Origin of the sequence: Halomonas sp. 25-S5, assembly GCF_029889845.1 — a bacterium.
Lineage (GTDB): Bacteria > Pseudomonadota > Gammaproteobacteria > Pseudomonadales > Halomonadaceae > Halomonas.
Genome location: NZ_JARANV010000024.1, coordinates 1 through 56137, shown reverse-complemented (window position 1 = coordinate 56137; position 56137 = coordinate 1). Strand labels below are relative to the sequence as shown.

Sequence of the window (56137 nt, the reverse complement as noted above, 5' to 3'; positions counted from 1 at the left end):
AGGTCTCGCCGAAGGCCTTGAGGGCCGGGTCGGCGATGTCGCCGCGCGAGCTGTGCACCAGCAGGGTCAGGGCATGGCGCACGTCGGTCATGTTGTGGTCCGCCTCGAACTGCTTGCGGGCGAGCTCCAGCCCCGCCTCATCCTCGATGGCCATCAGGTAGGAGAGCGCCACGTTCTTCAGGCTGCGCGCGGCGATCTGCTGCGGTTCCGGCGCATAGGGGGCGTCGACGCGGTGCGCCTCGTAGATGCGCAGGAAGTCGTCACGCAGCGCCAGGGCCAGGCTCTGTTTGACGAAGGTGCGGGCGGCATGGATGGCATCCACGTCGACCACCGGCTGCTGCTCGGCGATGTAGGCCTCGGAGGGCAGCGTCAGCATCTGGGCCAGCACTGCCTCGTCGTCGGTCTCCGCCGCCAGCAGCGCGCGGAACGCCTCGACCACCCGCGGGTCCATCACCTTCTCGACGCCATTGCGATGGGCCGCGATCAGGTCGTCCAGCGCCAGCAGGGCCAGGCGCTGCCCGGCGTCCCAGCGGTTGAAGCCATCGGAGTCGTTGGCCTGCAGGAAGGCCAGGTCCTCGCGACCATAGGGGAAGTGCAGCTTGACCGGCGCCGAGAAGCCGCGCAGCAGCGAAGGCACCGGGGCCTCGCTGAGATCGGTGAAGAGGAACTCCTGCTCTTCCTCGCGCAGGTGGATCACCGCATCGCTGCCAAGCGTTTCACCCTCCAGGGTCAGCGGCAGGTCGCGGCCGGACTTGGTGCCCACCAGGCCCAGGCGCACCGGGATATGCAGGGCCTGCTTGTCCGGCTGGCCGGGAGTCGCCGGGGTCCGCTGACGCAGGATCAGGCGGTACTCGGCGTTGGCGTAGTCGTACTCGCCGTGGGCATCGATCTCGGGGGTCCCCGCCTGGGAGTACCAACGCAGGAACTGGGAGAGGTCCTGGCCCGAGGCCTCGGCCATGCAGTCCACGAAGTCCTCGATGGTCACGGCCTGGCCGTCGAAGCGCGCGAAGTAGCGGTCGCTGCCACGGAGGAAGGCTTCCATGCCCACCAGGTTCGAGAGCATGCGCACGATCTCCGCGCCCTTCTCGTAGATGGTCAGGGTGTAGAAGTTGCCGATCTCGATGTAGTGGTCAGGGCGCACCGGGTGAGCGGTGGGACCGGCGTCCTCGGCGAACTGGGCGGTGCGGAAAAAGGAGACGTCCTCGATGCGCTTGACCGGCGCCGAGTTGGTCTCCGCCGAGAAGCACTGGTCACGGAATACCGTGAAGCCCTCCTTCAGGGAGAGCTGGAACCAGTCGCGACAGGTGACGCGGTTACCCGACCAGTTGTGAAAGTACTCGTGGGCGACGATGCCCTCGACGCGCTGGAAGGCCGCATCAGTGGTGGTGTGGGGATGGGTCAGCACCGCGGCCGAGTTGAAGATGTTGAGGCCCTTGTTCTCCATGGCGCCCATGTTGAAGTCGTTGACCGCCACGATCATGAAGAGGTCCAGGTCGTACTCCCGGCCATAGGCCTCCTCGTCCCAGCGCATGGCACGCTTGAGCGAGGCCATGGCATGGTCGGTCTTGTCGAGGTTCTCCTCCTCGACCCAGATCTGCAGGGTGACGTCACGCCCGCTGACGGTGGTGAAGCGATCCTCGACCTTGCTGAGGTCACCGGCCACCAGGGCGAACAGGTAGCTGGGCTTGGGATGCGGGTCTTCCCAGGTGACGAAGTGGCGACCGCCGGGCAGCTCGCCACGCTCCACCGGGTTGCCGTTGGAGAGCAGCACCGGCTCGCGCTCAACGTCACCGATCAGCGTGGTGGAGAAGGTCGCCATGACATCGGGACGATCCGGATAGAAGGTGATGCGCCGAAAGCCCTCGGCCTCGCACTGGGTGCAGAACATCCCACTCGAGCGGTAGAGCCCCGACAGGGCCGTGTTGCCGTCGGGGGCGATCTCGACCTCGGTGTCGAGCAGGAAGGCCTCCGGCACCCGGTGTACGACCAGTCCGGCCTCGCCGACCTCGTACTCGTTCGGCTCCAGCGGCTGGCCATCGATGGCGATGGTCTTGAGGGCAAGCTGCTCGCCGTCGAGCGCCAGCGGGGCCCCGGCCTCGCGCTCCGGGTGGCGCTCGACGTGAAGGCGTGCCTTGACCCGGGTGGCGTTCGGGTCGAGGTCGAAGGTCAGTTCGGTACGGGTCACACGGTAGGCGGGCGGACGGTAGTCACTCAGATGGATCGGCTGCGGTTCTGACATCGAGGATGGCTCCTGTCGGTGATTGCCATCCATTGTACGGCGCCCCGCGCCCGGAGCTCAAAGCAATGCGACGCGCCGTCGTGATCAGCGGATGACGACCGGCTCGGGGCGCGACAGGATCCAGGCGCCCACCAGGCAGAGCCCCGCGATGAGCGACAGCTTGAGCCACCAGAGGCTCACGGTGAGCGCGAGAACCAGCATCGAGACGGCCAGCATGGCGGAGGCCAGCCACTTGGCATGGCGGGGAATCGCCCGCTCGCCCTCCCAGGCCACCACGGCGGGACCGAAGCGCGGATGCTCATGGATCCAGGCGGCAAAGCGCGGGGAGCCCTTCGAGGCCGCCCAGGCCGCCAGCAGCATGAAGCAGGTGGTCGGCAGCAGCGGCAGAAAGGCCCCCACTACGCCCAGCCCGAAGCTGACCCAGGCCAGGGCCAGGAAGGCGACACGACGAACGACGGGCATCAATCGCTCACTCCCGGTAGTCAGGTGTTCCTCTCATTGAAGGGCATTCTGCCATCCTGTGCCAATCGCCAACGGCTATGGACGCCATCGGACTGCCCCGGATCAAGGCGACCGTCAGTCGCGGAAGTTGTCGAACTGCAGCGGCAGGTCGGGGCCGCCCTCCCCGCGCAGCAGGGCCATGACGGCCTGGAGATCGTCGCGCTTCTTGCCGGTGACCCGCACCTTCTCGCCCTGGATCTGAGTCTGGACCTTCAGCTTGCTCTCCTTGATGCGCTTGACGACCTCCTTGGCCTCCTTCTGGTCGAGCCCCTGCTTGAGGGTCACCTCCTGGTGGGCGCGGACCCCGGAGAGCACCGGCTCCTGGACGTCCATGCAGCGAGCATCGATGCCGCGCGCGATGAGCCTGTTGCGCAGCACGTCGAGCATCTGCTTGAGCTGGAAGTCGACCTCGGCCTCCAGCGAGACCGTCTCGCCGTTGAGCTCGAAGCTCGCGGTGACCCCCTTGAAGTCGAAGCGGGTCTGGATCTCCCGGTTGGCCTGGTCCACGGCGTTGCTGGCTTCGTGCTTGTCGAACTCGGAAACGATGTCGAAGGAAGGCATGGGCATATCCCGGTAGAGGGTTGGTGGATGGCTGATCGCTAGTAAAGAGGGGCGAATGGCGCGATTCTATCAGCCCTCGCGGGCCCACGCGGCCCCCTGTTCGGCCCGCAGCGGCTTGGCCATCTGCCAGCCCGCACAGCCGTCCTCGTAGTAGTCGTCCAGCCAGCGCTCAAGGCGAAAACCCATCCGCTGGTAGAGTCCCAGCGCCACGCGATTGTCGGCGCGCACCTCGAGGCCCAGCACCTCGGCATCACGCGCCAACGCCTCGGCCTCCAGGGTCTCCAGCAGCCGCCGGCCCAGGCCACTGCCGCGCGCACCGGGATGCACGCAGAAGGAGTAGAGTCGGGCACGGCGGGTGCCGCGACGAAACAGCAAGGTACCGTACCCCAGCAACCTCGGGGGGCCGCCATCGGGTGGCCGCTGCTCGACCACCAGCGTCAAGGCATGCGCGCGGTTGAGCAGGTGCCACAGCTGACGACGACTGAAACGGTCGCCGGTAAAGGCCACCTGCTCCAGGCGGTAGAGGGCATCCAGGTCACGGCCGAGGGCATGGCGCAGGGTGACGGTCATCTCACATCTCCGGAAATCTCGCCACGATTGTGATCATGGCCAATATCGCTGTCACCGGCTTTGACCATGAAATCTTTTCACTCAAGCCCCGGCTTGTCCAGGGGCGAGCTCAGGAGCATGCTGGCCGCATTCCAGCGGCACGTCGCCGCCCCAATCGGACCCCTCAGCCATGTGCCCGCTGCGCATCGTCGTCGACCGACCAGAAGACTGGCGGCCCTACTACCCCTCCGAAGACCTGGTGACCGCCGACGACTTCCTCGCCCAGGATCACCAACACCGCAACGGCGAGGAGCAGGGTCGCACCACCCAGGTGATCAACCTGTGCGGCGAACTCGACTACCTCGGCACGGGCTACTATGTCTCGCTGCTGGCCCAGGCGCGGGGACAGCGGGTACTGCCCGCGGTCGAGACCCTCAATGCCCTGGGGCGCAAGGCGCTGGTCGACCTGCAACTGGACGGCCTGGCCCCACTGCTTGGCGACCTGGCCCGCCGAGGATCGCTAGCCGGCGACCAGCTCACACTGCGGGTGCTGTTCGGCGAGTGCCGAGAGCCGGCCCTGGCGCCGCTGGCTCGCCGGCTCTTTGAGCGACTGCCCTGCCCGTTGCTCGAGGCACGCCTGGTGCGTCGCCACGAGGCGTGGCGACTGGCGCGGCTCAAGCCACTGCGCCTGCGCGACCTGGCGCCCGAGGAACAGGACCTGTTTGCCACGGCCCTGAACCGCCACTCCCGCAAGGTATGGCGCACCCCCAAGGCACGGCGCCGCTACCGCTTCGACCTGGCGATCCTGGTCGATCCGCAGGAGGCCCTGCCCCCCAGCAACCGCGGGGCGCTGAAGGCCTTCATCCGCGCCGGACGCAAGCTCGGCATCGATGTCTCGCTGATCACCCGCAAGGATGCCGGCCGGCTCGCCGAGTTCGACGGCCTGTTTATCCGCGAGACCACGGCCCTCGACCACCACACCTACCGCATGGCGCGACGGGCGGAGCACGAGGGGCTGGTGGTGATCGATGCGCCCCGCGACATCCTGCGCTGCACCAACAAGGTCTACCTGCACGCCCTGCTGCGGGCCCGCGGCGTTCCGGCGCCGAAGGGGATCCTGCTCAAGCGCGGCGACCGCCGCCCGCTCGAGGAACGGGTCGCCAACCTCGGCTTCCCGTTGGTGCTCAAGATTCCCGACGGCGCCTTCTCACGGGGCATCGTCAAGGTCGAATCCACGCAGCAGCTCGAACACGAGGCCGAGCGCCTGTTCGCCACCTCGGCCCTGCTGCTGCTCCAGGAATGGCTGCCGACCGAGTACGATTGGCGGATCGGCGTGCTCGATGGCCAAGTGCTGTTCGCCAGCCGCTACTTCATGGCCCGCGGCCACTGGCAGATCTACGATCATTCCGGCGCCCGGGTGAAGAGCGGCGGCTTTACCACCCATACCCCCGCCGAGGTTCCGGCGGCCGTGATCAAGGCGGCGCTCAAGGCCACTCGGCTGATCGGCGACGGCTTCTACGGCGTGGATCTCAAGCAGGCCGGGGAGCGGGTGGTGGTGATCGAGGTCAACGACAACCCCAACGTGGACGCCGGCATCGAGGATGCCGTGCTCGGCCGCGCGCTCTACGAGCGTATCATGAGGGTCTTCCTGGCTCGCATGGAGGCCCGTGTCGGCGAACGGATGTAAGCCGGACAGGCTGACGCCCGCGCGATTCTGCCGTATGCTGTCGCTTTCCTGGACAGATCTTGTACAAAGAATGGAGCCCCGATGAGCGATCGCGATACCCGCCACCAGCAGGCCATGCAGAAGCTCAAGTCCCGCGTTGACGAGAAGGTCGCCGAGGCCACCGAGCAGCGCGGGCTACTGCTGGTCTTCACCGGCAATGGCAAGGGCAAGACCACCGCCGCCTGGGGCACCGTGACCCGCGCCCTGGGCTACGGCTACAAGGTCGGCGTGGTGCAGTTCATCAAGGGGCTCTGGGAGTGCGGCGAGCGCGAGCGGCTGGCGGAGGACCCCAACCTGGAAGTGGCCATCATGGCCACCGGCTTCACCTGGGACACCCAGAACCGCGAAGCGGATACCCGGGCCTGCTGCGAGGTATGGGCCGAGGCCGAGCGGATGCTCGCCGACCCGGACGTCTATCTGGTGGTACTCGACGAGATCACCTACATGCTCAAGTTCGGTTACCTGGATATCGCCAACGTGAAACGGGCGCTGGCGAATCGCCCCGCCGAGCAGACGGTGATCATCACTGGGCGCAATGCCCACCGGGAGCTTACCGCCATGGCCGATACCGTCACCGAGATGCAGGAGGTGCGCCACGCCTTCAACAGCGGGCTCCAGGCCCGCCGCGGCATCGATTTCTGAGCGACCGCTGCCGAATACAAGAAGGCCCCATCTCACGTGGGGCCTTCTTGTACCTGCGCCTTCGCGAGCCACCGCGTCGTCGGTCAGCCCTCGAAGGGATTGCGCAGCACGATGGTCTCGTTGCGATCCGGCCCGGTGGAGATGATGTCGATGGAGGTCCCCACCCTCTCTTCCAGGAAGCTGATATAGGAGCGCGCGTTGGCCGGCAGGTCCTCGACGCGACGCGCCCCCAGGGTGGACTCGCTCCAGCCTGGAAGGTCCTCGTAGAGCGGCTCGATGGCTTCGTACCCCTCGGAGTCCACGGGGGTGTCGAGCACCTCGCCGTCCTTGCTGCGATAGCCCACGCAGACGCGGATGTTCTCCAGGCCATCGAGCACGTCGAGCTTGGTCAGGCAGAGGCCCGACACGGAGTTGATCTGCACGGCGTGACGCAGGGCCACGGCATCGAACCAGCCACAGCGACGCGCGCGACCGGTAGTGGCCCCGAACTCATGGCCCTTGTTCGCCAGATGACGGCCGTGGTCGTCGAATAGCTCGGTGGGAAAGGGGCCTGAGCCGACCCGGGTAGTATAGGCCTTGGTAATGCCCAGCACGTAGTCCAGGTAGAGCGGTCCCACGCCGGAGCCGGTGGCGGTGCCGCCGGCGGTGGTGTTGGAACTGGTCACGAAGGGGTAGGTGCCGTGGTCGATGTCGAGCAGCGAGCCCTGGGCCCCCTCAAAGAGGATGTTCTCGCCGGCGCGGCGCATTTCGTGGACCAGGCCCACGGTGTCGCAGACCATGGGGCGCAGCTCCTCGGCCATGGACATCGCCTGATCGAGCACCTTCTGGAAGTCCACCGGCTCCACGCCATGGTACTGGGTCAGCACGAAATTGTGATAACTAAGTACTTCGCCAAGCTTGGAGGCGAAGCGCTCGCGGTGGAGCATGTCGCCGAGGCGCAGACCGCGACGCGCCACCTTGTCCTCGTAGGCCGGGCCGATGCCGCGGCCGGTGGTGCCGATCTTGGCGATACCCCGATCCTTCTCGCGCGCCTGGTCCAGACTCACGTGGTACGGCAGGATCAGCGGGCAGGCCGGCGACAGGCGCAGGCGCTCGCGCACCGGCACGCCCTTGCTCTCCAGCTCGCGGATCTCCTCCATCAACGCCTCGGGCGACAGCACCACACCGTTGCCGATCACGCAGATCTTGTCGTTGCGCAGGATCCCCGAGGGGATCAGGTGCAGGACGGTCTTCTCGCCGTCGATGACCAGGGTATGCCCGGCATTGTGCCCGCCCTGGAAGCGCACCACCGCGGATGCGGATTCGGTGAGCAGGTCGACCACCTTGCCCTTGCCTTCGTCACCCCACTGGGTGCCCAGTACGACTACATTCTTGCCCATTGTGCTCTCGTCTCTCGTTGCGGCACCGCGCCCGTGGAAAGGCCCAGGGCCGAGGTCATTGACTGCGGGCCCTCAGGCCCGGTCCTGTGGCGTCCCCAGGAGGCGCGGCTCCCAGCGACCCTCGATACATTCCAGTTGGCGGTCGCAGCGGTGCTCCGCTGGACCGGTGCGCTGCCCGGGCAGCGCCTGGACGACCCGTTCGCCCTGCTGGCGGAGTGCCTGCAGGACCTCCGCCAGCCCCTCGCCCTCGGCCGGAGCCCAGATGCCGTCCGGCTCGGGCTCCGCGGGAGCCAGGGTGGCCAGCAGCTTGAGGTCCATGGAGAAGCCGGTCGCCGGCCGGGCGCGGCCGAAGGCACGGCCGGTATCGTCATAGCGCCCGCCCTTGGCCAGCGCCTGGCCGTAGTGCGGCACATAGGCGGCGAACATCATGCCGGTGTGGTACTGGTAGCCCCGCAGTTCGGCCAGGTCGAAGTAGGGTTCGACCCCGGGGTACTCGGCAAGCACCCCGTCGACCAGGGCACGCAGCTGGTCCAGCGCCGCGCCCACGGGCTGGGGCGCCTCCTCGAAGGCCTCGCGGGCCGCCTCCAGCACCTCGAGCCCCCCGTGCAGGTCGCCCAGGGCGCGGAACATCGCCGCCAGCCCCGGATCGCGCACGCCCTCCTCCACGCGCGATGCCAGCTCGCCCGGCGATTTGAGGGCCAGGGCGTCGAACAGCGCACGCTCCTGGTCGGCGTCCAGCCCCGCGGCCTCCACCAGGCTACGGTAGATGCCGATATGGCCCAGCGCCAGGTGGATCTCCATCGCCCCGGCGGTCTCCAGGCTGGCCAGTGCCAGGCGCAGGATCTCCAGGTCGGCCTCCAGGCCGGCGTGGCCGAACAGCTCCACGCCGACCTGCACCGGGCTGCGGCCGCCCTGATGCTGGTCGGCCTTGGCACGCAGCACGTTGGTGCAGTAGCAGAGTCGCACCGGCCCTTGGCGGCGCAGGGAGTGGGCATCCATGCGCGCCACCTGAGGGGTGACATCGGCGCTCACGCCCATCAGGCGGCCGGTCATCTGGTCGGTCAGCTTGAAGGTCTGCAGATCGAGGTCGGTCCCGGTGCCGGTGAGCAGGGAGTCCAGGAACTCCACCGGTGGGGGCATCACCTGATCGTAGCCCCAGCGGTGATAGAGGTCGAGCAACGCACGGCGTAGCTCCTCCATGCGGCTGGCCTGAGGCGGCAGTACCTCGTCCATGCCGTCGGGGAGCAGCCAGCGGTCAGCGATGGTCATGTCGTTCATCCTGCAAGACGATGGTTGGCCTGCGACGATGCCCGAGTCGCGCGAGGCGTGCTGGCGAACGGGAGCGCCGGAGTGGAGAAGCCACAAAAAAACCGGGCCACGCCCGGTTATAGGATTCTACCACCTTTGCGGGCCGGTTGAACCCCGGGCGGCGGGCGGCGCACCGCCCGCCGGGACAGTCACTCCCCGCCCGCGCCCTGTGGGCTCTTGAGATACTGGAAGAAGTCGCTGGAGGGATCCAGCACCAGCATGTTGTCGTCACCGGCGAAGCTGTCGCGGTAGGCATTGAGGCTGCGCCAGAAGCTGAAGAACTCCTCGTCCTTGCCATAGGCATCGGAGAAGATCGCCGCGGCCTCCGCGTCGCCCTCACCCCTCAGGGTCTCGGAGCGCTCGTTGGCCTGGGCCAGCAGCACCTGGCGACGACGGTCGGCGTTGGCGCGGATGCGCTCGGATTCCTCCTGGCCCTGGGCGCGCCACTCGCGCGCCTGGCGCTCACGCTCGGAGCGCATGCGCTCGTAGACCGCCGAGGAGACCTGCTCCGGCAGGTCGATGCGCTTGACACGGATGTCGCGGACCGCCACGCCCAGCTCGTCGCGCAACAGTGCATCGAGGTCCTCGGTGGGTCCGGTCATCAGGTCATCACGACGCTCGGCGATGATCTGCTGCAGGTTCAGGCGACCGAACTCGTTACGCAGGCTCTCGTCGACCCGCGGCTGGATCAGGCGCCGGGCCATCATCTCGTCACCGGCGGTGGCCTCGTAGTACTGGGTGGGGTTGATCACCTGCCACTGCACGTAGGAATCGACGATTACCGCCTTCTGCTCGAGGGTCAGGTAGCGGCTCGGATCGGTATCCAGGGTCAGCAGCCGAGTGTCGAAGGTTCGCACCGTCTGGGTGATCGGGATCTTGACGTGCAATCCCGGCTGGATGTTCTCCTCGATGATCTCGCCGAAGCGCAGCTTGACCGCCCGTTCGGTCTCGTCGACCACGTAGAGGCTATTGCTGGCCAGCCAGGCGAGGGCGGCCAGGCCACCGACGACGAGCAGGGAACGATTATTGATCATCATTAGCGGCCCTCCCTGCGGATTCCACTGTTGCTGCTGTTGCTGCTGTTGCTGCTCGACGACTGGCTTGAGCGCATGCGCTCAAGCACCCGCGGATCCAATTCGCCCTGCTCGCCCTGGCTGGCGCCGCTGCCGGCACTGCCACCGCCGGGACGCTGGTCGAGCGGCAGGTACATCAGCGGGCTGTCCTCGGACACGTCGACCATCACCTTGGAGGTATTGGCAAACACCTCGCTGAGAGCATCCAGGTAGAGGCGCTCACGCATGATCGACGGCGCCGTCTCATACTGGACGAGCAGCGCGTTGAAGCGGTTGGCCTGGCCACGGGCCTCGGCGACCACGGACTCGCGATAGCCCTGGCCCTGCTCGACAAGGCGCTGTGCCTGGCCCTGCGCCTCGGGAATGATGGCATTGGCGTAGGCGGTGGCCTGGTTGATGGTGCGCTGGCGGTCCTCGCGGGCCCGGATGACGTCATCGAACGCATCCTGGACTGCATCCGGCGGCGAGGTGGATTCGACGTTGATGGTCTGCAGGAGGATCCCGGTGCCGTAGCTGTCCAGGTAGGACTGCAGGCGGCTGGCCACCGAACTGCCGAGGATCTCACGCCCGGAGGTCAGTATCTCGATCATGTCGGTCCCGCCGACCACGTGGCGCAGCGCACTGTCCAGGGCATTCTCGATGGAGAGCTGCGGATCACGCACGTTGAGCACGAAGTCGCGCGGGTCGGCGACCTGATACTGGGCCGAGATCTCGACCTCGACGATGTTCTCGTCCTGGGTCAGCATCGACTGGGTCTGGGTCAGCGAACGCACCCGGGTCACGTTGACCATGCGCACATCGTCGATAAGCGGCGGGTTCCATTGCAGACCGGGCGTGACGACCTCCTGGAACTTGCCGAAGCGCAGCACCACCCCGCGCTCGGACTGGTCGACCAGATAGAAGCCGGAGGCCGCCCAGATGGCCAGGGCGACCACGATCAGCAGGCCCGGCAGGGTAAAGGCATTGCGTGGCTTGCCACCGCCGCCCTTGCCACCGGAGCCACCTTTCTTGCCGCCACGGCCACCCAGCATGTTGTTGAGTTTGTCCTGAAACTTCTTCAGGGCCTCGTCGAGGTCGGGCGGCCCCTGATTGCCACCGCCCTTTCCTCCGCCACCACTACCACCGCCGCCATTACCGCCGCGGCCACCCCCGCCACTCCAGGGGTCGTGCTGGTTGCCACCACCAGGCTCATTCCAGGCCATACGTCGTCTCCACTATGCGTTGCATCCCGCCACGGGCGTGCCAGCGGCGGACATCGGTTGCGATCCTGCGGGTGTCGCCCGGCGCAGCCCGGCGTCCCTGTCATCAGGTTGTGGCCACTGGCCTGCTCGCCAGCGGTCCGGCTCCTCGCGTCACGCTTCCCACACCGGCGGCGCCTGCAGCGCCACCGGCAAGTAGTCGTCGGCGCGCTCGCCCAGTCGCGCCATCAGCTGCAGGAAGTCGCGCCGTGGCAGGCGCACCTCCAGCAGGGTATGCCCCTCGTCATCGAAGCGCTCTCCGCGCACCGCGCCGAGGTCGTGCAGCCCGGCCCGCAGCCTGCCCTGCTCGGGGGCCAGCCAGAGCTCGAAGTCGATGATGTCATCGGCCAGGCACTCCGAGAGCGCCTGTTCCAGCAACTCGAGCCCCTTGCCCTCGCGAGCCGAGAGCCAGACCACCTCGGGCCGGCCCTCCCCGTCGCGCTCGATGCGCGGTGCGCTGTCGAGCAGGTCGATCTTGTTCATCACCTTGAGGGTCGGCACCTCGAGGGCACCAATCTCGTCGAGCACCGCCTCGACCTGAGCGACGTTGAGCTCGCGGTCGGGGTCGGCGGCATCGATCACATGCACCAGCAGCGAGGCCTCGGCGGCCTCCTGAAGGGTGGCGCGGAAGGCCTCGACCAGCTTGTGGGGCAGGTGACGAATGAAGCCCACGGTGTCGGCGAGCACCACCGGCCCCACGTCCTCGATCTCGAGGCGACGCAGCGTCGGGTCGAGGGTAGCGAAGAGCTGGTCGGCCGCATAGACCCTGGCGGACGTCAGGCCGTTGAAGAGCGTGGACTTGCCGGCGTTGGTGTAGCCTACCAGCGAGACGCTGGGGATCTCCGCCCGGGAACGGGCCCGACGATTCTGGCTGCGCTGGCTGCGCACCTTGTCGAGCCGCTTGTGGATCGCCTTGATGCGCGCCCGCAGCAGGCGGCGGTCGGTCTCGAGCTGGGTCTCGCCCGGCCCCCGCAGGCCGATGCCGCCCTTCTGGCGCTCCAGGTGCGTCCAGCCGCGCACCAACCGGGTCGACATGTACTCGAGCTGGGCGAGTTCCACCTGCAGCTTGCCCTCGTGGGTGCGGGCGCGCTGGGCGAAGATGTCGAGGATCAAGCCGGTGCGGTCGATCACCCGGCACTTGAGCTCGCGCTCCAGGTTGCGCTCCTGGGAGGGGCTCAGGCCATGGTTGAAGATCACCAGCTCGGCGTGATGCACGGCCTTCGCCTCGCGCAGCTCCTCGAGCTTGCCCGAGCCCACAAAGGTGCGGGAATCGGGGCGCTTGCGGCTGCCGGTGATCAGGGTGGCCGGCTCAACACCGGCCGAGCGCACGAGTTCGAGAAACTCTCCCGCATCCTCGCGCTCCTGCTCGTCCTGGAAATCCACATGGACGAGGATCGCCGTCTCGCCGGCGTCGGGACGTTCAAAAAACAATCAATACCTCACACATCAGGGTCCGGCTGCGCATCCGGGGCCGGTAGGCGCACGTTGCGCGACGGCACCACGGTGGAGATGGCATGCTTGTAGACCATCTGGCTGACGGTGTTGCGCAGCAGGATGACGAACTGGTCGAACGACTCGATCTGGCCCTGCAGCTTGATGCCGTTGACCAGGAAAATCGATACCGGAATGCGCTCCTTGCGCAGGATGTTCAGGTACGGGTCTTGAAGGGACTGCCCTTTGGACATGTTGCTCTCCCTGAAGTGTCTCTGGGGGTTGATGTTATGTCGGTCTTCGTCGCTCCCGCCAGGGGGCAACGCTGCATAGCCTGAGGGGCCTGTTCACCCGGCCACCGAAAGGCCCATCTTACGCTAAGTGCCGAATTCGCGCACGAGTTTCAACACCTCGCCCAGCGGATCGGGGCCCAGGCTGTCGACCCGGTACAGCCCCGGCCAGTTGCGCATCCAGGTCAGCTGGCGCTTGGCCAGCTGGCGGGTCGCGATGATCCCGCGCCGCTCGAGCTCGTCACGCCCGAACTCGCCCTCCAGGTAGGCCCATGCCTGACGATAACCCACGCTCTTCATGGCGGGCAGGGAGGCCGCGAGGTCGCCGCGCGCCCTCAGGGCCGCCACCTCGTCGAGGAACCCGGCATCGAGCATCGCCATGAAGCGCTGGGCGATGCGCGCATGGAGCACGCCACGATCCGCCGGCGCGAGGCCTATCGACAGTGTGCGAAAGGGAAAGGTTTCACGGTGCTGCTCGGCCCACAACTCGGTCAGCGTGCGACCACTGGCACGCTGGACCTCCAGCGCCCGCATCAGCCGCTGGGGATCATTGGGATGGATGCGCGCCGCCGAGTCCGGATCGACCCGGGTCAACTCCGCGTGCAGGGATGCCAGGCCGTGCTCGGCTGCCTGGCGCTCGAGCTCGGCGCGCACTGCCGGGTCCGAGGCGGGCAGGTTGGCCACTCCCTCGAGCAGGCGCTTGAAGTACATCATGGTGCCGCCCACCAGCAGCGGGATCCGGCCGGCATCGCCGATCGCGCGCATCTCGCGCAGGGCGTCCTCGCGGAAGTCGGCGGCGGAATAGGGCTCGGCCGGGTCGCGGATGTCGATCAGCCGGTGCGGCGCCCGAGCCAGCTCCTCGGCGCTGGGCTTGGCGCTCCCGATGTCCATGCCACGATAGACCATGGCCGAATCGACGCTGACCAGCTCGCCGCCCAGCCGTTCGTGGAGGGCAATGGCCAGGTCGGTCTTGCCGGCGGCGGTGGGCCCCATCAGCAGGATGGCGGGAGGGCGCGAATCTGGCATGAAGTTCTCGGGCTCTCTCAGGCTTGGCGCTGAGAAGCTTGCCCGGCGGCATGCCTTCGAGGAGGCGCTGTGAACCCATCCCTGGGCGCTACCGACGCCATCCCTGGCGTAGGACCTCCTCTTCGGCCTGCCACCGGCGCTTCTCGCCACGCAGGTGGAAGTGTTGCGGATTCTACTGCCCCCTCAGGAAGAGGCGGTCCAGCTCCTTCATGCTCATCTCGGTCCAGGTGGGGCGGCCGTGGTTGCACTGGCCGCTGCGCTCGGTGCGTTCCATGTCGCGTAGCAGGGCATTCATCTCCTCGAGTCCCAGCTGGCGATTGGCCCGCACGCTGCCGTGACAGGCCATAGTCGAAAGCAGCTCGTTGATGCGCGCCTCGAGCCGGTCGGAGCGGCCATAGCGCTCCAGGTCGGCGAGCATGTCACGCACCAGCGGCTCCACGTCGGCATCGGCGAGCAGCACCGGGACCTGGCGCACCAGCAGGGTCTCGGGGCCGGCCACGTCGAGCTCCACGCCGAGACGCGCGAAGGCGTCATGCTCGGCCTCGGCGGTGGCCACCTCGGCGGGGCTCGCCGCCAGCGACACCGGCACCAGCAGCGGCTGGGCCTGCAATCCACCTTCACCCCTGGCGGCGCCATGGACCTCGGTCTTCATTCGCTCGTAGACGATGCGCTCGTGGGCGGCGTGCATGTCCACCACCACCAGGCCGCGCTCGGTCTGCGAGAGGATGTAGACCCCATGCAGCTGGGCCACGGCATAGCCCAGCGGCGGCGCGCGGGTCGCGTCCTCCTCGGGCATTGCCGGGTGCGGGGCCCGGGCCGCCCTCGAGGAGCGACGCTCCTCGAGGGCCACGCCCGCGGCGCTGCCGCCAGGGGCCGGGGCGGCGGGCTGCGGGGTCAGCAGGCTCTCCTCGTGATCGGGATGTAGCGCCCGGTAGCCTTCCATAAATGCCCGGACGCGGTCGGGCGTCACTCTATCGCGACCGCTATCACCAGGCCCGTCGCCCGATGCCTCGCGGCCGGGCAACGCCATCGGCTGCTGCTGCCAGGCCGGCGCCGCCTCGCGTACGCCGTCCGACGACTCCGGCGTTTCGGGCGCATCGTCGCGTTCGCCGCCCTCGCCGGGCCGCGCCTCGGCCAGCGCGCGGTGCAGGCTCGAGAACAGGAAATCGTGGACCATGCGTCCGTCGCGGAATCGCACCTCGTGCTTGGTGGGATGGACGTTGACGTCCACCACCCTGGGGTCGACCTCGAGGTAGAGCACGAACACCGGGTGGCGGCCGTGGAAGAGCACGTCACGGTAGGCCTGGCGGATGGCGTGCGCGACCAGGCGGTCGCGCACCACCCGGCCATTGACGAAGAAGTATTGCTGGTCGGCCTGGGCCCGGGAGTGGGTCGGCAGCCCGACCCAGCCCCACAGCCGCAGGCCGCCCACCTCCAGGTCCAGGTGCAGGGCATTCTCCAGGAAGGCCTTGCCGAGCAGGGACTGCAGACGGCGTTCCCGGGCCACCGGGTCATCCCCCGCCGGCAGCTGGTGGAGGGTCTTGTGGTTGTGGCGCAGCACCCAGCCGATGTCGAAACGCGACAGCGCCTGGCGCCGGAAGGCCTCCTCGACGTGGCCGAACTCGGTCTTCTCGGTGCGCAGGAACTTGCGCCGTGCTGGGGTATTGAAGAAGAGGTCACGAACCGTCACCGAGGTACCGCGAGGATGCGGGGCCGGGGTCACGCGCGGTTCCATGCGCCGCCCCTCGGCCACCACGCGCCAGCCGCCGCGCGGGTCCTCGTCGGTATTGGAGACCAGTTCCAGGCGCGAGACCGAACTGATCGATGCCAGGGCCTCGCCGCGGAACCCCAGGCTCGCCACGCCCTCGAGCTCCTCCAGGGAGAGGATCTTGCTGGTGGCATGGCGCGACAGCGCCAACGGCAGGTCGTCCTCGCCGATACCGCTGCCGTCGTCCCTCACGCGGATCGTTCGGGCACCGCCATTCTCCAGATCGACCTCGATGCGTCGACTACCGGCATCGATGGCATTCTCCACCAGCTCCTTGACCACCGAGGCAGGACGCTCGACCACCTCGCCGGCCGAGATTTGGTTGGCCAGGCGGGGATCGAGGATATGGATGTGTCGCTTCTCTGACATGTCACTCCGTCTAAGCCGTAAGCCGTAAGCCCAAATGCTGCCAGTAATCTAGTTCAAGCAAGGCATCTTCTTACAGCTTCAAGCTTATAGCTTACAGCTCCCCGAAGGGGTTATGAGCGTGGGATGCGCAGCACCTGTCCGACCCGTATCACGTCGCCGTTGAGCTCATTGGCCTGCTTGAGCTGGGCCACCGGGACGTCGTGACGGGCCGCGATCTCCGAGAGGGTATCGCCGGGCTGGATGCGATACTCGTTGCCCTCGGGGCTGCGATCGCGCTGCCAGGCCAGCAGGCTGGCCGGCGGCGGGTTGCGCTGGAAGTGGCCGCGGATGCCGCCGAACAGCGCCTCGACCATCCGCCGCTGATAGGTGCCGTCGCGCAGCCGGCGCTCCTCCTCAGGATTGGAGATGAAGCCGGTCTCGATCAACAGCGAGGGGATGTCCGGCGACTTGAGCACCATGAAGCCGGCCTGCTCGACCCGCGACTTGTGCAGCCGGTTGACCCGCCCCAGCTGGTCGAGCACCTGGCCGCCGATGGTCAGGGAGTCGTTGAGGGTCGCCGTCATGGTCAGGTCGAGCAGCACGCCACGCAGCACCTCGTCCTTGTCATCCAGCGACAGACTGCCGTCGACCCCGCCGATCAGGTCGGCCTGGTTCTCGCTGGCGGCCAGCCACTGGGCGGTCTCCGAGGTGGCCCCCCGCTGGGACAGCGCATAGACCGAGCTGCCGTTGGGCCGCGGGCTGTTGAAGGCATCGGCATGGATCGACACGAAGAAATCGGCCTTCTGCTCACGGGCGATACGGGTCCGCTGGCGCAGCCCGACGTAGTAGTCGCCGTCGCGGATCATCACCGCCCGGAACCCTTCCGTGGCATTGACCACCCGTGCCAGGCGCTGGGCCATCTCCAGCACGACATCCTTCTCGCGGGTACCGGAGGGACCGATCGCCCCAGGGTCCTCGCCGCCATGACCGGCATCGATGGCGATGATGATGTCACGCTTGGGATGCGGCTTGGCCGGCCCCAACACCTGGGCGGCGGCGATGTCGGCCGGGTCGCGACCCTGTGCCACCGCCTCGCTGCGGGCACGATCGGCGGCGATCTCCTGTTCGCGGATCATCGCCTCGATGGGGTCGATGGGATCTTCCACAGCGCTCTCGCCGGGGTATTCCAGGTCCACCACCAGGCGATGGCCGTACTGGTCGTTGGGCGCCAGGGTGAAGTGGCGGGGCTCGACCTCGCGCTCCAGCTCCAGCACCACCCGCAGGCCATTGCCGTCGCGCACGCCGGTGCGCAGGGTGCTGATGGCGCTCCCCTCGAGGTCCAGCCGGTCGACGCTGGCATTGAGCTGGCTGTCGTCCAGGTCGATCACCAGGCGACGCGGGTTGTCGAGGCTGAAGACATTGGCCCGCGCCGGGGAGGAGAGGTCGAAGACCAGGCGGGCATGGTCGGGGGCCGCCCAGAGGCGCAGGTTGTCGACGCTGGCGGCATCGGCCAGGCCGCTGGCGAGCCACAGCGCGAGCCCTCCCAGCCCGGCCAGCAGCCGCCCTATCGATCTCATGCGTGTCATCGCGCCGCTTCACCTTCCCTGTCCAGGACACAGCCGGCCAGCGCCGCCAGGCGCTCGAGCACCGCCCGGCCATATTCGCTGCGGGCCGCGAGGGTCGCCTCGCGCCCGCTCCCGGCCAGCCGCAGGATCACCTCCAGATCCGGGGCCGGCAACCAGCCCTCGCCCCGCTCCGGCCACTCGATCACGCAGAGCGCGTCCTCGGCAAGCAGGTCGCGGCCGCCGATGAACTCCAGCTCCTCGGGGTCGCCCAGGCGGTAAAGGTCGAAATGGTATACACGAACGGAGTCCAGCTCGTAGGGCTCCACCAGGGTGTAGGTGGGGCTCTTGACCGCCCCCCGGTGGCCGCAGGCGCGCAGGATGCCGCGGGTCAAGGTGGTCTTGCCGGCCCCCAGTTCACCGGTCAGGTGCACGCGACCCTGCCCGCCCAGAGCTCGCCCCAGGCACTCGCCGAAGGCGACCTGGCGGTCTTCGTCATCGAGTCGCAACTGCATCGTTCTCGCCCATCGTCGGGTTGACCAGAATTCGTGCACAGGATGCCAGATCGCCGGCCAGCAGGCCACGCTCGCCCCCCTGCCGCGCCGCCATGTCGGCGGCCAGGGCATGCACCAGCACGCCGAGCCGGACCGCCGATTCGAGGGGCAGCCTCTGCGCCAGCAGCGCCCCCAGGATGCCGGAGAGCGCATCGCCCATGCCGCCGCTGGCCATGCCCGGGTTGCCGTAGGGGCAGACGGCGAGTCCCGCGGGGCCGGCCACCAGGCTGCCGGCGCCCTTGAGCACCACTACCCCGCCGAAGCGCCGCTGCAGGGCCAGCGCCGCCGCGGGTCGGTCGGCCTCGATCTCGCCGGCGGAAAGGCCCAGCAGACGGGCGGCCTCGCCGGGGTGCGGCGTCAGCACCCAGTCCTCGCGGTATTGGCCGCTGAAGCGGGTCGCCAGCAGATTGAGGGCGTCGGCGTCTACCACCAGCGGCTTCTCAACCGAGAGGGCCGCCTGCAGCACGCCCTGTCCCCAGCTGCCCTGGCCGAGCCCCGGCCCCACCACCAGGATATCGGCCTTCTCGAGCAGCTCGCCCAAGTCACCGGCACCGCGAATGCCGTGGACCATGACCTCGGGGCGGCGCACCAGGCTCGCGGTCACATGCTCGGGAGCCGTGGCCAGGCTCACCTTGCCGGCGCCCAGCCGCGCGCAGGCCTCGGCGGCGAGCAGTGCCGCCCCGCCGAAGCCCGGGGCTCCGCCCAGCACCAGCGCATGGCCGAAGTCGCCCTTGTGGGCGCTGCGCACCCGCGGCGGCAGCCAGGCCGCGATCAGTCCGGCATCGAGCAGGCGGGCCGCGGGCACGAGGTCCGCCTCGGCCTCAGCATCCACGCCCAGGGCACGGAAGTCGACCTCTCCCACCCTGGCCGGCGCCGCCCCGGTATACAGGCCCAGCTTGTCGCCGATGAAGGTCACCGTCCGCGCGGCCTGCACCGCGACACCCAGCACCGCGCCGGTGTCGGCATGCAGCCCCGAGGGAATGTCGATGGCCAGCACCGGCAGGCCGCTGGCATTGATGGCCTCGATCGCCTCACGGGCCTCGCCGCGCACCTCGCCGCCGAGGCCGGTGCCCAGCAGGGCGTCGACGACCACTTCGCCTTCGAAGGCCAGCGCCGCCCGCCAGGGCTCGGCCGCCACCCCGGCCGCGGTGGCCATGTCGGCGGCGCGTCTGGCGTCGCCGGAGAGCGCGTCGAGCGGCTTGAGCAGGATGCGCTGCACGGCGAGCCCCTCGGCGGCGGCCAGCGCCGCCAGCACGTGGCCATCACCGCCATTGTTACCGCCGCCACAGAGCACGCTGAGCGAGCGCACCCCGGGCCAGCGGGCCTTCAGGCTCTGCCAGGCGGCCGCGGCCGCGCGCTGCATCAGGGCGAAGCCCTCGATGCCGGCGGCGATAGTGCGCTGGTCGAGCTCGCGCACCTGGTCGGCGCGGTAGAGCGGCCGCGGCTGCGGCTCGGGGTGTGGGGCCTCCCGGGTCATGCGGTGTCTCCTCGTTCGGGATGCTTTACCATACCAGTGTAAATTCTCTGCGCCCCACGCCAAGTCTCGGGGCCGATCTGCATGGTGTTGTCTCGATCATGACCCCAGTGTCCCCTCCGGGTGACGAACCCGACATGCCCGGCCTCGCCGAGAGGATCAAGATCTGGGGCCGCGAACTCGGCTTCCAGCAACTGGGCATCACCGATGTCGACCTGGCCGAGGACGAAGGCCACCTCGAGCGCTGGCTCGCGGCCGGCCACCACGGCGAAATGGGCTTCATGGCCAAGCACGGCACCAAGCGCACCCGGCCGGCGGAGCTGGTCCCCGGCACGCTGCGGGTGATCAGTGTACGCCTGGACTACCTGCCCGCCGAGGTGGAGACAACAAAGGTACTCGGTCAACCGGCGACCGCCTACGTCTCCCGCTATGCCACCGGGCGCGACTATCACAAGCTGATGCGCAAGCGGCTGGCCACCCTGGCGAAATGGATCGAGGCCGAGGTGGGCCCCTTCGGCTATCGCGCCTTCGTCGACTCGGCCCCGGTGATGGAGCGGGCCCTGGCCCGCAAGGCGGGGCTGGGCTGGTTCGGCAAGAACGCCATGCTGCTCAACCCCAGGGCCGGCTCGCTATTCTTCCTGGGCGAACTCTACACCGACCTGCCGCTGCCGGTGGACGCGCCCTTCGAGGGCGACCACTGCGGCAGCTGCAGCGCCTGCCGCACCGCCTGCCCCACCGGGGCCATCGTCGAGGACCGGGTAGTGGATGCCCGGGCCTGCATCTCCTACCTGACCATCGAGCTTCACGGCGCCATTCCCGAGCGCTACCGGGAGGCCATGGGCAACCGGGTGTTCGGCTGCGACGACTGCCAGCTGGTCTGCCCCTTCACCCGCTTTACCCGGGTCTCCCGCGAGGCCGACTTCGCCCCGCGCCACGACCTGGACCGTGCGAGTCTCGTCTCACTGTTCGCCTGGGGCGAGGAGGAGTTCCTGGAGAAGACCGCCGGCAGCCCGATCCGCCGCATCGGCTACGCGCGCTGGCTGCGCAACCTCGCCGTGGGGCTCGGCAACGCCCCCTGGAGCGAGGCCGTGGAGGCCGCCCTGCGGGCGCGCCTGCCCTACCCCTCCGACCTGGTGCGCGAGCACGTGCGCTGGGCGCTGGCCCGCCAGCAGGAGAAGCGCCAAGAGCTCATAGCCGTAAGCCGTAAGCCGTAAGCCGTAAGCCGTAAGCTGCAAGCCGTAAGCTGGAAGCTGGAAGCTGGAAGCTGGAAGCTGGAAGCTGGAAGCTGGAAGCTGGAAGCTGGAAGCTGGAAGCTGGAAGGCAGCTTGTTGCCTGCACGGCATGAATCACACCTCTTCTTCCGGCTTCCAGGCGCGAAGCGCCGCTCTTCAAGCTTCCGGCTTTACTCTTCCTCGTCACTCTCGTCCTCCGCCAGGCGCAGGAAAATGCCACGATAATGCGCCAGCTCGGCGATGGACTCCTTGATGTCGTCCATGGCGAGGTGCACGTTGCGCTTCTGGAAGCCGACCAGCGCCCCCGGGTTCCAGCGCTTGGCCAGCTCCTTCAGGGTCGAGACATCCAGGTTGCGGTAGTGGAAGAAGGCCAGCAGCTCGGGCATCTCCCGCTCCAGGAAGCGGCGGTCCTGGTGGATGCTGTTGCCGCACATGGGCGAGGAGCCGGGGGCGACATGCGCCTTGAGGAAGGCCAGCGTCTGCCGCTCGGCCTCGGCGGTGTCGACCGGGCTCTCCTTGACCCGTTTCACCAGGCCGGACGCGCCATGGGTCTTGGTGTTCCAGTCGTCCATCGCCTCGAGGAGCGCGTCGGGCTGCTGCACCGCGATCACCGGCCCCTCGGCGACGACATTGAGCTCATTGTCGGTGACCAGGGTCGCCATCTCGATGATCCTCTCGCGGTTCGGGTCGAGCCCGGTCATCTCCAGGTCGATCCAGACCAGACGGTTTTGGCGCGGGTCCTGGGTGTCAGGGGTCTCGGACGAAGAGTGCTCTGCCATATGGGTTCCTTGCATGATGCCCGCTGACGACAGCGGCCACCTCGGGTGAGTACAATGAGACCCATTGTAGCGAGCTTCAGGCCCCCATGAGCAAACGCAATTTGAGCCGCCAGCAGCGCTGGCGCATCGAGAAGGTCCAGGCCGAACGCGCCCGGCGCGCCGACCGGCGCGATTCCCGGGACGGCGAGAAGCTGGCCGCCGGCGAGTACGGGCCCGAACAGGGCGGCCGGGTGATCGCCCACTTCGGCCGCACCCTGGATGTGCGGCCCGATGAGGACGGTAATGCCGTGCGTTGCCACCTGCGCGCCAATCTCGAGGGGCTGGTGACCGGCGACCGGGTGATCTGGCGCGCCGCCCATGACGCCAATGACGGTGTGGTGGTGGCCCGCGGCGAGCGCGACAACGTCCTGGAACGCCCCGATGCGCGCGGCCAGCTCAAGCCGGTGGCCGCCAACATCGACCAGATCCTGATCGTCTTCGCGGTGGAGCCGGCGCCCCACGCCAACCTGATCGACCGCTACCTGGTGGCCGCCGAGGCCACCGGCATCGCCCCGGTGCTGGTGCTCAACAAGGTCGACCTGCTGCCGGCGCACGGCGGCGAACTGCGCGACCTGCTGGCCCGCTACGAGGCGCTGGGCTACCCGGTGGTCACCACCACCACCGAGCGCGAGGATGGCCTCTCGGCCCTGCACGCTCGGCTGGCGGGGCGCACCTCGGTCTTCGTGGGCCAGAGCGGCGTGGGCAAGTCCTCGCTGATCGACCGCCTGCTGCCGGACGAGGAACTTCGCATCGGGGCGCTGTCGAAGGACACGCGCAAGGGGACCCATACCACCACCACCGCGCGCCTCTATCTCCTGCCGAGCCCCGCCTCCGGCGACGCCTCCGAGACCAGCGAGGGTGAGCTGATCGACTCGCCGGGGATCCGCGAGTTCGGCCTGAGCCACCTGGACGAGCAGCAGGTCACCGAGGGCTTCATCGAGTTCCGCGACCTCCTGGGCCACTGCCGCTTCCGCGACTGCCGCCACCGCCATGAGCCGGGTTGCGCCCTGCTCGCCGCGGTGGAGCGCGGCGACATCCATCCCGAACGCTTTGCCAGCTACCGACGCATCCTCGAGAGTCTCGGGGAGAACTGACGCCAGGGCCTGAATCAAGGAACCTGAATCAAGGAGCTGATTTTAATGGGCTGAATTTAAGGAGAACGTGCCATGAGTTCCGAAGACAACCTGCTCCCGCTGATCATCGAGCCCGACCCGCTCGCCGACCACCTGGACGAGCCATCGCTGCTGATCATCGACGTGCCGCTCAGGGCTGAGAGCTATGGCGAGGGGCACGTCCCCGGCGCCGTCTTCCTGGATCATCGCCTGCTGATGCGCGGCGAGTATCCGGCCGGGAGCAGCGTGCCCAACGAGGTGCCCACGGTCGAGGCGCTCTCCCGGCTGTTCTCGTCGCTCGGCCTGACCCGGGACACCCATGTGGTCGCCTACGACGACGAGGGCGGCGGCTGGGCCGGGCGCCTGCTGTGGACCCTGGAGCTGATCGGCCACACCCGCTACTCCTATCTCAACGGCGGCATCCACGCCTGGCGGGCGGCCGGCCAGCCGGTCTCTACCGAGACCCATGCTCCCAAACCCAGCGACTACGAGGCGGAGCTCCTGCACCCCGAGGTCGCCATCGACCGTCTCGAGCTCCAGGAGCGCCTGGGCGAGAAGGGCCTCGCGGTCTGGGATGCCCGCTCCCGCGCCGAATACGACGGCGAGAAGGGCAACAACGCGCGCCTGGGCCACATTCCCGGCGCGGTGAACATGGAGTGGACCGACGCCATGGACCGCGAGCACGGCCTGCGGATCCGCGACTATGCGGAGCTCGTCACCGAGCTGGAGGCCCTGGGCCTGACCCCGGACATGGAGGTGGTCACCCACTGCCAGAGCCACCACCGCAGCGGCTTCACCTGGCTGGTGGGCAAGGCGCTGGGCTTCGAGAAGATTCGCGGCTACGCCGGCTCCTGGAAGGAGTGGGGCAACCGCGAGGATACGCCGATAGAAAAGCCGTAAGCTGGAAGCTATGAGCTGGAAGCCAACAATCGCACCCCACCCAGATTCAGGGGGTTCTTCCAGCTTCCAGGCGCGAAGCGCCGCTCTTCAAGCTCAGCCCATCTTTTACTTCATGCCTACCAGAGTTCCTTTTTTGTGTCGCTATCCAAGCTCTTCGCCCTGATCCAGTACCCACTACCCCACCACCTGCTCTCGCGGCTGGTGGGCGGGCTCGCCGACTGCCGGCTGCCGTGGCTGAAGAACACCCTCATCCGCACCTTCATACGCGTCTTCCGCGTCGACATGGACGAGGCCGCCGAGCCCGACCCGACGGCCTATGCCACCTTCAACGACTTCTTCACCCGTGCCCTGGAGGAGGACGCCCGCCCCCTCGGCGAGGGCCTGGTCTCCCCCGCCGACGGCACCCTCTCGCAGTTCGGCGCCATCGAGGCCGGCCAGCTGCTCCAGGCCAAGGGCCACCGCTTCTCGATGATGGAGCTGCTCGGCGGCTACGGCGAGGCGGCGCGCCGCTACCTCGGCGGCAGCTTCGCCACCGTTTACCTCTCGCCGAGCGACTACCACCGGGTCCACATGCCGCTGGGCGGCACCTTGAGGGAGATGGTCTACGTGCCGGGCCGACTCTTCTCGGTGAACGCCGCCACCACCGAGCATGTGCCCAACCTCTTCGCCCGCAACGAGCGGCTGGTGTGCCACTTCGATACCGAACAGGGCCCCATGGTGGTGGTGCTGGTCGGGGCGATGATCGTTGCCGCCATCGAGACGGTCTGGGCCGGCCAGATCACCCCGCTCTCCGGCGAGGTGCAACGCGTGCACTTCGACACCCCGGTGCGTCTGGAGAAGGGCGAAGAGATGGGCCGTTTCAAGCTCGGCTCCACGGTGGTGATGGCCTTCGCCGAGCCGGTCAACTTCACCGACGCCATCGAGCCCGGCGCCAAGGTGCAGATGGGGCAGTCGCTGGGAGCGCTTAAATACTCATAGCAAGGGAGCGCCGGGGACAGGCCGAAGAGGAGGTCCTATGCCAGGGATGGCATCGGTAGCGCCCAGGGAAGGGTTCACAGCGCCTCCTCGTCGGTCCGGCGCCCCGGGGCCTGTCGACGGATCAGCCCCGAGCGGTGAAGGCCACACGACCGCCTGGAAAAATTGCTAGCAGCGCCGCGTGGCAAAGGCCATGACCTCCGCCACGCTCGCCTTGCCCAGCGCCAGCTGGATCAGCCGGTCGAGGCCCAGCGCGACCCCGCTGCCTGCGGGCATGCCGTGGGCCAGGGCCGCCAGCAGGCGCACGTCCACGTCCACCTGGGGCAGGCCCGCGGCACGGCGGGCGGCGTTGTCTGCGGCGAAGCGCGCCGCCTGTTCCTCGGCATCGGTGAGCTCGTCATAGCCGTTGGCCAGCTCCAGCCCCGCCAGATAGAGCTCGAAACGCGATGCCACCCAGGCACCGTCCTCGGGGTCACGATGATGGCGAGCCAGGGCGGCCTGAGTGGCCGGATAGTCCACGACCACGTCGAGGCCATCTCGCCCGAGGTGGGGCTCGATCTCGATGCTCATCAGCAGGTCCAGGCAGCCGTCGCGGTCACTGTCGGCCATGTCCAGGCCGCCCCGCTCGCTGGCCAGGCGCCGCAGCTCGGCAAGCGGGGCGCTGAAGGGGTCGATGGCCAGGTGCTCGCGGAACAGCTCGCGGTAGCGGCGCCGGCGCAGCGGGCCCGGCTTATCCCCCAGTTCTCGGCCCAGCACGCTGCTGACCAGGGCGGCGGTTTCCTCGATCAGCGCATCGAGACCCAGCCCGGGGCGATACCACTCCAGCATGGTGAACTCGAGGTTGTGGCGCCGGCCCACCTCGCCGTCGCGAAAGCTTCTGGCCAGCTGGAAGATCGGCCCGCTGCCGGCAGCCAGCAGCCGCTTCATGTGGAACTCCGGGGAGGTCTGCAGCCAGAGCCGCTCGCGCCCGGCCGGGGTCGTGGCCTCGGCGAAGAGAGAGGCCAGCAGCACCTCGGTGCTGCCGCCGTGGCCCAGCACCGGCGTTTCCACCTCCAGCACCTCGCGCCGGGCGAAGAAGGCGCGCACCACGGCGAGCAGGCGCGCCCGCTCGCGCAGGGTCTCGATCGTCGCCGTGGGGCGCCAGTCGTCTGTCATGTTCCGACCTCCAGAACCACCAAGGCCACGCCGAAGCGTGGCCTTCAAAGCCGTAAGCCGTAAGCCGTAAGCCGTAAGCCGTAAGCCGTAAGCCAGGAAGCTGCCACCCAACTGGTTTTTCTTACAGCTTATAGCTTGTAACTTACAGCTCCCGGCGAAGCCGGGCTCAGGCGCGAGACACATACTCGCCGCTGCGCGTATCCACCTTGAGAACTTCGCCCTCCTCGATGAACAGGGGCACCTTGACCACCGCGCCTGAAGAAAGGACGGCCGGCTTGGAGCCCCCCTGGGCAGTGTCGCCCTTGAGGCCCGGATCGGTCTCGGTCACTTGCAGCTCGATGAAGTTCGGCGGGCTGACGTTGATCACGTTATCGTTCCACAGCGTCACGGTGTAGGGAACCTGCTCCTTGAGCCACTTCTCAGTATCCCCCAGGGCCTTCTTCTCCACAGCATACTGCTCGAAGGAGCCATCGGTCTTCATGAAATACCACATGTCACCGTCGGTGTAGAGGTACTCCATTTCCAGTTCGAGGACGTCGGCGGCTTCCAGGGAGTCGCCGGACTTGAAGGTGCGCTCCCAGACGCGGCCGGTCATCAGGTTGCGCAGCTTCACGCGGTTGAAGGCCTGCCCCTTGCCGGGCTTGACCAGCTCGTTCTCGACGATGCTGCACGGGTCACCGTCCAGCATCACCTTCAGCCCGCCCTTGAATTCGTTGGTAGAATAGTTGGCCATGATGTCTTACCCATATTCGAGCGCGCCACCGGCACTGGCCGGGGGCGCGCGCAAGCAGATGAAGTTCAACGGGGAGCTCGCCCCCGTTCGCATTGACTGGTGTGTCGCATGATAACCCGAAGCAGCGTCCCTTTGCAGCGTCCCGGCCGGGAGCCCCGTCCCCTGCCCATCCAGGCACGCTGGCAGACTCAACTGGCCAGGGCGATCCGCGACCCGCGCGAACTGTGCCGTCGCCTGGGGCTCGACGAGGCCTGGTGGCCCGGTGCCGAGCGTGGCCATGCGCTGTTCGAGGTACGCGTGCCCGAGGCCTACCTGGCGCGCATCCGCCCCGGCGACCCCGCCGATCCCCTGCTGCGCCAGGTGCTGCCGCTGGCCGAAGAGGCGGTGCCGATGGCCGGCTATGTGGCCGACCCCTTGGCCGAAGCCGAGCATGCGCCGGCACCAGGGCTGATCCACAAGTATGCCGGTCGGGTACTGCTGATCGCGAGCCCCGCCTGCGCGGTGAACTGCCGCTACTGCTTCCGCCGCCACTTCCCCTACGAGGAGAACGCCCCCTCGCGGGCCCAGTGGGAGACCACCCTCGACCACCTGCGATGCGATGCGACGATCCACGAGGCCATCCTCTCCGGGGGCGACCCCCTGGCCGCCAGCGACCGCCAGCTGGCCTGGCTGGTCGAGCGGCTGGCGGCCATTCCTCACCTCAAGCGGTTGCGGATCCACACCCGCCTGCCGGTGGTGATCCCCGAGCGCATCGACGACGCCCTGCTCGGCTGGCTCACCACCACCCACCTGCAGAAGGTGATGGTGCTGCACATCAACCATGCCAACGAGATCGACGAGGCCGTCATCGCGGCATGCCGCAAGCTCAGTGCCGCCGGCGTGACCCTGCTCAACCAGAGCGTGCTGCTGCGGGGGGTCAACGACTCGATTGGGGCCCTGGCCGCGCTCTCCGAGCGGCTGTTCGAGGCCGGCATCCTGCCCTACTACCTCCACGTGCTCGATCCGGTGGCCGGGGCGGCCCACTTCGACGTGGCCGACGACGAGGCCCGCGAACTGGTCGCGGGCCTGCGGGAGGTACTGCCGGGCTTTCTGATGCCGCGGCTGGTGCGGGAGATCCCCGGCGAGGCAAGCAAGACACCGCTCTAGCCATCATGGCCACCAAGTAGGCCGGATAAGCCGGAGGCGCATCCGGCGGGGATGCCCGGTGCGCTGTCGCTTACCGGGCCTACCGGACTAGCCATAAGCTGTAAGCCGGAAGCTTGAAGCCGGAAGAAAACCCAGCCCCCATGCCGAGGGATCGACATGGGGCTGGGTTACCGGGGTTTCTTCAAGCTTCCAGCTTATGGCTTCAAGCTAAGGTGTCGGCGGTGACATTGGGCGCCGGGGCCCGGGTGGAGAGATGGCGATTGAGGGCACTCATCACCGCCTTCATGGAGGCGCTGGTGATGCTCTCGTCGGTTCCCACCCCAAACACCGCCTCGTCGCCCACACGCACCTCCACGTAGGCGATCGCCTCGGCGTCGGCCCCCTGGCCGCGGGAGTGCTCGTGGTAGTCGATGATCTCCACGTCATGCCCGGCCGCGGCCAGCGCCTTGATGAAGGCGGCCAGCGGGCCATTGCCCTCACCCTGGATGGTGCGGCGCTCGCCGTCTTCCTCGATGGTCGCCTCCAGGTTCACCTTGGGGCTGTCGGGCTCGGAGGAGAGGCGGTGGCCGACCAGGGTGAAGGGCGAAACCTTGGCCAGGTACTCGTCGACGAAGGCCTGGTAGATCATCTGCGAGGTGATCTCGCGCCCCAGGCGGTCGGCCACTTCCTGCACCACCTGGCTGAACTCCATGGAGAGCCGGCGCGGCAGTTCGATGCCGTGCTCCTGCTCGAGCAGGTAGGAAACACCGCCCTTGCCGGACTGGCTGTTGACGCGGATCACCGCCTCGTAGCTGCGCCCGACATCCAGCGGGTCGATGGGCAAGTAGGGCACCGCCCAGACGGCATCCGGGTGGTCACGACGTTCGGCCATGCCCTTCTTGATGGCGTCCTGGTGGGAGCCGGAGAAGGCCGTGAACACCAGGTCGCCGACATAGGGATGTCGCGGGTGGACCGGCAGCTGGTTGCAGTGTTCCACCTCGCGCATGACCGGGGTGATGTTGGAAAAGTCGAGTCCCGGGTGCACGCCCTGGGTGTAGAGGTTCATGGCCAGCGTCACGATGTCGACGTTGCCGGTCCGCTCGCCGTTGCCGAACAATGTGCCCTCGACCCGGTCACCGCCGGCCATGATCCCCAGCTCGGCGGCGGCCACGCCGGTGCCACGATCATTGTGGGGGTGCAGGCTGACGATCAGGCTCTCGCGGTTGGCGACGTGGCGACAGAACCACTCGATCTGGTCGGCGTAGTTGTTGGGCGTGGCGACCTCCACCGTGGCCGGCAGGTTGACGATCATCGGCGTGTCGACGCTCGGCCGGTAGACGCCCGCCACCGCCTCGACGATCTCCACGGCGAAGTCCATCTCGGTGGTGGTGAACAGCTCGGGCGAGTACTGGAAGGTCCAGTGGGTCTCGGGGGCCTCCTCCATGCGGCGGCGAATCTGGGTCGTCGCCTCGACGGCGATCTGGATGCACTCCTCCTTGCTGACGTGGAAGACCACGCGGCGGAACACCGGATCGGTGGCGTTGTAGACGTGAACGATGGCGTTCTTCGCCCCCTTCAGCGCCTCGAAGGTACGATCGATCAGGTGCGGGCGGGCCTGGGTCAGCACCTGGATGGTGACGTCGTCGGGCACCTTGTCCTGCTCGATCAAGGCACGCACGAAGTCGAAATCGGTCTGGGAGGCCGAGGGGAAGCCCACCTCGATCTGCTTGAAGCCGATCTTGACCAGCAGGTCGAAGAGGCGCTGCTTGCGCTCCTGATCCATGGGATCGATCAGCGCCTGGTTGCCGTCGCGCAGGTCGACGCTGCACCACTGCGGCGGCGTCTCGATGCGGCAGTTGGGCCACTGGCGGTCGGGCAGGTCGACGGCGACGAAGGGGCGGTACTTGGCGGCGGGGTTGTCGAGCATCATGGCGGCGTTCTCCCTGGACTGGCGATGCGGCACTCTTGCGAATACGGCTCAGAAACGGCAACGCCCCGACGGCCGGGGGCCTGTCGGGGCGTCACGCGAGATATCGGTTACGACCGCGCCGACGACACGGCGTTCGCGACGATTCGGCACGGCATGGGGGTTCATGGAACGACTGCTGGTGGTGGCTGACATGGTACGACCTCGTTTCGACCGGGACCTTCTGGCGAAGGACAGTGGCGATGCAGGCGGCATCGCCCACGCTCTCAGGAGCGGGCTAGTAGTCGTAGGTCGAGGTCGTACGCCGTCATATTCATGACTCTAGAGAATCAAGCTTGGGAGGCTTTGTCAACTCCGGCGTTCGAGCAGTGCCTCCATTCGGGAGCTGGTCACGCAGTTCTCTGATGGCGATGACCGCGGCGTCGAACAGCTTGTTGGCGCGTAGGCGCTCGAGGCTTGCCTGCCAGGCCTGAAAGGTCGTGCTCACCGCGACGGCTCCTCCAGATCGCCCTGGCGATAGCCGATCAGGTAGAGCACCGCGTCGAGCCCCAGCGTGGAGATCGACTGGCGCGCCTGGGCCCGCACCAGGGGCTTGGCGCGGAAGGCGATGCCGAGCCCGGCGGCGGCCAGCATCTTGAGGTCGTTGGCGCCGTCGCCCACGGCGATGGTCTGCTCCATGGCCAGGCCCTCGCGGCGGGCAATCTCGTGGAGCAGCTCGGCCTTGCGGTCGGCATCGAGGATCGGCTCGCGCACCTCGCCGGTGACCTTGCCGTCCTTGATCAGCAGCTCGTTGGCGTGGATCTCGTCGAAGCCAAGCCGCTCCTGCAGGTGGCGGGCAAAGTAGGTGAAGCCGCCGGAGAGGATCGCGGTGCGATAGCCCAGCCGCTTGAGGTGGTGCATCAGCCGCTCGAGGCCATCCATCAGCGGCAATGACTCGGCGATCTCGGCGAGCACCGACTCGTCCAGCCCCTTGAGCTTCGCCATGCGCTCGCGGAAGCTCTGCTGGAAGTCCAGCTCGCCGCGCATGGCCCGCTCGGTGACCGCCGCCACTTCGTCACCCACGCCATGGCGGCGCGCCAGCTCGTCGATCACCTCTGTCTGGATCAGGGTGGAGTCCATGTCGAAGCAGACCAGGCGGCGATGGCGGCGCCAGATGGAATCCTCCTGGAGGGCAATATCCACGCCGTGCATGGCCCCCAGCGCCAGGGCCTTCTCGCGCAGGGCGTCGAGGTCGACCTCCTCGCCGCGCAGCCAGCACTCCACGCAGGCACCGTGCTCGGGCATGCCGCCATCCAGCGGTTCGCGGCCGGAGAGGCGGTGAATCAGCTCTACGGTCAGGCCATGTTCGGCGGTCAGCGCCCCCACCTCGGCGAGGATGCCGGCGGGCAGATGGGGCGCCAGCAGGGTCAGGATCAGCCGTGGCTGGCTCGCCTGCACGCTCCAGCGCTGGTAGTCCTCGGCGCTCACCTGGATCGCCTGGATATCCAGGCCCAGGGCGTCTCCCGTCGTGGCCAGTGCGCCCTCCAGGTCGCTCTCCCGGGCGAGCCCCACCAGGGCCTCCAGGGAGAGGATGCCGAAGGTCACGCTCTGGTTGATGTCCAGCAGCCGGGCGCCGCTGGCCGCCAGCGCCTTGCCCAGGCCGGCCAGCTGGCCGGGGCGTGCCACACCGGTGGCGCGGATCAGGATTCGTCGTGTCATGTTAACCCCTTTGATGAGCTGTAAGCTTTAAGCCGTAAGCTGTAAGAAAGACATGCCTGTCATGGGTTTACTTACAGCTTATAGCTTATGGCTTACAGCTTCCGGCGAAGCCGGGGACTTCAAGCTTCAAGCTTCCAGCTTCAAGCTTTCAAGGCGGTCGACCTTCTGCAGGCCGCGGGGTAGCTTGCTGCCGCGCCGGCCGCGCTCGCCTCGATAGTAGTCCAGGTCGCCGGCCTTGAGGGTCAGGTGGCGCTTGCCGGCATGCACCACCAGCGCCGCGCCGACGGGCAGCATCACCAGGTCACGCACGAACTCCTCGCGGCGAGTCGCCCGGGCCCCGGGGATATCGAGCATCTTGTTGCCCTTGCCCTTGGCCATCTCGGGCAGCTGCGAGAGCTCGAAGACCAGCAGCCGTCCCTCGTTGGAGACCGCGGCCACGCTGGCCCCCTCCCCGGCCGGCACCTCCAGCGGCGGCAGCACATTGCAGCCCTTGGGCACGCTCAACACCGATTTGCCGGACTTGTTCTTGCCCACCAGCTCCTCGAGCCGGGCCACGAAGCCGTAACCGCCATCGGTGGCCAGCAGGAAGCGCCTGTCCGGCGGGGCCAGCATCAGGCCGGCCATGTGGGCCCCGGCCGCCACGTTGACCCGTCCCGTGACCGGTTCTCCCTGGCCCCGTGCGCTGGGCAGGTTATGGGCCGACAGCGTGTAGGCCCGCCCGGTGTCGTCCAGCAGCACCAGCGGCTGGTTGGTCTTGCCACGGGCGGCGAGGTGGAAGCGATCGCCGGCCTTGTAGGAGAGGCCGGCAGGGTCGATCTCGTGGCCCTTGGCACTGCGGATCCAGCCCTTCTCGGAGAGCGCCACGGTGACCGGGTCGGCGCCGACCAGCTCCACCTCGGAGAGCGCCCGGGCCTCCTCTCGCGCGACCAGCGGCGAGCGGCGGGCATCGCCGTGCGCCTCGGCGGCGGCGCGCAGTTCCTGCTCGATCAGGTCGGTGAGCGCCGCCTCGCTGCCGAGCAACTCCTGCAGGCGCTTGCGCTCGGCCTCGAGCTCGTCCTGCTCGCCGCGGATCTTCATCTCCTCGAGCTTGGCCAGGTGGCGCAGGCGAAGTTCGAGGATCGCCTCGGCCTGGCGGTCGGAGAGCGCGAAGGCCGCCATCAGCGCGGCCTTGGGTTCGTCCTCCTCGCGGATGATGCGGATCACCTCGTCGAGGTCGAGGTAGGCGGCCAGCAGGCCCTCGAGGATATGCAGGCGGTCCTCGACCTTGCCCAGGCGATGTTCGAGCCGCCGGCGCACCGTGGCGCGGCGGAAGCGCAGCCACTCGCCGAGCAGGTCAGGCAGCGCCATGACCCGCGGGCGGCCGTCCAGGCCGATCACGTTCATGTTGACGCGAATGTTCTTCTCGAGGTCGGTGGTGGCGAAGAGGTGCGCCATCAGTGCCTCGATGTCGACGCGGTTGGAGCGCGGCTCGATCACCAGCCGCGTCGGCTCCTCGTGGGTCGACTCGTCGCGCAGGTCGGCGACCATCGGCAGCTTCTTGGCCTGCATCTGGGCGGCGATCTGCTCGAGCACCTTGGCTCCGCTCACCTGGTAGGGCAGCGCGGTGACCACTACCTTGTCCTCCTCGCGCACGTAGCGGCCACGCAGCTTCACCGAGCCGCGCCCGCTCTCGTAGAGCTTTCTCAGGTCGCTGCGCGGGGTGATGATCTCCGCCTCGGTGGGAAAGTCCGGCGCCGGCATAGACTCGAGCAGGTCCGTCGTGGTGGCCTGAGGATGGCGCAGCAGGTGACAGGTGGCTTCGACCACCTCGTTCACGTTATGCGGCGGGATGTCGGTGGCCATGCCCACGGCGATGCCGGTGCCGCCGTTGAGCAGCACATGGGGCAGGCGCGCCGGCAGCACCACCGGCTCGTTCATAGTGCCGTCGAAGTTGGGGGTCCAGTCGACGGTGCCCTGGCCGAGTTCGGCGAGCAGCACCTCGGCGAACTTCGACAGCCGCGCCTCGGTGTAGCGCATGGCGGCGAAGGACTTGGGATCGTCGGGGCTGCCCCAGTTGCCTTGGCCGTCCACCAGCGGGTAGCGGTAGCTGAACGGCTGGGCCATCAGCACCATGGCCTCGTAGCAGGCGCTGTCGCCGTGGGGGTGGAACTTGCCCAGCACGTCGCCGACGGTGCGCGCCGACTTCTTGTACTTGGCGTTGGCACCGAGCGCCAGCTCGCGCATGGCATAGACGATGCGCCGCTGCACCGGCTTCATGCCATCGCCGATATGCGGCAGCGCCCGGTCGAGGATGACGTACATCGAGTAATCGAGGTACGCCTTCTCGGTGTACTCGCGCAGCGAGAGGCGCTCGACGTCGCCCTCCGCCACCTGGATATCCATGGTCATGGGTTCTGGGCCCTATCTGCCATCATGGAAAATTCGCGGGGAGTGCCCGCACGATACGTTCTGGAAGAGCTGGAAGCCGGAAGCTTGAAGCTGGAAGTTACCCCTTAGCTATCGCGGGTTTTCTTCCAGCTTCCGGCTTCGAGCTTCCAGCTCACACCTCGATATCCGCCAGATTGCCGTAGTCCTCCAGCCAACTCTTGCGGTCGGGGGCGCGCTTCTTGGCCAGCAGCATGTCCATCATCTCCATGGTGCCGTCGCCGACCTCGCGGGTGAGCTGCACCAGGCGGCGGGTCTCCACCGCCATGGTGGTCTCGCGCAGCTGCAGCGGGCTCATCTCGCCCAGGCCCTTGAAGCGCTGGACGTTCACGGTGCCACGCTTGCCCTCGAGCTTGCGCAGGATGGCCGCCTTCTCGCTCTCGTCCAGGGCATAGTGCACCTCCTTGCCCAGGTCGATGCGGTAGAGCGGCGGCATGGCCACGAAGACGTGGCCGGCATCCACCAGCGCCGGGAAATGGCGCACGAAGAGCGCGCACAGCAGGGTGGCGATATGCAAGCCGTCGGAGTCGGCATCGGCGAGGATGCAGATCTTGTGGTAGCGCAGCTTGGAGAGATCATCGCTGCCCGGGTCCATGCCCACGGCCACGGCGATGTCGTGGACTTCCTGGGAGCCATAGATGTCATGGGACTCCACCTCCCAGGTGTTCAATATCTTGCCACGCAGCGGCAGGATCGCCTGGGTCTCGCGGTTGCGTGCCTGCTTGGCGCTGCCGCCAGCGCTGTCGCCCTCCACCAGGAACAGCTCGCTGCCGGCCGGGTCCTGGCCCGAGCAGTCGGCCAGCTTGCCGGGCAGCGCGGGGCCCGAGGTGACCTTCTTGCGCGCCACCTTCTTGGAGCTCTTCTGGCGCCGCTGGGCGGCATTGATCACCAGCTCGGCCAGGGCCTCGGCCTGGTCGACGTGGTGGTTGAGCCACAGCGAGAAGGCGTCCTTGACCACCCCGGAGACGAAACCGGCCACGGTGCGCGAGGAGAGTCGCTCCTTGGTCTGGCCGGCGAACTGCGGGTCGAGCATCTTCACCGAGAGCACGTAGGAGACCCGCTCCCAGAGGTCCTCGGCGGTGAGCTTGACGCCCCGGGGCAACAGGCTGCGGTACTCGCAGAACTCGCGCAGGGCGTCGAGCAGCCCTGCCCGCAGGCCGTTGACGTGGGTGCCGCCCTGGGGGGTGGGGATCAGGTTGACGTAGCTCTCGAGCAGCGGCTCGCCCCCTTCGGGGAGCCACTGGATCGCCCAGTCCACGCCGTGTTCGTCATCGGCGAAATGGCCGAGGAAGGGCGAGGCCGGCAGTACCTCATAGCCGTCGGTAGCCTGGGCCAGATAGTCGCGCAGACCATCCACGTACTGCCAGACACTCTCGTTGCCGTCGGGCTCGACCAGGGTGACCTTGAGGCCCGGGCAGAGCACCGCCTTGGCGCGCATCAGGTGCTTGAGCCGCGAGAGCGAGATCCGCGGGCTGTCGAAGTAGCTCTCTTCGGGCCAGAAGCGCACCACCGTGCCGCGGGCACGCTTGGGGGCGCTGCCGATCACCTGCAGCGGGGAGGCCTTGTCGCCGTGCTCGAAGGCCATGCCATGGCGGCTGCCGTCGCGCAGCACCTCGATCTCCAGGCGCTTCGACAGGGCATTGACTACCGAGATCCCGACGCCGTGCAGGCCGCCGGAGAAGCGGTAGCTCGACTGGGAGAACTTACCCCCGGCGTGCAGCCGGGTCATGATCAGCTCGACCCCCGAGACGCCGTGCTCGGGATGGATGTCGATGGGCATGCCGCGGCCATCGTCGGAGACCTCCACGCCACCGTCCTCGAACAGCCGCACGCTAACCTCCCCGGCATGGCCGGCCAGTGCCTCATCGACGCTGTTGTCGATGACTTCCTGGACCATGTGGTTGGGCCGCGAGGTGTCGGTATACATGCCGGGGCGCTTGCGCACCGGCTCGAGGCCGGAGAGGACCTCGATGGAGCTGGCACTGTATTGCGTCATGCGTCACCCAAAATGGTTGCGATTCGTGTCGCCCGGGATGCCGGCGCCCTGTGCCCCGGGGCGTTGGCTGCCGGACCAGCCTGGCGGCAGGCGATGGCCGCCGTGGGCGAGGATCGCCGGCAGGTAGTCGGCCAGCGCCGCCAGGCCGTGATCCCCCTGCGGATGCAGGATGGTCCTGGCGCCGCGATACAGCGCGAAGGCATCAACCGGGTCCAGGGTCTCGTCGGCGGTGCCCAGCAGCAGCAGGTAGCGCGCGGCCGTGACCCGCTCGGGCGTCAGCGCCTCGAGCTCCTCGAGGTGCGCGGCCTCGATGGCGAAGCGCTCGCCGGTATAGGCGTTGTCGAAACGCTCGCCAAGCCAATCCACCACCAGCCCCGCCGGGGCCACCGCCGGGTTGATCAGCACCCCCGCCAGGTCGTGGCGCTCGGCGACCAGGGTCGCCAAAAATCCCCCCATGGAGCTGCCCACCACCAGCGGCCGCGGCCCCAGCCTGGCCAGCCGCGACTCGGCCAGTGCCAGGGCCGCCGCCGGCCGGTGCGGCAGCTGCGGCGTCGCGCAGGGCAGGCCGAGCCACGCGCAGGCCTCACGCACCAGCACCGCCTTGGGCGAGCCGCTACCGCTGTTGAACCCATGGAGGTAGAGGACCCCGCTGGCGGCCGACAGCGGCCAGGCAGCACTCAGCATACCGCAACCCCTGTACATTCAGCCAGTGTCATCGCGCGCCGCGCTCCGCCGCCCAGACGGCCTCGATCAATCCCCGGGTGGAGTCGTCCATGCCGGCGATGTCCGCCTGATGCTCGAGGATCCGCTGGGTCTCGCCGGCGATCTCCTTGCCCAGCTCCACGCCCCACTGGTCGAAGGGGTTGATGTCCCAGATGGTCGCCTGGACGAACACCTTGTGCTCGTAGAGGGCGATCAGCGCGCCGAGGGTGGCCGGCGTCAGGCGGTCGAGCAGCAGGGTGCTGGAGGGCTGGTTGCCGCGGTAGCGCTTATGCACCGGACGCGGGCCGTCGTCCTCGATGGCCTCGTCGCCGAGCATCAGCACCCGCGACTGGGCGAAGCAGTTGGCCAGCGTCAGGCGGTGCTGGCCCATCAGGTGGTCGCGGGTGGCGGGATCCTCCACGTCGTCATAGCGCACCTTGGGGGCGATGAAGTCGCACTCCACGGCCTGGGTGCCCTGGTGGAGCAGCTGGTAGAAGGCATGCTGGGCATTGGGCCCCAGCTGACCCCAGAGCACCGGGCAGGTGGAGTAGCCGACCTCGCGCCCGTCGTGGGTCACCGACTTGCCATTGGACTCCATCTCCAGCTGCTCGAGGTAGGCGGCGAAGAATTCCAGGCGGCCGTCGTAGGGCAGGATCGAGTGGGCCCGGATGTCGAGGAAGTTGACGTTCCAGATCCCCGCCAGGGCCAGCAGCACCGGCAGGTTGTCGGAAAGCGGCGCCGCGCTGAAGTGGCGATCCATGGCATGGGCCCCGGCGAGCAGCTCGCGGAAGTGGTCCATGCCCACCACCAGGGCGATGGGCAGACCGATGGCCCCCCACAGCGAGTAGCGGCCACCCACCCATTCCCAGAATTCCAGCTGGTGGGCCTCGGCGATGCCCCACTCGTTCATCTTCTCGGGGCTCGCCGAGACGCCGATGAAGTGCTGGCGCATCACCAGCTCGGCGTCGACGCCCTCCTCGCGGTTCTCGCCCATCAGCCGGGCCAGCAGCCAGTCCCGCGCGGTGCGCGCATTGGAGAGGGTATCAATGGTGGTGAAGGACTTCGACGAGAGCACGAACAGGGTGGTCTCGGGATTGAGCCGTGCCAGGTAGTCGGCCAGCTGGGAGCCGTCCATGGTCGAGGCGAAGTGCACGTCGATGGTATGCACGCCCTCCGGCCGGTAGTCGGCCAGGGCATGGGTGACCATCAGCGGGCCCAGGTCGGAGCCGCCGACCCCCAGATTGACCACGTCGCGGATCGCCCGGCCGGTGGCGCCCCGCCACTGGCCGGCGTGGAAACGCTCGACCATGGTCGCCATGCGCTCGAGGGTGGCGTGCACCGAGGGCACCAGGTCCTCGCCCTCCACCACCAGGCTGGCCTCCGGCGGCAGCCTCAGTGCGGTATGCAGGGCCGGGCGGTCCTCGCTGCGGTTGACCCGCTCCCCGGCCAGCAGGGCGCGGATCGCCTCGGGCACCTCGGCCTCGCGGGCCAGGTCGAGCAGTCGGTCCAGGGTCTCGTCTCGCCAGCGCTGCTTGGAGAGATCCAGGGTCAGGCCCGCCGCCCGCCGCGTGAAGGCCGCGTGGCGCGTCGGCGCACCGGTGAACAGCTCGCTCAGGTGGGTGGTACGCATCTCCCGGGCGTGCGCTGCCAGGGCCTGCCAGGCCTCGCGCTGGTCGATCGTGGGGTGTGTCATGGCCTCCTCCTGGACGTCCTGTCGTGCAGCCGGCGTGGACGGGGCGTAGAATGTCGACCCTTTCCCCACGATATCCGGCCAGCTCCATGAGTGACGCATCTTACCGTGACGCGATCTTTTCGACACCCCTGGACCGGGTGGCACACTTTTCCTTCGACGAGAAGGTCGTCGCCTGCTTTCCCGACATGATCCGCCGCTCGGTGCCGGGCTACGGCCAGATACTGGGCATGCTGGGCCTGATCGCCGCCCGCCACCTGCGCCACGGCGCCCGGGTCTACGACCTGGGCTGCTCGCTGGGCGCCGCCGGCCTGGCGCTGGCCGGGACGCTGCCACCGGATGCCTTCCGCTACACCGGGGTGGATCTGTCCCCCGCCATGGTGGCCCGCGCCCGGGAGACCCTGGCCGCGGAGTGCCCCGACCACGTCGTGGAGGTGCTCGAGGGCGATATCCGCACCCTGAACATCGCCCCCGCCGGCATGATCGTGCTCAACTTCACCCTCCAGTTTCTCGCCCCCGAGGACCGCGATGCGGTGATCGGGCGGCTGTTCCAGGCCCTGGAGCCCGGCGGCGTGCTGGTGCTCTCGGAGAAGATCAAGGCCGCCGACGAGCAGGAGAACGCCTGGCTGGTGGAGCGCTACCACGACTTCAAGCGCGCCAACGGCTACAGCGAGATGGAGATCAGCCAGAAGCGCACCGCCCTGGAGAACGTGCTGGTGCCGGACACTCTCGCGGGCCACCACGAGCGCCTGGCCCGGGCCGGTTTTTCCCGCGCCCACACCTGGTTCCAGTTCCTCAACTTCGCCTCGCTGATCGCCTTCAAGGACGCCAGCGCCGCGGCGTCCCGGGAGGAGTAAGGTGCCGATCGCGCCCGAGCACCGCGACCTCTTCCGCGCCTTCATCGACCAGGGGCTGGACACCTGGCTGGCCCGCCTCCCCGACCAGCTGGCGCGCGGCCTGGACCGCCAGCGCTTCGGCGACCTGCCAGCCTGGGAGAAGGCCGTGGCCAAGCTGCCCACCCTGCTTGGCGAAAGGCAGGTGAACCTGGACGCCGATACCGTCAGCGTCGAGATCGAATTAGGCGAAAGCCGACGCCGCCAGTGCGAGAACCTGCTGGGCAAGCTCGCGCCCTGGCGAAAGGGGCCCTACCGGCTCGGCGACACCTTCATCGATACCGAATGGCGCTCGGACTGGAAGTGGCAGCGGGTGGCGCCGCACCTGGCGCCGCTGGCCGGGCGCCGCGTGCTGGACGTGGGCGGCGGCAACGGCTATCACGCCTGGCGCATGGCCGGTGCCGGGGCGGCCTTCGTGCTGGTGATCGACCCCTCGCCGCGCTTCTTCTGGCAATTCCGGGCGGTGCGCCACTTCGTCGGCGACGCCGACGGCGGGCGCACCCACTTCCTGCCGGTGGGCATCGAGGCGGTGCCCGAGGCGCTCGGCGTCTTCGACACGGTGTTCTCCATGGGCGTGCTCTATCACCGCCCCTCGCCCCTGGAGCATATCCAACAGCTCAAGGGCGCCCTGCGCCCCGGCGGCGAGCTGGTGCTGGAGACCCTGGTGGTGGCGGGCGACGAAACCACGGTGCTGCTCCCGGGTGCGCGCTATGCCGCCATGCCCAACGTCTACTTCCTGCCCTCATCCGCCGCGCTCTGCCGGTGGCTCGAGCGCTGCGGGTTTACCAACGTGCGGGTGGTGGACGAGGCGGTGACCACCGTGGACGAGCAGCGCGCTACCGCCTGGATGAGCTTCCAGTCCCTGGCGGATTTCCTCGACCCGAACGACCCGACTCGAACCCGTGAAGGCTACCCCGCCCCGCGTCGCGCGGTGGTGGTGGCCAACCGGCCGGGGTGAGGCTCAGCTATTGGAACATCTCCAGCAGGGTGGCGTGCCAGATTGAGGGCGGAATGTCTCCCATCTTGCCCAGGACCCGACGCTTGTCGATGGAGCGAAGCTGATCAAGCAGTATTCGTGCCGGCTTGCCCTGAAAGCTCAGGATGGGTCGGCAGCCGAGTGGCTGCCCCTTGCTGGTGACCGGTGCCACAATGATTCTGGGGAGAGCAGCGTTCATATCGTCGGGTGAGATGACCAGCGCGGGGCGGGTCTTGCGGATATCTGTGCCCACCGTCGGATCGAGATTGACCCAATAGACCTCACCGCGGCGGATATCGCGACCTACCACTGCCACTCATCCTCATCCACCTCGACTTCGACCAGGTCCTCCCAGGCCGCCTCGTCGCGACTGGCGTCATAACCATCGAACCAGTGACTGCGTGGCTTCTTGACGGGCTCCACCACCAGCCGCTGCCCCTCCAGATGAATGTCAACCTCATCACGGATACCCAACTCAGCCAGCATAGCCGCCGGAATCAGCACGCCTTTCGAATTCCCGATCTTTCTGAGATGTGTCCGCATTTCACGCCTCCAGTAGCGCAGCAGGAGTAATAACTTAGTTGTTACTCCCAGCCTGCGAGGATGTCAACGCCGCAGGATCACCAGCCAGCGGCCCAGATTGAGGATGCTGGAAAGCGACGCCGCCACATAGGTGAAGGCGCAGGCGGTCAGCACATGGCGGGCGCCGGCCATGTCATGGGCAGGGATGTATTCCTTGAGCAGCGGCAGGGCGCGCTGGAAGCTGGCGTCGAACTCCACCGGCAGGGTCACCAGGTGCACCAGGGCGGCGGTGCCGAAGCTGATCACCGCGGCGGCCACCACGATGGCCAGGCCGCCCGGCAGGCGGGTCAACACGAAAAGGAAGGGGGCGGCCATCATCAGCAACGCGCCGATCTTCTCGGCCTTCTGCGCCACCGCCACCAGCCGCGAGCGGGCCAGCAGCGGCGCATAGCCCTGCTGGTGCTGGATGGCGTGGCCCACCTCGTGGGCCGCCACCGTCACCGCGGTGAGCGAGCGACCCTCGTAGTGCTCCCGGGAGAGCCGCACCCGGCGCGCCTCGGGGTCGTAGTGGTCGCCCTGCTCGGTCATTTCCACCCTGACGCCCTCGAGCCCGAGGCGCCGGATCAGGTGGTCCGCCAACTCGCCTCCGGTCCCGGGATACTCCTCTCGCCCACGGGCGTGGCGCGCCAGCACCCACTTCGCCCAGAGGTTGGGCAGCAGGAAGAGGGCCAACAGCAGGGCGATTGCCAGGACGATCATGGGGGCAGGCTCCGGGGAGGGGGCAGATCATTGGACCTACCCTACCAGAGCATGGTTCTTTCGGTACCGAGGTAGACGGGGCTTACCCGGGGACAGGTCGTAGAGGGGGTCTTATGCCATGGATGGCATCGGTAGCGTACAGGGAGGTATTCACAGCGCCCCCTCGAAGACCTGTCCCCGGAACCCCATATCGAGGCAATCACAAGGGATTACCGCAACAGCTCGCGAATATCCTTCGCCTCCCAGTGGGGGAAGTACTTGCGCACCAGGGCGTTGAGCTCCAGCTCGAAGCCGGCCCAGTCCACCTCGCCTGTCGGCCGGCCACCTGCACGGGCGACACCGCGGATCATCCCCGCCCCCACCGTGACGTTGGTGAGCCGGTCGATGACGATGAAGCTGCCGGTGCCCGGGCTGGTACCGTAGTCATCCAGCGGCACCTCGGCGGTCAGCTCGACCCGGCAGCGGGCGATGGCGTTGAGCTCGAGGCGCTCGGCCGGGTGGCGCGCCAGGCTGTTGACGTCCACCTGGTGGAGGATCTCGCCGACCTGCCCCGACACGGAGCGCCCGGCCAGGCGGATATCGACCTGGCGCCCGGGCGCGAGCGCCTCGTCGTGCATCCAGACGATGTCGGCCTCGAAGGCATCGGCCATGGCCACCTCGGCGTCCGCGGCGACGATCCAGTCGCCCCGGGAGACGTCGATCTCGTCCGCCAGGGTCACGGTGATCGCCTGGCCCGGCCAGGCGGCCTCCAGGTCGCCGTCGAAGGTGACGATGCGCTCCACGGTCGAGGTCCGTCCGGAAGGCAACACCTTGATCGCCTGGCCCGGCCGCAGGATGCCCGCCTCGAGGGTGCCGGCATAGCCCCGGAAGTCCAGGTCGGGCCGGTTGACGACCTGCACCGGCAGGCGCAGGTCGGTCAGGTTGCGATCGCGACTGACCTCGATGCCCTCCAGCAGCTCCAGCAGCGGCGGGCCCGCATACCAAGGCATGCGCTCGCTGCGGTTGACCACGTTGTCGCCCTCGAGCGCCGAGAGCGGCACGAAGTGGATGTCCGGCGCGGCCAGCTGTTCGGCGAAGGCACGATACTCGGCGACGATCTCGTCGAAGCGCGCCTGGTCGAAGCCCACCAGGTCCATCTTGTTGACCGCCACCACCAGGTGCTTGATGCCCAGCAGGTCGGCGATAAAGCTGTGCCGGCGGGTCTGGGTCTGCACCCCGTAGCGGGCATCGATCAGGATGATCGCCAGGCTCGCCGTGGAGGCCCCGGTGGCCATGTTGCGGGTGTACTGCTCGTGGCCCGGGGTGTCGGCGATGATGAACTTGCGCTTGTCGGTGGAGAAGAAGCGGTAGGCCACGTCGATGGTGATGCCCTGCTCCCGTTCGGACTGCAGGCCATCGACCAGTAGCGCCAGGTCCACCGCCTCGCCGGTGGTGCCGCTCTTCTTCGAGGCCTGGGTGATCGCCGCCAGCTGGTCGTCGAAGATCATCTTGGAGTCGTGCAGCAGCCGCCCGATCAGGGTCGACTTGCCGTCGTCGACGCTGCCGCAGGTGATGAAGCGCAGCAGGTCCTTCTGTTCGTGTTCACGCAGATAGCTTTCGATATCGTCTGCGATCAAATCCGATGCATGTGCCATAACACACCTTGTAGCTGGAAGCTGTAAGCCGGAAGCTGGAAGAACCCCGGAGCTCCCTGACTCACCGCTGAATATCTTTCGTTGGATAACCTTGCCGGTGACCTGCATGCCTGAAGCTTCCCGAACCCCGCCAGGAGTTCCTCTTGGGTTGTCTTACAGCTTCAAGCTTAGAGCTTCCGGCTTTCTAATTCGCCTTAAGCGAATTAGAAGTACCCCTCGCGCTTCTTCTTCTCCATGGAGCCCGCCTGGTCGTGATCGATGGCGCGGCCGCTGCGCTCGCTGGTGCGGGTCAGCAGCATCTCCTGGATGATCTCGGGCAGGGTGTCCGCCCGAGACTCCACGGCGCCGGTCAGCGGGTAGCAGCCCAGGGTGCGGAAGCGCACCCACTTCTCCTCGGGCACCTCGCCCTCGGCCAGCGGCATGCGTTCGTCATCGACCATGATCAGCATGCCGTCACGCTCCACCACCGGACGCGGCGCGGCGTAATAGAGCGGCACGATGGGAATGCCCTCGAGGTGGATGTACTGCCAGATGTCCAGCTCGGTCCAGTTGGAGAGCGGGAAGGCACGGATCGACTCGCCCTTGTTGACCCGGGCGTTGTAGAGGTTCCACAGCTCCGGGCGCTGGTTCTTGGGATCCCAGCGGTGGTGCCGGTCGCGGAAGGAGAACACCCGCTCCTTGGCGCGGCTGGCCTCCTCGTCGCGGCGCGCGCCGCCGAAGGCGGCATCGAAACCGTACTTGTCCAGCGCCTGCTTCAGGGCGGCGGTCTTCATCACGTCGGTATAGCCGCTCGAGCCATGGTCGAAGGGGTTGATGCCGGCGGCGCGCCCCTCCTCGTTGATGTGCTCGATCAGCTCCATGCCGGATTCCGCGGCCATGCGATCGCGGAACTCGATCATCTCGCGGAACTTCCAGGTGGTGTTGACGTGCATCAGCGGGAAGGGCGGCGGCCCGGGATAGAAGGCCTTGCGCGCCAGGTGCAGCATCACCGAGGAGTCCTTGCCGACGGAGTAGAGCATCACCGGGTTGGCGAACTCCGCCACCACCTCGCGGATGATGTGGATCGACTCGGCCTCGAGCTGCTGGAGATGAGTCTGACGCTCGGGCGACGGGGCCAAGCCGGCCTCGACGGCGCTCTCGCGTGACGGTGCGTGAAGACTGCTCATGGCCCGGCTACCTCGCATGACGTTGGGCGGTTGAGATCATGCGAGACAGGGTAACGCTGGGCCAATAATAACCCAAAAGAATTAATAACTATCTTTTTATAGCCACTTATCTTTTTATAGCCACTATGGCTATTTGCCCCTCACGCCTCGACGCGCTCCACCCAGGTCTCCAGCTCGCCATCCCGTAACTCGATGAGGCGATAGCCCGGACGCGAGGCCTCGTCGAGGGCGAAGCTCGAGGAACCGGGCAGGAACTGGTCGGACGTGGCGGGGCAACCGTAGGCCGGCACCTCGCCGTCGGCCAGGGCATGCACGCCATGGAAGGCCTGGTGGACATGGCCGAACAACACCGCCCGCACCTGGCGATGGGGGGCGACGACCCGCCAGAAGGCCTCGCCATCGGCCAGGCCGATCTCGTCGAGCCAGGCCGAGCCGACAGGCAGCGGTGGATGATGCATCACCAGCAGGGTCGGCCGGTCGTCGGCGGCGAGACGCTCGGCCAGGGTCGCCAGGGCCGCCTCGCCCAGCTCGCCGCCGGCCCGGCCGCTGACGCGGGTATTTAGCAGCAGTGCCCGCCAGTTGCCCAGGTCCAGCGCATCGGGCAACTCGCGACGCTCGGCCATCAGCGCCGGCCGATCGTGGTTGCCGGGCAGCCAGAACCAGGGCGCATCGAGCCGTGACAGCGCCTGCTCCGCCAGCCGGTAGGAGGCCGCCGTCTCGTCATCGCTGACATCGCCGGTGACCAGCACCAGCGTTGGCCGCTCGCGGTTCACCGCCGCGATCACGGCCTCCAGCTGGCGCAGCGGGAAGCCCGCCCGGGCACGGGCCGCGGGGTCGGCCTGCAGGTGACAGTCGGTAATCTGGACCAGTCGGATCGGTGCGGCGTTCTTCATCAGGGCAGTTTTTTGGTCAGGGCAGCTTTTTTTAGTCAGGGCAATTGGGGCAGGTCCAGGGAGTGGCCATGGGCCAGGCCATGGTCCAGCCACTCGCCGAGGAAGCGGTTGAGCTGCAGTTTCTCGTCGGGCTGGTGCATGCGCGAGTTGGGATAGCGGTAGCGTCCGTCGAAGTGGCGCTGGCGCTGGAAGTCGGTGACCTCGGCCATGCGCACGTCGTGGTAGAGATGCACGCGCATGCGCGGGGTGTCGATCATCGTATCGAGCACCCCGCGCTGGGAGACGCGCACGATACTGGTATAGGGCGCTCGCTCCTGGAGCTTGAGGCACAGGGCCCCTAGGCGACGGCCATGGTTGTGCAGCTCGACCTCGCGGGTCTCGCCGACCTCCAGGTCGCCCAGCAGCCGGGTCAGCCGAATGAAGTTGGCAGTGCACTCCCCCTGCAGGGTCTTCAGGTCGGTGACATAGGCGTTTCTCGGCACGCTACCTCCTTGCTCGCAACGATGCGCGTTCACCGGCCAGCCAGTGGAAGGCGATCAGGCACATGGCATTGTCGAGTCGACCGGCCTGCAGGAGTTCCCAGGCCCGGGTAAACGGCAGCACGTGCACGCGGATGTCCTCGTGCTCCTCGTCGAGCCCGTGCACGCCGCCGAGGCCGCGGCTGTCGACCAGGCCACAGAACAGGGTGACCCGCTCGTCGCAGGCGCCGGGGCTGGGGTAGTAGGTGTGCAGCTCGATCAGCTCGCCCACCGCGCAGCCGGCCTCCTCCATGGTCTCGCGGCGCGCCACCTCGGCGACACTCTCGCCGCGCTCGACCAGCCCCGCCACCACCTCCACCTTCCAGGGAGAGTCGGGGTCGTCGAGGGCACCGGCACGGAACTGCTCGACCAGCACCACGGTGTCGCGTTCCACGTCGTAGAGCAGCACACCCACGGCATCGTGACGGTGATGCACCTCGCGCACCACCCTGCCGCTCCAGCCGCCCTCGAAGAGGCGATGGCGCAGGTGGAGCTCCTCCAGCCGAAAGAAGCCCTGGTGCAGGCAGCGACGCTCGGCCATGTCGACATCGGCGGCCGTGAAGGGCACCGCGAGGGTCAGGTCCTGATCGTCTGCGGGCGGGCGGGTCTCGCTCATGCCGGTCTCCGGGTCGCGCAAAGGCTTCATTATCGTGACCGAGAGCGGGAATGCCAACCGCGGGCGAGCTTAATCCCGCGGGCCCGGCTGCGAACCCCTTGGCCGCACCGCTCGCGTGGCGTATGTTCGCCGCCAGACACGAGACTGCGAGGAACGCCATGAAAGGCCGCAACATGACGCGCTGGCGGGACCCCGCCAAGGACCCGCGCCAGGAACCCAAGAGCAACCTGATCACCGCCGAGGGCGCCGAGCGGCTGCGCGGCATCCTCGACCATCTGTCACGGGTCAAGCGCCCCGCCCTCTCGACCAAGGTCGGCGAGGCGGCAGCGCTGGGCGACCGCAGCGAGAACGCCGACTACACCTACAACAAGAAGGAGCTCAACCGGGTCATCGCGCGCATCCGCTACCTGACCAAGCGCCTCGACGAGCTCACCGTGGTGGACCGCCTGCCGGCGGATACCGGCAAGGTCTTCTTCGGCGCCTTCGTCACCCTGGAGGACGAGGAAGGCGAGCAGATGCGCATCCGCCTGGTCGGCCACGACGAGACCGACACCACGAAGCGCTGGATCAGCGTCGACGCCCCGCTGGCGAAGGCGCTGCTCGGCCGGGCGCTGGACGACGAGGTGACGGTGGCCGCCCCGGGCGGCGAGACTACCTACGTGATCACCGAGATCACCTATCGCGACCCGCAGGCCTGATCAGGCCGTCGATCGAACCTTGACCGCCCGATAGACCCGGAAGCGTCGGTCATCAGCGAGGATCTCGAACCCGCCGAAGGCGCGCTCGAGCAGATCCGGGTAAGGCAGGAAGGCATTGGCCACCAGCAGCAGTTGGCCGCCGGGTCGCAGATGATCCGGAGCCTCGAGGATCAGCCGCCCCGCCGGGCCATAGTCGATCGCCCGCTCCTGGTGAAAGGGCGGATTGCTGACGATGGCGTCGAAGCGATGCCCCCCCAGCGCCGAATAGACATCGCTCGCCACGACCTCGCCCTCGAGGCCATTTGCTGCCAAGGTGCGCCGGGTCGCCTCCACCGCGAAGTGAGTGACGTCCACTGCCGTGACCCGCGCCCCGCGCCGGGCCAGCCAGGCGGCCAGGATGCCGTCGCCGCAGCCCATATCTAAAACATCGCCGAGCACCTCGCCGAGCGCCGAGCGCCCTTCCGTCAAGTGTCTCGGGAGCTGCTCCAGCAGCAGCCGGGTGCCGTCATCCAGCTTGCCATGGCCGAACACGCCCGGATGGCTGACCAGACGCAGCGTCTCGTTCCCCAGATTAGCCTCGAAGGCGGTCCAGGCCTCGTCCGGGTCGATGCCCACCCGATCCAGCCGGGTGGCGTAGAGGCCGCAGCGGCGGGCGCTGTCCCGCTTGCGACAGCCGAGCCCCAGGGCGGCGAGCGCCTTGAGCACCCGCTTGATGCCGCCCTGATTCTCGCCCACCAACTGCAGCGGGGTGCCCGGCGGCAGGTGAGCACAGAGCCACAGCAGCCACCATTCGCCCAGGGCATGACTCTTGGGCCAAAACAACACGGCCCCGGGCGGGGCCAACTCGACGCCCTCGAAGGGTGAGTGCGCTGGAAGTCCATGGTCCCGCCAGGCCGCGAGAAGGCCCTGATCGGCAGAGAGCAGGCTGCCCTCCCCGGCCTCCAGCCAGGTGTCCCGGGGCGGCGCCACCCACAGCCAGCCGCGGTAGTCGGCGTTCTGTCGCGCCAGCAGCTGGCAGACGGGCGTCTCGGCACTCATGCGGTGGCCTCCTCGGAGGAGTGTATGGGGCGCTCCAGGGTATAGAGCAGGTAGCGGCCCAGCCGCCAGTGAGGGTCGACGCGGCAGTAGCGTTGCTCCAGCGCCAGCAGTTGCTCGCGGTCGCTCTCGTTCTCCGGCGGTTCCCGCAGGTAGTCGGCAAAGACTCGGATGCCCGCCACCTCGCGGATCGTGAGCCTATTCTCGGTGCTCCAGGCCTCGACCTGGCCATGGGTCAGCGGCGAGATCGGCGTCAACCGCTTGCGCAGCCCCTTGCCCTCGAGCCGGTCGGCCAGGGCCTTCTCGAGGTTGCCCTTGACCACGTTGGAGAGCCTGAGGGCATCGCGGTTGAACACCATCAGCGAGAGCTGACCACCGGGCGCCAGCAGATTGGCCAGGATGGCCAGGGCCCGGCGCGGGTCCGCGAGCCACTCCAGCACGGCATGGCAGGCGATCAGCGGCCAGGGGCCGGGCGCCAGCTCGGGCAGTGCCTGGAGCGGGGCCTGCAGCAGGGTCACCTCATGCCCCGCCAGCGATTCCCTAGCCCGGGCCAGCATCTCCCCGGAGGGCTCGGCCAGGGTCACGGCGTGGCCACGCACGGCAAACCACTCGGCCTGCTGACCCAGGCCGCCCCCCACGTCGAGCAGTGGTTGGCCGTGTAAGTCGAGCATTTCGGGCAGCAGGCGGTCGAGCAGTGCCAGACGCAGCTCGCCGCGGGCCCCGCCATAGAGGCTCGCGGCGAACTTGTCGGCCAGGCCATCGAAGTGACGATCACCAGCCGGTGAAAGAGAGGACGCAGATTCAGACATGCCGGCCACCGGTCACGGGTTTGCCGCGCATTCTACCCGGGAATCCCGCCGGACTCATGGCCCGCGGCAGGGGCCCGGGCCACGGCGGGTTTATCTCGGCGGTTCAGGCGCTTATAATGCGCCCCGTCGCGCCCCCATAGCTCAGCTGGATAGAGCGTCCCCCTCCTAAGGGGAAGGTCTCAGGTTCGAATCCTGATGGGGGCGCCACAAAGACTTTTATAAACAGTGATTTATAAAGAAACATTGCCGCGCTTCTCTCACCGCATTCCACTCCAGGTGACAAATGGGTGATAGACGGCGAGGCTGGCGCGGCTACGCCTGCCAGTGGGGTAGACCGGGAGCCTGAGTCGGGGAGCCTTCCACTCGAATGGGGGCGGTGCTGCGCAGGGGGAGGAGGGCCCCGGTCGGAGACCCCCCAGGGACTTGTGGCGGCGGGGGGCCGACGCATTTGCCAGCCCCCGCACCTGACCCTCCTCCAACCCTGCCGCGAAGCCCCCACCCCCACTGGCTGGCGTTCCAGCGCCCCCTGAAAAAAAATTCTGAGATTCCCGGCTGGATCGGTGACACCCTACGGAAACACTGCCGGCCAGGGCGGCCAAAGTCGGGTTTAAGGTGCTAGGCAGTACCTACTACGCTTCGCTAGGGCTAGTCCACCGATGAGGGTGTCAACGCTGCAAACTAAGACAGGGAGGCCTCTTAAAATATGACGAGCACAACCAAAGCTGCCAGAACGCTAATACTTGGGCTTCTGCTGACAATCACTTTTCCAGCCGAAAAAGCGACCGCCCAGCAGAATAGCTTCTTTAAAACTCGCTGCAATACATGGAACAGCATGCTCGGTGACTTTGAGCAATGGATCTACATGGCGGGGCTTATAGATGGCCTACTGTTTAACGACCTCGAAGTACAGGGGTTTGGCATACCAGAAGGGATGTCTACCAAAGACGCTGTACAAAACGTTAACTGGATCTGCAGCGACCCCGCAAATCTTCGCATCCCAATTCCATTTGTCCTCAAAGTGGCAGCAATGCGCTCCCACGGAATGAGCAGGGAGTTAATACTCAGAGAGCTGGCCACGCTGCGCGCCCAATTTTCAGAGAACTAGCCCGCTATAGCAGCGGATGGCAGTCCAAGGGGTGGCCATCTTCATCGTCGTCCTCCTCGTCCACCTTGCCATACTCGCTGCGCTCCAGCCCTCCGCCGGCTGGCATCTCATCGTTGACGTTGGCCCATTCACCATCAATGGGCTCGTTGGCCAGTTGCCGGATGGCCTCGAGGTGCAGCCCTACGATGCCCTTATGGGTTACATCCACGCTGGACTTATCTCCGAATGTCTCGCGATCATAACGGGCTGCCAGCCACTGCCTGATGCTGGAAGCGGTCTGCGCGGCCTTGGGGTTTAGCTCCCCCGCTTCGACTCGTTCCGCCGCCTCCTTCATCTGGTCGGCAAGCTGGGCGGCTACGACCTTCCTGGCGGCAGCGACTGCCCCGCCGTGCTCCTTGGTGATCCAGTGCCAGAAGGTATTGATCGGGATGTCGTTCTCGGCGGCCAGGGCGCGGATGCTGTCACCGCAGGCGATCCGGGATATACAGTCTGCCGCGAAGGCTGGATCGGCCTTGAGCGCCAGCCAGCGGGCCTTGCGCTCTCGTTTGATTGGGCTACCTGTCATCGTATCTTCCTCAATCAGCGTTATCTGATACACTTCACTTGGCAGGGGCTCCTGCCCCCCTCCTGGCTGGCTGTAGTGGCGTGGCGGTGTGGTGGTGGTGTGCCTGCCAAGGGGAGGGGCACTAGACCGCTTATAAATATTTTGACTAACGCTATAAATTTTGATGCCAATGACTAATAAAGGGGACGCTCGCGCGCGAGGGGCGCCCCCTCTTTCAAAAACATTAGCCAGAGCGAAGTCATGCAAGTCATGAAGTCATGGCGTTGGCTGGTTTGTATTTACAGCAGGGGGTGGTCTCCCCCCACTACACGAAGGCTGGGCGCCGATGCCTCCCCCTGGCTGGGCGCCGATGCCTCCCCCTGGCTGGCAACCCCGATGCGCCACTTTACGTGGCCGCCGATATTGCCCAAGCTCTTGCACTCGATGCCCAACTGACGCAGTGCAGGGGCGGCGCGGCGCAATGCATTCCCTAGGCCCTTGGCGGACTTTGGCCAGGCATCGCTCCCCATCGGTCTGTAAGGTGCCAGGTCCGCCAGCCACTGGCTGGTTGTCTGATCCTTGGTGCCAGCGTTGATCACCGACCAAGCCCGGATAGCTGTCGCCACTGGGCTGGCCTCCAGGGTGCGCTCAAGCCCATCCAGGCGGGCCGCCTCGAACTGGCGCATGAAAGCTTTGGGCTCTTCCCCCATGGCCTCGGCAACTGCCATGCCAAGGTAAGCGAACTCCACCAATCGGGGGCGCTCGTCCGGGGGTAGCTCCATCCTTGGCAGGCACTCCAGCGCCTTGGCGGCAATATCCAGTAGCCCACCAAGGATGCTGGCGCGCGTGGCCTCGAACTCGGCATCAAGCTTGTCCTTGGCTTGGGCGCTCTTGATTACCGGCATATCAACGGTGATGGTGCGGCTTACCAGGTCCTGTTGGGTTACCGCAGCGGATATGCCGTTCAATATGATGGGGCGTTTGAGTGTGATTACCGACTCGTCGCCGTCCGTATAAAGCTTGCGCTTGGCGAACCCCCCGCCGGTCGCCACCACACACATGGCGTCCTGTAGAGGCGCGGGCAAGTAGCTGACGTTTTCGAGGCTGATCAGGTGATTGATGCCGCCGGAGATGTACAGGTCCTCGGCGGACCTCGGCGCCCCTCTCAGGTCGGCGGCGTTGGGGTCAATCAAGCGGCGCAGGGCGGTTTGGGCGGTGCTCTTGGCGCTACCCTGCTCGCCCAGTAGCTCCACAATGGGGTAAGGCGTATCAGGGCGAAGGCACTCTACCAGCCAGGCCACCACCAGCAGCCGCGATTCGGGCGGGATGTTGGCGATGCACCATAGCGGCTCTATGCTCCCTCCCCTGGCTGGCTCGGGCAGTGGCTGGGCGCTGTCAGATCGGTAGAACATCAACTCGGCCCCCTCCACTGACCACGCGCCGGGACGCAAGTGGACGGCACGGCTGTCGCCGTCCCTGCCAAGATCGAGCCAGTAGCTCCCGCTGGCGCCAGCTACTCGCCCGTGAACCTGGCGATGATCCTGCATGGCCAGCCCTTCCAGGGTCATCCTGGCTTCTCGAAGCGGCTGGTCGCGGACGGCTTTCCCATACTGTTGGTGAAACGCGGCGGTCAGCCAGTTGCGGAAGGCGCGACTTCCTACCGTGCGGACCTCGCCAGTCTGGCGGTCGCGGATATAGGCGGTGTCATTGTCGTCGTGGAATAGCTCACTGCGCGCCTTGACGAAGGCAACAATCCTGTCAAGTTGCGCGCTCTTCTCGCGCTCCTCATCGTCCCCTGACGCCGGCGGACATTCGGCCTCAAAGCCTTCGCCTGCCAGTGGAGGGGCGATATCATCTGGCTCCTTCTGGCTGGCGCTCCAGGCGCTGGCCAACGTGGTGGCGATCTCGTCCGCCTCCAGCCCGCACTCCGCCGCCGCGCCCTCCAGCACGGCACGCACCTCGCCCACGTCTAACTGTTGAGCATGCACCAGGCTGAACGCTCGCCGCGCCTTCTGGTAGAGCACCTGGTTGCGCTCCCCTGTCGGGGCATTGGCGATGTCCTGCTCGATGCCATCCAGGACGGACCGGGCGTAAGCCTCTCCCCTGGCAGGGGCTCCTGCCCCCCTCCTGGCTGGCGGGATCGTTGCCGGTGAAGGGGCAGGCGGGGCCGGTGCAGGAGCAGGTGCAGGGATGGCACCGCGGATGGCCTCAGCCTCGTGCCTCGGGCCTTCCTGCACCATGCGGCTCGAGAAGGGATCGCCCTTGCGGTGGGTTGAGCCTGGCAGGCGCATGACGCGGGGCAGGTCGCAGACCTTGGCATCGCTGCCCAGCCAGTCAGCCAGCGCCTTCTGTATGGTGCGGAACTCATCCGGGGCCAACTCCCCCGGCTGGCGGGTCAACCAATAGTAGTGGTGCCTGCCGGGAGATGACTCGACGATGATGGTGGGCTCGAAGCCAGCGCCAGCCAGTTGAGGGGCAAGCGCCTCCATGCGCTCAGAGTCTGGCTCATCGAAGTCCACAAACACGCCCCGCACGGCGGTTACGTTCTCCGCCTTGCGCCCAGTCAGGTCGGTAGCGTTGACGGTCACGAACACGCCGGCCCCTCGCTGGTTGAGCGCCTGCAATGCCGCGCCGTGCTGCTCCATCGTGCCATGCAGGGTGTACGCCAGCTCGGGGCGCTTGGCGTCGCTATCGTCGAAGGTCTGAAAGGTCACTGGCTGGCTGCCGGTCAGCTTGTCGAGGAAGGCTTGCGCATGCTGTAGATCGATCATACCCGCGCCCTCCCCTGGCTGGTGGTCGCTGCGCTCCCGCTGGCTGTCGTCCTGATGCGCATCTTCCGCATTTCCCCCAACCGCAGGCCCACCAGTTGGCCACTCTTGAATTCAGCGAAGAGGGCGATGGATTGGCGAATGGCGTAACGCCTGCCGCATCGCTCGCGCAGCGCCAGTCCCGCCTCGAGTTGCTGACGGCGCTTCTGGTGGAGGCCCTTCCGGCGCAGATCAGTATCATATTCGTTGCAATGTGCGCCCCGGTGGAGGGGCACGCCTAATAGCTTCTCGCCGCCAGTGATCCCGTGCCCGTGCTCTTCCCTGCAAAAGGGGCACCGGATGGCCAGGATGGACGCGCCGGGATAGGAAGGGTTGGGGGCGATACGCACGATGGGGGCGACCGCTTCGGGCTTTTGAGATATCATCTGGATTGTCCTGTGAACGTTTCTTTCGCCCCCCTGGTTTGCCAGCCAGCGGGGGCGTTCCTTTGGGGGTCACTGGCTGGCGCTGGCGCTGGCTTTACGGGCAGCAATATCAGCTGTACTTGTGAAGGTCTCGCCATCCTCCAGCCAGGCGAGCACGTCGGAAAGGCGATAGAAAATGCTCCTCCCTCGACGTATGAATCGTGGCCCTGGTCGGCCCAGCAGTAGGCCGGTGCTCCGGGCTTTGCGTCCGGTTATGGGCGCGACGGCGATGAGGCCCGGAAACACGGCGGCTTCCGGCAGTTCGATCAAAGTCGGGTCAAAGCCGTCGTGGTAGCGGGCTAGTGCATTGGCGAGTTGGGCGGCGGGGTCTTGCTGAATAGGGGTAGGCATTGGGGCATGCTCCTGTGCTGGTGATGCCCCTAGTTTGCTGGGTGTATCGGGAAGTGCTGAGCAAAAATGGCAAATCCATTTTTGCGGACAGCACTACTCGTGCTTATTCCGTCGTTTCCTGTTCTTCTGATAGGCGTGAAAAGCCCTGCCATCCTGGTTGGCCATCCGGTACCGAAGGTGTTGGAGCTCCCGTAAACCCTCCAGCAAACGGCTTACGGATCGCGGGTCTGAGCCTTCGGGGAAGAGTTCCGCATGTAACCCCTCAACGTCGATGGTGTGGCCTTCCAGGGCGGCCCACAGCGACAGGTCCAGATAGGCGGCAATGCGGCGGGTGAACAGCTTTTCCAGCCAGGCGGGGGGCACGGGCTTTAGTCCGTCCGTCTGGCCAGTGGCGTACCGCAATACTTGCTGGGCCTCTTCACCTTCCGCCTCCCGCAGCCGCCGAATTTCCGCTTCCATCCCTAACCGCTGCTCCTCGGGCGGCAGGCGGCTGACACTCTCCACTGCGTCCATCATTTCCTGCTGGCTGGCCGCCCGTGCGCCTTCTTCTTCCCGTTCAAGGATGCCGTCAAATGCCGCAACGTCGTCGGCGGTGATGGTGGGGCATAGGGCGGCCCGAAGCGCGCCTCTCCAATGGCTGGTGCTGCGCTGGTAGGGACGGTCGGACCACTCCTCCAACGCGGCCAACGCGGCATCGCGGGTGGGGCCATCCAGGGGTGGGAGATTGAAACTCTGAGCCGTGATGGACTGGTAGAACTGAAGTCGATCTATCACCGCCTCCACCGCGTCGTGCATGTCCTGCTCACTGGCAGGCTCGATGGCGTAGCGGTCGATCTTGAACCAGCCGGGCAGGCCCTCGGGGAACTTGATCTCGGCCATCTGCGCTACTCCTGACGCACTCCATGGAAGGTTGGCTGGCGAGCGTGGTGGAGTGGCCACGCTTTCGGGTGTACGGCCCTAGCCAGCCAATGGGATCAGGCGACAGCCAGTTGAATATCAGTCAACGCTAATAACAACTGTGCCAACGCCATGACTTCATGACTTCATGACTTCATGACTTGTATGACTTGTGTCCGGCTAATGTTTTTGAAGTGGTCTCCCTCGCGAACGCCTCCACCGCGTCGCGGGTGTGATCGGGGCGCAGGTGGGCATAGTGCTGGATAGTGGTCTGGATGTCCGAGTGGGCCATCAGCTTAGAAACGGCCAGCAGGTCAGCACCTCCCATGATCAGCTGGCTGGCGAAGTTGTGGCGCAGGCTGTACAGCAGCAGGTCAGCGGGCAGGCCAGCCAGGTGGCGGACACGCGCCCACGGCTTTTGCATTGCCGTCTGGCTCATGCGCTTGCCATTGTGCGGCGAGGGGAACACCACCCCGCTGGCTGGCGCTCCCTGCTGCTGGTGCCACGCCTTGAGCACGCCCACGGCGGACGTGGACAGCGGGAAGGTCATCGGCTCGGGGCGGTGATGGGCGGTCTTCTCGATGACCTTACGGATCGTGGCGAAGGTCAGGTTGACGTGATCCCAGCGCAGGCCGAACAGGTCGCCAGGGCGCAGCCCCGTGTAGTACATCAGCTTGATGAACGGAACGACGTGATCCACGTAGGCCAGGCCGTCCAGGGTGGGCAGGTACGCCTTACCGTGGGCGCGACTCTGGCGCCGCTGCTCCCGCTTCTCCTCCTGGTAGGCATCCAGGCCGGTGAACAGTGCTGCCACTTCATGAGCCTCCAGGTAGCGCCGTTGGGACGCCTGCTCGGCCATCTCCTCCTCGCTCACGGCGGGCTTTTGCAGTTTGACGCAGGCCAGGGGGTTAGCTGGTATCACCTTGCGCTCGGCGGCATGCGTTAGCAAAGTGCCATATAGAGCGACAATCAAGATGAGAGTCACGCGACAATCAAGATGAGAAAGCCGAGACCTTCGGTTGTCGACGTCGGGAGGGCGTAGCCCGAGCGACGTCGACGAGGGAAGGACGGCGGGGTCCCCTTCAGGAACCCCGCCGGGTGATCGCGGCCAACCCGGCTTAGAGTGGTCTTCTCGCCAAAGAGGAGCACCCCGTGCCGGGACGACACATCACCGATCACCAAGTGAGGCTTTACATGACTTTTCGCCGTAGTGATAGTCCCACCGCCGCCGCTGCCAAGGCCGCGTTCAGCACCGCCACGGCTTACCGCCTCGAGGACGATCCTCGGTTGCCGTCACAGACGGCGGCACCCCGCACCCGGCGTCGACCCGATC

At 67.3% G+C, this 56137-nt stretch carries 51 protein-coding genes, 1 tRNA gene and 1 pseudogene (1 of these 53 cut by a window edge); 13 read left to right on the top strand and 40 right to left on the bottom strand.

The annotated features are described in order from the left end of the window. From pepN to OP498_RS15195, 4 genes are all read right to left on the bottom strand, one after another. Positions 1-2239 carry the 5' portion of an aminopeptidase N gene (gene pepN, locus OP498_RS15210; RefSeq protein ID WP_280554246.1) on the bottom strand. It extends 395 nt beyond the left edge of the window, so the window shows 2239 of its 2634 coding nt (coding positions 1-2239); its start codon is at positions 2237-2239; its stop codon lies beyond the left edge, outside the window. Between the two features lie 84 nt (positions 2240-2323). Beyond that, positions 2324-2701 (bottom strand): YbaN family protein, encoded by a 378-nt coding sequence (locus tag OP498_RS15205; protein ID WP_280554244.1) that lies wholly within the window; start codon positions 2699-2701, stop codon positions 2324-2326. Between the two features lie 114 nt (positions 2702-2815). Next, the gene (locus OP498_RS15200; RefSeq protein ID WP_280554242.1) at positions 2816-3301 is read right to left on the bottom strand and encodes a YajQ family cyclic di-GMP-binding protein; all 486 of its coding nucleotides are present in this window, start codon (positions 3299-3301) and stop codon (positions 2816-2818) included. Between the two features lie 69 nt (positions 3302-3370). Beyond that, on the bottom strand, positions 3371-3871 hold the full coding sequence (locus OP498_RS15195) for an N-acetyltransferase (protein WP_280554241.1): 501 nt from the start codon (positions 3869-3871) through the stop codon (positions 3371-3373). A 169-nt stretch (positions 3872-4040) separates the two neighbouring features. Between OP498_RS15195 and OP498_RS15190 the strand changes: the two genes are divergently transcribed. Then, positions 4041-5537 (top strand): RimK family protein, encoded by a 1497-nt coding sequence (locus OP498_RS15190; RefSeq protein WP_280547843.1) that lies wholly within the window; start codon positions 4041-4043, stop codon positions 5535-5537. 81 nt (positions 5538-5618) lie between these two features. Then, positions 5619-6218: a cob(I)yrinic acid a,c-diamide adenosyltransferase gene (gene cobO, locus OP498_RS15185; RefSeq protein WP_280547844.1), complete on the top strand. Its 600-nt coding sequence runs from the start codon at positions 5619-5621 to the stop codon at positions 6216-6218. 83 nt (positions 6219-6301) lie between these two features. Here the strand turns inward: cobO and OP498_RS15180 are convergent, their stop codons facing one another. The 11 genes from OP498_RS15180 to OP498_RS15130 all read right to left on the bottom strand — a co-directional run bounded on the left by OP498_RS15180 (position 6302) and on the right by OP498_RS15130 (position 19672). Beyond that, positions 6302-7597, bottom strand: a complete 1296-nt coding sequence (locus OP498_RS15180; RefSeq protein ID WP_280547845.1) for an adenylosuccinate synthase — start codon at positions 7595-7597, stop codon at positions 6302-6304. A gap of 72 nt (positions 7598-7669) precedes the next feature. Further along, on the bottom strand, positions 7670-8866 hold the full coding sequence (locus OP498_RS15175; RefSeq protein WP_280547846.1) for an ATP phosphoribosyltransferase regulatory subunit: 1197 nt from the start codon (positions 8864-8866) through the stop codon (positions 7670-7672). A gap of 188 nt (positions 8867-9054) precedes the next feature. Then, complete coding sequence (hflC, locus tag OP498_RS15170) at positions 9055-9939, bottom strand: protease modulator HflC (protein ID WP_280547877.1); 885 nt, start codon at positions 9937-9939, stop codon at positions 9055-9057. Between the two features lie 2 nt (positions 9940-9941). Next, positions 9942-11180: an FtsH protease activity modulator HflK gene (gene hflK / locus OP498_RS15165; protein ID WP_280547847.1), complete on the bottom strand. Its 1239-nt coding sequence runs from the start codon at positions 11178-11180 to the stop codon at positions 9942-9944. A gap of 150 nt (positions 11181-11330) precedes the next feature. After that, on the bottom strand, positions 11331-12647 hold the full coding sequence (hflX, locus tag OP498_RS15160) for a ribosome rescue GTPase HflX (RefSeq protein WP_280554240.1): 1317 nt from the start codon (positions 12645-12647) through the stop codon (positions 11331-11333). Between the two features lie 8 nt (positions 12648-12655). Then, positions 12656-12901 carry an RNA chaperone Hfq gene (hfq, locus tag OP498_RS15155; RefSeq protein ID WP_280547849.1) on the bottom strand — a complete coding sequence of 82 codons (246 nt, stop codon included), beginning with the start codon at positions 12899-12901 and terminating at the stop codon, positions 12656-12658. A 123-nt stretch (positions 12902-13024) separates the two neighbouring features. Beyond that, on the bottom strand, positions 13025-13963 hold the full coding sequence (gene miaA / locus OP498_RS15150; protein ID WP_280554239.1) for a tRNA (adenosine(37)-N6)-dimethylallyltransferase MiaA: 939 nt from the start codon (positions 13961-13963) through the stop codon (positions 13025-13027). Positions 13964-14135: 172 nt separating this feature from the next. After that, positions 14136-16100, bottom strand: coding sequence for a DNA mismatch repair endonuclease MutL (mutL, locus tag OP498_RS15145; RefSeq protein ID WP_280547851.1), 1965 nt, complete (start codon positions 16098-16100; stop codon positions 14136-14138). Between the two features lie 110 nt (positions 16101-16210). Continuing rightward, positions 16211-17665 carry an N-acetylmuramoyl-L-alanine amidase gene (locus OP498_RS15140; RefSeq protein ID WP_280547852.1) on the bottom strand — a complete coding sequence of 485 codons (1455 nt, stop codon included), beginning with the start codon at positions 17663-17665 and terminating at the stop codon, positions 16211-16213. Then, positions 17662-18156 carry a tRNA (adenosine(37)-N6)-threonylcarbamoyltransferase complex ATPase subunit type 1 TsaE gene (tsaE, locus tag OP498_RS15135; RefSeq protein ID WP_280547853.1) on the bottom strand — a complete coding sequence of 165 codons (495 nt, stop codon included), beginning with the start codon at positions 18154-18156 and terminating at the stop codon, positions 17662-17664. The genes OP498_RS15140 and tsaE overlap by 4 nt, the downstream gene beginning before the upstream one ends. Further along, a complete protein-coding gene (locus tag OP498_RS15130; RefSeq protein WP_280547854.1) occupies positions 18137-19672 on the bottom strand; it encodes an NAD(P)H-hydrate dehydratase in 1536 nt (511 codons plus the stop codon). Before OP498_RS15130 ends, tsaE begins: the two co-directional genes overlap by 20 nt. Before the next feature lie 98 nt (positions 19673-19770). Here OP498_RS15130 and queG point away from each other — a divergent pair, with 98 nt between their 5' ends. Then, positions 19771-20883, top strand: coding sequence for a tRNA epoxyqueuosine(34) reductase QueG (gene queG / locus OP498_RS15125; protein ID WP_280547855.1), 1113 nt, complete (start codon positions 19771-19773; stop codon positions 20881-20883). A 188-nt stretch (positions 20884-21071) separates the two neighbouring features. On the opposite strand, the gene orn is transcribed toward queG, so the two are convergent. After that, on the bottom strand, positions 21072-21680 hold the full coding sequence (gene orn, locus OP498_RS15120) for an oligoribonuclease (RefSeq protein WP_280554238.1): 609 nt from the start codon (positions 21678-21680) through the stop codon (positions 21072-21074). 86 nt (positions 21681-21766) lie between these two features. On the opposite strand from orn, the gene rsgA reads away from it, so the two are divergent. From rsgA to asd, 3 genes are all read left to right on the top strand, one after another. Beyond that, a complete protein-coding gene (rsgA, locus tag OP498_RS15115) occupies positions 21767-22813 on the top strand; it encodes a small ribosomal subunit biogenesis GTPase RsgA (protein WP_280554236.1) in 1047 nt (348 codons plus the stop codon). 72 nt (positions 22814-22885) lie between these two features. Then, positions 22886-23731, top strand: coding sequence for a rhodanese-like domain-containing protein (locus OP498_RS15110; RefSeq protein WP_280554235.1), 846 nt, complete (start codon positions 22886-22888; stop codon positions 23729-23731). A 135-nt stretch (positions 23732-23866) separates the two neighbouring features. After that, complete coding sequence (gene asd / locus OP498_RS15105; RefSeq protein WP_280554234.1) at positions 23867-24709, top strand: archaetidylserine decarboxylase; 843 nt, start codon at positions 23867-23869, stop codon at positions 24707-24709. 165 nt (positions 24710-24874) lie between these two features. Here asd and epmA read toward each other — a convergent pair whose 3' ends face one another. Together epmA and efp are read right to left on the bottom strand one after the other, a co-directional pair. Beyond that, on the bottom strand, positions 24875-25861 hold the full coding sequence (gene epmA, locus OP498_RS15100; protein WP_280554233.1) for an EF-P lysine aminoacylase EpmA: 987 nt from the start codon (positions 25859-25861) through the stop codon (positions 24875-24877). Between the two features lie 166 nt (positions 25862-26027). After that, the gene (gene efp / locus OP498_RS15095) at positions 26028-26594 is read right to left on the bottom strand and encodes an elongation factor P (protein ID WP_280547861.1); all 567 of its coding nucleotides are present in this window, start codon (positions 26592-26594) and stop codon (positions 26028-26030) included. Between the two features lie 108 nt (positions 26595-26702). On the opposite strand from efp, the gene epmB reads away from it, so the two are divergent. Beyond that, on the top strand, positions 26703-27740 hold the full coding sequence (gene epmB / locus OP498_RS15090) for an EF-P beta-lysylation protein EpmB (protein ID WP_280554232.1): 1038 nt from the start codon (positions 26703-26705) through the stop codon (positions 27738-27740). Between the two features lie 202 nt (positions 27741-27942). Here the strand turns inward: epmB and leuA are convergent, their stop codons facing one another. From leuA to pgi, 6 genes are all read right to left on the bottom strand, one after another. Then, the gene (gene leuA / locus OP498_RS15085) at positions 27943-29649 is read right to left on the bottom strand and encodes a 2-isopropylmalate synthase (RefSeq protein WP_280554231.1); all 1707 of its coding nucleotides are present in this window, start codon (positions 29647-29649) and stop codon (positions 27943-27945) included. Positions 29650-30129: 480 nt separating this feature from the next. Then, positions 30130-31344 (bottom strand): phosphoserine phosphatase SerB, encoded by a 1215-nt coding sequence (gene serB / locus OP498_RS15080; protein ID WP_280554229.1) that lies wholly within the window; start codon positions 31342-31344, stop codon positions 30130-30132. Positions 31345-31470: 126 nt separating this feature from the next. Beyond that, the gene (gene parC / locus OP498_RS15075) at positions 31471-33732 is read right to left on the bottom strand and encodes a DNA topoisomerase IV subunit A (protein ID WP_280554228.1); all 2262 of its coding nucleotides are present in this window, start codon (positions 33730-33732) and stop codon (positions 31471-31473) included. A 151-nt stretch (positions 33733-33883) separates the two neighbouring features. Beyond that, entirely contained in the window at positions 33884-35764 is a 1881-nt protein-coding gene (gene parE / locus OP498_RS15070; RefSeq protein ID WP_280554226.1) for a DNA topoisomerase IV subunit B, read from the bottom strand. Positions 35765-35767: 3 nt separating this feature from the next. Further along, positions 35768-36448 (bottom strand): YqiA/YcfP family alpha/beta fold hydrolase, encoded by a 681-nt coding sequence (locus OP498_RS15065; RefSeq protein ID WP_280554224.1) that lies wholly within the window; start codon positions 36446-36448, stop codon positions 35768-35770. A gap of 28 nt (positions 36449-36476) precedes the next feature. Further along, positions 36477-38159, bottom strand: coding sequence for a glucose-6-phosphate isomerase (gene pgi / locus OP498_RS15060; RefSeq protein ID WP_280554222.1), 1683 nt, complete (start codon positions 38157-38159; stop codon positions 36477-36479). 86 nt (positions 38160-38245) lie between these two features. Here pgi and cmoA point away from each other — a divergent pair, with 86 nt between their 5' ends. Then, complete coding sequence (gene cmoA, locus OP498_RS15055; protein ID WP_280547870.1) at positions 38246-39013, top strand: carboxy-S-adenosyl-L-methionine synthase CmoA; 768 nt, start codon at positions 38246-38248, stop codon at positions 39011-39013. Position 39014: 1 nt separating this feature from the next. Further along, on the top strand, positions 39015-40007 hold the full coding sequence (cmoB, locus tag OP498_RS15050) for a tRNA 5-methoxyuridine(34)/uridine 5-oxyacetic acid(34) synthase CmoB (protein ID WP_280554220.1): 993 nt from the start codon (positions 39015-39017) through the stop codon (positions 40005-40007). 7 nt (positions 40008-40014) lie between these two features. Here the strand turns inward: cmoB and OP498_RS15045 are convergent, their stop codons facing one another. The 8 genes from OP498_RS15045 to OP498_RS15010 form a co-directional block, all read right to left on the bottom strand. Beyond that, on the bottom strand, positions 40015-40335 hold the full coding sequence (locus tag OP498_RS15045) for a type II toxin-antitoxin system PemK/MazF family toxin (protein WP_280554218.1): 321 nt from the start codon (positions 40333-40335) through the stop codon (positions 40015-40017). Next, a complete protein-coding gene (locus OP498_RS15040; RefSeq protein WP_280554216.1) occupies positions 40329-40568 on the bottom strand; it encodes an AbrB/MazE/SpoVT family DNA-binding domain-containing protein in 240 nt (79 codons plus the stop codon). The genes OP498_RS15045 and OP498_RS15040 overlap by 7 nt, the downstream gene beginning before the upstream one ends. A gap of 63 nt (positions 40569-40631) precedes the next feature. Continuing rightward, positions 40632-41306, bottom strand: a complete 675-nt coding sequence (locus OP498_RS15035; protein WP_280554213.1) for a zinc metallopeptidase — start codon at positions 41304-41306, stop codon at positions 40632-40634. 209 nt (positions 41307-41515) lie between these two features. Next, the gene (gene cysN / locus OP498_RS15030) at positions 41516-42940 is read right to left on the bottom strand and encodes a sulfate adenylyltransferase subunit CysN (RefSeq protein WP_280554211.1); all 1425 of its coding nucleotides are present in this window, start codon (positions 42938-42940) and stop codon (positions 41516-41518) included. 203 nt (positions 42941-43143) lie between these two features. After that, a complete protein-coding gene (cysD, locus tag OP498_RS15025) occupies positions 43144-44106 on the bottom strand; it encodes a sulfate adenylyltransferase subunit CysD (RefSeq protein ID WP_280550550.1) in 963 nt (320 codons plus the stop codon). A 140-nt stretch (positions 44107-44246) separates the two neighbouring features. Beyond that, positions 44247-44999, bottom strand: coding sequence for a phosphodiesterase (locus tag OP498_RS15020; protein ID WP_280554209.1), 753 nt, complete (start codon positions 44997-44999; stop codon positions 44247-44249). A gap of 35 nt (positions 45000-45034) precedes the next feature. Then, positions 45035-45481, bottom strand: coding sequence for a DUF1249 domain-containing protein (locus OP498_RS15015; protein ID WP_280550548.1), 447 nt, complete (start codon positions 45479-45481; stop codon positions 45035-45037). Position 45482: 1 nt separating this feature from the next. Continuing rightward, a complete protein-coding gene (locus tag OP498_RS15010; protein ID WP_280554208.1) occupies positions 45483-46133 on the bottom strand; it encodes an NUDIX domain-containing protein in 651 nt (216 codons plus the stop codon). Positions 46134-46291: 158 nt separating this feature from the next. On the opposite strand from OP498_RS15010, the gene greB reads away from it, so the two are divergent. Further along, positions 46292-46831: a transcription elongation factor GreB gene (gene greB / locus OP498_RS15005; protein ID WP_280554207.1), complete on the top strand. Its 540-nt coding sequence runs from the start codon at positions 46292-46294 to the stop codon at positions 46829-46831. Here greB and OP498_RS15000 read toward each other — a convergent pair whose 3' ends face one another. Together OP498_RS15000 and OP498_RS14995 are read right to left on the bottom strand one after the other, a co-directional pair. Beyond that, positions 46832-47869 (bottom strand): class I SAM-dependent methyltransferase, encoded by a 1038-nt coding sequence (locus OP498_RS15000; RefSeq protein ID WP_280554206.1) that lies wholly within the window; start codon positions 47867-47869, stop codon positions 46832-46834. Further along, a complete protein-coding gene (locus OP498_RS14995; RefSeq protein ID WP_280554205.1) occupies positions 47866-48675 on the bottom strand; it encodes a methyltransferase domain-containing protein in 810 nt (269 codons plus the stop codon). The genes OP498_RS15000 and OP498_RS14995 overlap by 4 nt, the downstream gene beginning before the upstream one ends. A gap of 130 nt (positions 48676-48805) precedes the next feature. Here OP498_RS14995 and OP498_RS14990 point away from each other — a divergent pair. Next, positions 48806-48882: transfer RNA gene (locus OP498_RS14990), tRNA-Arg, on the top strand. 496 nt (positions 48883-49378) lie between these two features. Then, positions 49379-49780 carry a hypothetical protein gene (locus OP498_RS14985; RefSeq protein ID WP_280554203.1) on the top strand — a complete coding sequence of 134 codons (402 nt, stop codon included), beginning with the start codon at positions 49379-49381 and terminating at the stop codon, positions 49778-49780. A gap of 4 nt (positions 49781-49784) precedes the next feature. Here OP498_RS14985 and OP498_RS14980 read toward each other — a convergent pair whose 3' ends face one another. From OP498_RS14980 to OP498_RS14955, 6 genes are all read right to left on the bottom strand, one after another. Continuing rightward, complete coding sequence (locus OP498_RS14980; RefSeq protein ID WP_280554202.1) at positions 49785-50378, bottom strand: hypothetical protein; 594 nt, start codon at positions 50376-50378, stop codon at positions 49785-49787. 245 nt (positions 50379-50623) lie between these two features. Beyond that, on the bottom strand, positions 50624-53095 hold the full coding sequence (locus tag OP498_RS14975; RefSeq protein WP_280554200.1) for a DNA-primase RepB domain-containing protein: 2472 nt from the start codon (positions 53093-53095) through the stop codon (positions 50624-50626). Next, entirely contained in the window at positions 53092-53517 is a 426-nt protein-coding gene (locus OP498_RS14970; RefSeq protein ID WP_280554198.1) for a hypothetical protein, read from the bottom strand. The genes OP498_RS14975 and OP498_RS14970 overlap by 4 nt, the downstream gene beginning before the upstream one ends. 69 nt (positions 53518-53586) lie before the next feature. Continuing rightward, positions 53587-53907, bottom strand: a complete 321-nt coding sequence (locus OP498_RS14965) for a hypothetical protein (protein ID WP_280554197.1) — start codon at positions 53905-53907, stop codon at positions 53587-53589. A gap of 93 nt (positions 53908-54000) precedes the next feature. After that, positions 54001-54786 (bottom strand): hypothetical protein, encoded by a 786-nt coding sequence (locus OP498_RS14960; protein ID WP_280554195.1) that lies wholly within the window; start codon positions 54784-54786, stop codon positions 54001-54003. A 172-nt stretch (positions 54787-54958) separates the two neighbouring features. Then, the gene (locus tag OP498_RS14955; protein ID WP_280554193.1) at positions 54959-55726 is read right to left on the bottom strand and encodes a site-specific integrase; all 768 of its coding nucleotides are present in this window, start codon (positions 55724-55726) and stop codon (positions 54959-54961) included. Positions 55727-55927: 201 nt separating this feature from the next. On the opposite strand from OP498_RS14955, the pseudogene OP498_RS14950 reads away from it, so the two are divergent. Continuing rightward, positions 55928-56137, top strand: a pseudogene (locus OP498_RS14950) (IS21 family transposase); the annotation flags it as partial.

Bases quoted from the DNA above. Each gene is read 5' to 3' on its own strand.
- OP498_RS15205 (WP_280554244.1), bottom strand. From the start codon at position 2,701: ATGCCCGTCGTTCGTCGTGTCGCCTTCCTGGCCCTGGCCTGGGTCAGC.
- OP498_RS15200 (WP_280554242.1), bottom strand. From the start codon at position 3,301: ATGCCTTCCTTCGACATCGTTTCCGAGTTCGACAAGCACGAAGCCAGC.
- OP498_RS15195 (WP_280554241.1), bottom strand. From the start codon at position 3,871: ATGACCGTCACCCTGCGCCATGCCCTCGGCCGTGACCTGGATGCCCTC.
- OP498_RS15190 (WP_280547843.1), top strand. From the start codon at position 4,041: ATGTGCCCGCTGCGCATCGTCGTCGACCGACCAGAAGACTGGCGGCCC.
- cobO (WP_280547844.1), top strand. From the start codon at position 5,619: ATGAGCGATCGCGATACCCGCCACCAGCAGGCCATGCAGAAGCTCAAG.
- OP498_RS15180 (WP_280547845.1), bottom strand. From the start codon at position 7,597: ATGGGCAAGAATGTAGTCGTACTGGGCACCCAGTGGGGTGACGAAGGC.
- OP498_RS15175 (WP_280547846.1), bottom strand. From the start codon at position 8,866: ATGACCATCGCTGACCGCTGGCTGCTCCCCGACGGCATGGACGAGGTA.
- hflC (WP_280547877.1), bottom strand. From the start codon at position 9,939: ATGATCAATAATCGTTCCCTGCTCGTCGTCGGTGGCCTGGCCGCCCTC.
- hflK (WP_280547847.1), bottom strand. From the start codon at position 11,180: ATGGCCTGGAATGAGCCTGGTGGTGGCAACCAGCACGACCCCTGGAGT.
- hfq (WP_280547849.1), bottom strand. From the start codon at position 12,901: ATGTCCAAAGGGCAGTCCCTTCAAGACCCGTACCTGAACATCCTGCGC.
- miaA (WP_280554239.1), bottom strand. From the start codon at position 13,963: ATGCCAGATTCGCGCCCTCCCGCCATCCTGCTGATGGGGCCCACCGCC.
- mutL (WP_280547851.1), bottom strand. From the start codon at position 16,100: ATGTCAGAGAAGCGACACATCCATATCCTCGATCCCCGCCTGGCCAAC.
- OP498_RS15140 (WP_280547852.1), bottom strand. From the start codon at position 17,665: ATGACACGCATGAGATCGATAGGGCGGCTGCTGGCCGGGCTGGGAGGG.
- tsaE (WP_280547853.1), bottom strand. From the start codon at position 18,156: ATGCAGTTGCGACTCGATGACGAAGACCGCCAGGTCGCCTTCGGCGAG.
- OP498_RS15130 (WP_280547854.1), bottom strand. From the start codon at position 19,672: ATGACCCGGGAGGCCCCACACCCCGAGCCGCAGCCGCGGCCGCTCTAC.
- queG (WP_280547855.1), top strand. From the start codon at position 19,771: ATGACCCCAGTGTCCCCTCCGGGTGACGAACCCGACATGCCCGGCCTC.
- orn (WP_280554238.1), bottom strand. From the start codon at position 21,680: ATGGCAGAGCACTCTTCGTCCGAGACCCCTGACACCCAGGACCCGCGC.
- rsgA (WP_280554236.1), top strand. From the start codon at position 21,767: ATGAGCAAACGCAATTTGAGCCGCCAGCAGCGCTGGCGCATCGAGAAG.
- OP498_RS15110 (WP_280554235.1), top strand. From the start codon at position 22,886: ATGAGTTCCGAAGACAACCTGCTCCCGCTGATCATCGAGCCCGACCCG.
- epmA (WP_280554233.1), bottom strand. From the start codon at position 25,861: ATGACAGACGACTGGCGCCCCACGGCGACGATCGAGACCCTGCGCGAG.
- efp (WP_280547861.1), bottom strand. From the start codon at position 26,594: ATGGCCAACTATTCTACCAACGAATTCAAGGGCGGGCTGAAGGTGATG.
- epmB (WP_280554232.1), top strand. From the start codon at position 26,703: ATGATAACCCGAAGCAGCGTCCCTTTGCAGCGTCCCGGCCGGGAGCCC.
- leuA (WP_280554231.1), bottom strand. From the start codon at position 29,649: ATGATGCTCGACAACCCCGCCGCCAAGTACCGCCCCTTCGTCGCCGTC.
- serB (WP_280554229.1), bottom strand. From the start codon at position 31,344: ATGACACGACGAATCCTGATCCGCGCCACCGGTGTGGCACGCCCCGGC.
- parC (WP_280554228.1), bottom strand. From the start codon at position 33,732: ATGACCATGGATATCCAGGTGGCGGAGGGCGACGTCGAGCGCCTCTCG.
- parE (WP_280554226.1), bottom strand. From the start codon at position 35,764: ATGACGCAATACAGTGCCAGCTCCATCGAGGTCCTCTCCGGCCTCGAG.
- OP498_RS15065 (WP_280554224.1), bottom strand. From the start codon at position 36,448: ATGCTGAGTGCTGCCTGGCCGCTGTCGGCCGCCAGCGGGGTCCTCTAC.
- pgi (WP_280554222.1), bottom strand. From the start codon at position 38,159: ATGACACACCCCACGATCGACCAGCGCGAGGCCTGGCAGGCCCTGGCA.
- cmoA (WP_280547870.1), top strand. From the start codon at position 38,246: ATGAGTGACGCATCTTACCGTGACGCGATCTTTTCGACACCCCTGGAC.
- OP498_RS15040 (WP_280554216.1), bottom strand. From the start codon at position 40,568: ATGCGGACACATCTCAGAAAGATCGGGAATTCGAAAGGCGTGCTGATT.
- OP498_RS15035 (WP_280554213.1), bottom strand. From the start codon at position 41,306: ATGATCGTCCTGGCAATCGCCCTGCTGTTGGCCCTCTTCCTGCTGCCC.
- cysN (WP_280554211.1), bottom strand. From the start codon at position 42,940: ATGGCACATGCATCGGATTTGATCGCAGACGATATCGAAAGCTATCTG.
- cysD (WP_280550550.1), bottom strand. From the start codon at position 44,106: ATGAGCAGTCTTCACGCACCGTCACGCGAGAGCGCCGTCGAGGCCGGC.
- OP498_RS15020 (WP_280554209.1), bottom strand. From the start codon at position 44,999: ATGAAGAACGCCGCACCGATCCGACTGGTCCAGATTACCGACTGTCAC.
- OP498_RS15010 (WP_280554208.1), bottom strand. From the start codon at position 46,133: ATGAGCGAGACCCGCCCGCCCGCAGACGATCAGGACCTGACCCTCGCG.
- greB (WP_280554207.1), top strand. From the start codon at position 46,292: ATGAAAGGCCGCAACATGACGCGCTGGCGGGACCCCGCCAAGGACCCG.
- OP498_RS15000 (WP_280554206.1), bottom strand. From the start codon at position 47,869: ATGAGTGCCGAGACGCCCGTCTGCCAGCTGCTGGCGCGACAGAACGCC.
- OP498_RS14995 (WP_280554205.1), bottom strand. From the start codon at position 48,675: ATGTCTGAATCTGCGTCCTCTCTTTCACCGGCTGGTGATCGTCACTTC.
- OP498_RS14985 (WP_280554203.1), top strand. From the start codon at position 49,379: ATGACGAGCACAACCAAAGCTGCCAGAACGCTAATACTTGGGCTTCTG.
- OP498_RS14975 (WP_280554200.1), bottom strand. From the start codon at position 53,095: ATGATCGATCTACAGCATGCGCAAGCCTTCCTCGACAAGCTGACCGGC.
- OP498_RS14970 (WP_280554198.1), bottom strand. From the start codon at position 53,517: ATGATATCTCAAAAGCCCGAAGCGGTCGCCCCCATCGTGCGTATCGCC.
- OP498_RS14965 (WP_280554197.1), bottom strand. From the start codon at position 53,907: ATGCCTACCCCTATTCAGCAAGACCCCGCCGCCCAACTCGCCAATGCA.
- OP498_RS14960 (WP_280554195.1), bottom strand. From the start codon at position 54,786: ATGGCCGAGATCAAGTTCCCCGAGGGCCTGCCCGGCTGGTTCAAGATC.